Annotated in this window: 58 protein-coding genes and 1 pseudogene (1 of these 59 running past the window's edge); 32 read left to right on the top strand and 27 right to left on the bottom strand. The window is 41.1% G+C overall.

What is annotated here, in order from left to right:
* From nikB to AAHB12_RS20990, 6 genes are all read left to right on the top strand, one after another.
* Positions 1 to 336 carry the 3' portion of a nickel ABC transporter permease subunit NikB gene (nikB, locus tag AAHB12_RS21015; protein ID WP_129726575.1) on the top strand. Its footprint begins 609 nt before the window's first position, so 336 of the gene's 945 nt are visible here — the last part of the coding sequence; its start codon lies off the left edge, out of view; the stop codon is at positions 334 to 336.
* Positions 333 to 1,166, top strand: coding sequence for a nickel ABC transporter permease subunit NikC (gene nikC, locus AAHB12_RS21010; protein WP_129726576.1), 834 nt, complete (start codon positions 333 to 335; stop codon positions 1,164 to 1,166). Before nikB ends, nikC begins: the two co-directional genes overlap by 4 nt.
* A gap of 18 nt (positions 1,167 to 1,184) precedes the next feature.
* Positions 1,185 to 1,997, top strand: coding sequence for a nickel import ATP-binding protein NikD (nikD, locus tag AAHB12_RS21005; protein ID WP_446715594.1), 813 nt, complete (start codon positions 1,185 to 1,187; stop codon positions 1,995 to 1,997).
* A gap of 151 nt (positions 1,998 to 2,148) precedes the next feature.
* Positions 2,149 to 2,982, top strand: a complete 834-nt coding sequence (gene nikE, locus AAHB12_RS21000; protein WP_342046904.1) for a nickel import ATP-binding protein NikE — start codon at positions 2,149 to 2,151, stop codon at positions 2,980 to 2,982.
* Between the two features lie 20 nt (positions 2,983 to 3,002).
* Positions 3,003 to 4,337, top strand: coding sequence for an MATE family efflux transporter (locus tag AAHB12_RS20995; protein WP_342046903.1), 1,335 nt, complete (start codon positions 3,003 to 3,005; stop codon positions 4,335 to 4,337).
* Positions 4,280 to 4,537, top strand: coding sequence for a DUF3600 domain-containing protein (locus tag AAHB12_RS20990; protein WP_342046920.1), 258 nt, complete (start codon positions 4,280 to 4,282; stop codon positions 4,535 to 4,537). The genes AAHB12_RS20995 and AAHB12_RS20990 overlap by 58 nt, the downstream gene beginning before the upstream one ends.
* Before the next feature lie 162 nt (positions 4,538 to 4,699).
* Here AAHB12_RS20990 and AAHB12_RS20985 read toward each other — a convergent pair whose 3' ends face one another.
* The 5 genes from AAHB12_RS20985 to uxaC form a co-directional block, all read right to left on the bottom strand.
* Positions 4,700 to 6,079, bottom strand: coding sequence for an MFS transporter (locus AAHB12_RS20985; protein WP_342046918.1), 1,380 nt, complete (start codon positions 6,077 to 6,079; stop codon positions 4,700 to 4,702).
* A gap of 120 nt (positions 6,080 to 6,199) precedes the next feature.
* A complete protein-coding gene (locus tag AAHB12_RS20980; RefSeq protein WP_342046917.1) occupies positions 6,200 to 7,693 on the bottom strand; it encodes a UxaA family hydrolase in 1,494 nt (497 codons plus the stop codon).
* Positions 7,694 to 7,706: 13 nt separating this feature from the next.
* Positions 7,707 to 9,173, bottom strand: coding sequence for a tagaturonate reductase (locus tag AAHB12_RS20975; protein ID WP_342046901.1), 1,467 nt, complete (start codon positions 9,171 to 9,173; stop codon positions 7,707 to 7,709).
* A 73-nt stretch (positions 9,174 to 9,246) separates the two neighbouring features.
* Positions 9,247 to 10,245 (bottom strand): LacI family DNA-binding transcriptional regulator, encoded by a 999-nt coding sequence (locus AAHB12_RS20970; RefSeq protein ID WP_342046899.1) that lies wholly within the window; start codon positions 10,243 to 10,245, stop codon positions 9,247 to 9,249.
* A gap of 101 nt (positions 10,246 to 10,346) precedes the next feature.
* Positions 10,347 to 11,789: a glucuronate isomerase gene (uxaC, locus tag AAHB12_RS20965; RefSeq protein WP_342046897.1), complete on the bottom strand. Its 1,443-nt coding sequence runs from the start codon at positions 11,787 to 11,789 to the stop codon at positions 10,347 to 10,349.
* Positions 11,790 to 12,377: 588 nt separating this feature from the next.
* Between uxaC and AAHB12_RS20960 the strand changes: the two genes are divergently transcribed.
* On the top strand, positions 12,378 to 12,911 hold the full coding sequence (locus AAHB12_RS20960) for a DoxX family membrane protein (RefSeq protein WP_342046896.1): 534 nt from the start codon (positions 12,378 to 12,380) through the stop codon (positions 12,909 to 12,911).
* 243 nt (positions 12,912 to 13,154) lie between these two features.
* Here the strand turns inward: AAHB12_RS20960 and AAHB12_RS20955 are convergent, their stop codons facing one another.
* The 5 genes from AAHB12_RS20955 to AAHB12_RS20935 form a co-directional block, all read right to left on the bottom strand.
* On the bottom strand, positions 13,155 to 14,159 hold the full coding sequence (locus tag AAHB12_RS20955; RefSeq protein ID WP_342046895.1) for a DUF3231 family protein: 1,005 nt from the start codon (positions 14,157 to 14,159) through the stop codon (positions 13,155 to 13,157).
* Between the two features lie 313 nt (positions 14,160 to 14,472).
* On the bottom strand, positions 14,473 to 15,636 hold the full coding sequence (locus tag AAHB12_RS20950; protein WP_129726586.1) for a YheC/YheD family endospore coat-associated protein: 1,164 nt from the start codon (positions 15,634 to 15,636) through the stop codon (positions 14,473 to 14,475).
* Positions 15,633 to 16,997: a YheC/YheD family endospore coat-associated protein gene (locus AAHB12_RS20945; RefSeq protein WP_129726587.1), complete on the bottom strand. Its 1,365-nt coding sequence runs from the start codon at positions 16,995 to 16,997 to the stop codon at positions 15,633 to 15,635. Before AAHB12_RS20945 ends, AAHB12_RS20950 begins: the two co-directional genes overlap by 4 nt.
* Complete coding sequence (locus AAHB12_RS20940) at positions 16,994 to 18,073, bottom strand: YheC/YheD family endospore coat-associated protein (protein ID WP_129726588.1); 1,080 nt, start codon at positions 18,071 to 18,073, stop codon at positions 16,994 to 16,996. Before AAHB12_RS20940 ends, AAHB12_RS20945 begins: the two co-directional genes overlap by 4 nt.
* The gene (locus tag AAHB12_RS20935) at positions 18,073 to 19,446 is read right to left on the bottom strand and encodes a YheC/YheD family endospore coat-associated protein (protein ID WP_342046892.1); all 1,374 of its coding nucleotides are present in this window, start codon (positions 19,444 to 19,446) and stop codon (positions 18,073 to 18,075) included. Before AAHB12_RS20935 ends, AAHB12_RS20940 begins: the two co-directional genes overlap by 1 nt.
* A gap of 352 nt (positions 19,447 to 19,798) precedes the next feature.
* Here AAHB12_RS20935 and AAHB12_RS20930 point away from each other — a divergent pair, with 352 nt between their 5' ends.
* Positions 19,799 to 20,149, top strand: a complete 351-nt coding sequence (locus AAHB12_RS20930) for a YlbF family regulator (protein WP_342046891.1) — start codon at positions 19,799 to 19,801, stop codon at positions 20,147 to 20,149.
* Between the two features lie 88 nt (positions 20,150 to 20,237).
* Here the strand turns inward: AAHB12_RS20930 and AAHB12_RS20925 are convergent, their stop codons facing one another.
* Entirely contained in the window at positions 20,238 to 20,852 is a 615-nt protein-coding gene (locus AAHB12_RS20925; protein WP_342046889.1) for a DNA-3-methyladenine glycosylase, read from the bottom strand.
* 290 nt (positions 20,853 to 21,142) lie between these two features.
* Between AAHB12_RS20925 and AAHB12_RS20920 the strand changes: the two genes are divergently transcribed.
* The 4 genes from AAHB12_RS20920 to AAHB12_RS20905 all read left to right on the top strand — a co-directional run bounded on the left by AAHB12_RS20920 (position 21,143) and on the right by AAHB12_RS20905 (position 25,687).
* A complete protein-coding gene (locus AAHB12_RS20920; RefSeq protein ID WP_129726592.1) occupies positions 21,143 to 22,015 on the top strand; it encodes a Cof-type HAD-IIB family hydrolase in 873 nt (290 codons plus the stop codon).
* 363 nt (positions 22,016 to 22,378) lie between these two features.
* Positions 22,379 to 23,887, top strand: a complete 1,509-nt coding sequence (locus tag AAHB12_RS20915; RefSeq protein WP_342046888.1) for a coproporphyrinogen III oxidase — start codon at positions 22,379 to 22,381, stop codon at positions 23,885 to 23,887.
* Positions 23,888 to 24,237: 350 nt separating this feature from the next.
* Positions 24,238 to 25,026 carry an enoyl-CoA hydratase gene (locus AAHB12_RS20910; protein WP_342046886.1) on the top strand — a complete coding sequence of 263 codons (789 nt, stop codon included), beginning with the start codon at positions 24,238 to 24,240 and terminating at the stop codon, positions 25,024 to 25,026.
* 109 nt (positions 25,027 to 25,135) lie between these two features.
* Complete coding sequence (locus AAHB12_RS20905; RefSeq protein ID WP_342046885.1) at positions 25,136 to 25,687, top strand: GNAT family N-acetyltransferase; 552 nt, start codon at positions 25,136 to 25,138, stop codon at positions 25,685 to 25,687.
* Between the two features lie 127 nt (positions 25,688 to 25,814).
* On the opposite strand, the gene AAHB12_RS20900 is transcribed toward AAHB12_RS20905, so the two are convergent.
* On the bottom strand, positions 25,815 to 25,997 hold the full coding sequence (locus tag AAHB12_RS20900) for a YhzD family protein (protein ID WP_342046883.1): 183 nt from the start codon (positions 25,995 to 25,997) through the stop codon (positions 25,815 to 25,817).
* Positions 25,998 to 26,213: 216 nt separating this feature from the next.
* On the opposite strand from AAHB12_RS20900, the gene AAHB12_RS20895 reads away from it, so the two are divergent.
* From AAHB12_RS20895 to AAHB12_RS20880, 4 genes are all read left to right on the top strand, one after another.
* Positions 26,214 to 27,437 (top strand): metallophosphoesterase family protein, encoded by a 1,224-nt coding sequence (locus tag AAHB12_RS20895; RefSeq protein ID WP_342046881.1) that lies wholly within the window; start codon positions 26,214 to 26,216, stop codon positions 27,435 to 27,437.
* Complete coding sequence (locus tag AAHB12_RS20890) at positions 27,434 to 30,364, top strand: ATP-binding protein (protein WP_342046879.1); 2,931 nt, start codon at positions 27,434 to 27,436, stop codon at positions 30,362 to 30,364. Before AAHB12_RS20895 ends, AAHB12_RS20890 begins: the two co-directional genes overlap by 4 nt.
* Positions 30,365 to 30,811: 447 nt before the next feature.
* Positions 30,812 to 31,756 (top strand): 3'-5' exoribonuclease YhaM, encoded by a 945-nt coding sequence (gene yhaM, locus AAHB12_RS20885; protein ID WP_129726599.1) that lies wholly within the window; start codon positions 30,812 to 30,814, stop codon positions 31,754 to 31,756.
* 70 nt (positions 31,757 to 31,826) lie between these two features.
* Positions 31,827 to 32,027: a sporulation YhaL family protein gene (locus tag AAHB12_RS20880; RefSeq protein WP_342046915.1), complete on the top strand. Its 201-nt coding sequence runs from the start codon at positions 31,827 to 31,829 to the stop codon at positions 32,025 to 32,027.
* Positions 32,028 to 32,277: 250 nt separating this feature from the next.
* On the opposite strand, the gene prsA is transcribed toward AAHB12_RS20880, so the two are convergent.
* Complete coding sequence (gene prsA / locus AAHB12_RS20875) at positions 32,278 to 33,123, bottom strand: peptidylprolyl isomerase PrsA (RefSeq protein WP_342046877.1); 846 nt, start codon at positions 33,121 to 33,123, stop codon at positions 32,278 to 32,280.
* 126 nt (positions 33,124 to 33,249) lie between these two features.
* Between prsA and AAHB12_RS31915 the strand changes: the two genes are divergently transcribed.
* Together AAHB12_RS31915 and AAHB12_RS20865 are read left to right on the top strand one after the other, a co-directional pair.
* Positions 33,250 to 33,417, top strand: a complete 168-nt coding sequence (locus AAHB12_RS31915) for a YjcZ family sporulation protein (RefSeq protein ID WP_446715593.1) — start codon at positions 33,250 to 33,252, stop codon at positions 33,415 to 33,417.
* 95 nt (positions 33,418 to 33,512) lie between these two features.
* Positions 33,513 to 33,611, top strand: a complete 99-nt coding sequence (locus tag AAHB12_RS20865; RefSeq protein ID WP_129726601.1) for a YjcZ family sporulation protein — start codon at positions 33,513 to 33,515, stop codon at positions 33,609 to 33,611.
* A gap of 312 nt (positions 33,612 to 33,923) precedes the next feature.
* On the opposite strand, the gene AAHB12_RS20860 is transcribed toward AAHB12_RS20865, so the two are convergent.
* Positions 33,924 to 34,136: a hypothetical protein gene (locus AAHB12_RS20860; protein WP_129726602.1), complete on the bottom strand. Its 213-nt coding sequence runs from the start codon at positions 34,134 to 34,136 to the stop codon at positions 33,924 to 33,926.
* Positions 34,137 to 34,382: 246 nt separating this feature from the next.
* Here AAHB12_RS20860 and AAHB12_RS31910 point away from each other — a divergent pair, with 246 nt between their 5' ends.
* On the top strand, positions 34,383 to 34,571 hold the full coding sequence (locus AAHB12_RS31910; RefSeq protein WP_446715592.1) for a DUF1878 family protein: 189 nt from the start codon (positions 34,383 to 34,385) through the stop codon (positions 34,569 to 34,571).
* 55 nt (positions 34,572 to 34,626) lie between these two features.
* Here the strand turns inward: AAHB12_RS31910 and AAHB12_RS20855 are convergent, their stop codons facing one another.
* Both AAHB12_RS20855 and AAHB12_RS20850 read right to left on the bottom strand, forming a co-directional pair.
* Positions 34,627 to 35,190 (bottom strand): HTH-type transcriptional regulator Hpr, encoded by a 564-nt coding sequence (locus AAHB12_RS20855; protein WP_129726604.1) that lies wholly within the window; start codon positions 35,188 to 35,190, stop codon positions 34,627 to 34,629.
* A 180-nt stretch (positions 35,191 to 35,370) separates the two neighbouring features.
* A complete protein-coding gene (locus AAHB12_RS20850) occupies positions 35,371 to 35,733 on the bottom strand; it encodes a YtxH domain-containing protein (RefSeq protein ID WP_342046875.1) in 363 nt (120 codons plus the stop codon).
* Positions 35,734 to 35,813: 80 nt separating this feature from the next.
* Here AAHB12_RS20850 and AAHB12_RS20845 point away from each other — a divergent pair, with 80 nt between their 5' ends.
* Positions 35,814 to 36,005 (top strand): hypothetical protein, encoded by a 192-nt coding sequence (locus AAHB12_RS20845; protein ID WP_342046874.1) that lies wholly within the window; start codon positions 35,814 to 35,816, stop codon positions 36,003 to 36,005.
* Positions 36,006 to 36,010: 5 nt separating this feature from the next.
* Here AAHB12_RS20845 and AAHB12_RS20840 read toward each other — a convergent pair whose 3' ends face one another.
* The gene (locus AAHB12_RS20840) at positions 36,011 to 36,445 is read right to left on the bottom strand and encodes an HIT family protein (protein WP_342046873.1); all 435 of its coding nucleotides are present in this window, start codon (positions 36,443 to 36,445) and stop codon (positions 36,011 to 36,013) included.
* Between the two features lie 917 nt (positions 36,446 to 37,362).
* On the opposite strand from AAHB12_RS20840, the gene AAHB12_RS20835 reads away from it, so the two are divergent.
* The 11 genes and pseudogenes from AAHB12_RS20835 to AAHB12_RS20785 all read left to right on the top strand — a co-directional run bounded on the left by AAHB12_RS20835 (position 37,363) and on the right by AAHB12_RS20785 (position 50,379).
* Entirely contained in the window at positions 37,363 to 38,112 is a 750-nt protein-coding gene (locus AAHB12_RS20835) for an ABC transporter ATP-binding protein (RefSeq protein WP_129726607.1), read from the top strand.
* Complete coding sequence (locus tag AAHB12_RS20830) at positions 38,099 to 39,316, top strand: ABC transporter permease (RefSeq protein ID WP_129726608.1); 1,218 nt, start codon at positions 38,099 to 38,101, stop codon at positions 39,314 to 39,316. The genes AAHB12_RS20835 and AAHB12_RS20830 overlap by 14 nt, the downstream gene beginning before the upstream one ends.
* Positions 39,317 to 39,334: 18 nt before the next feature.
* Complete coding sequence (locus tag AAHB12_RS20825; protein ID WP_129726609.1) at positions 39,335 to 40,051, top strand: EcsC family protein; 717 nt, start codon at positions 39,335 to 39,337, stop codon at positions 40,049 to 40,051.
* A gap of 280 nt (positions 40,052 to 40,331) precedes the next feature.
* Positions 40,332 to 42,449, top strand: coding sequence for a transglycosylase domain-containing protein (locus tag AAHB12_RS20820; RefSeq protein ID WP_342046872.1), 2,118 nt, complete (start codon positions 40,332 to 40,334; stop codon positions 42,447 to 42,449).
* A gap of 166 nt (positions 42,450 to 42,615) precedes the next feature.
* Complete coding sequence (gene hemE / locus AAHB12_RS20815; RefSeq protein WP_342046870.1) at positions 42,616 to 43,659, top strand: uroporphyrinogen decarboxylase; 1,044 nt, start codon at positions 42,616 to 42,618, stop codon at positions 43,657 to 43,659.
* A 194-nt stretch (positions 43,660 to 43,853) separates the two neighbouring features.
* Entirely contained in the window at positions 43,854 to 44,792 is a 939-nt protein-coding gene (gene hemH / locus AAHB12_RS20810) for a ferrochelatase (RefSeq protein ID WP_342046868.1), read from the top strand.
* 20 nt (positions 44,793 to 44,812) lie between these two features.
* Positions 44,813 to 46,228, top strand: coding sequence for a protoporphyrinogen oxidase (gene hemY, locus AAHB12_RS20805; RefSeq protein WP_129726613.1), 1,416 nt, complete (start codon positions 44,813 to 44,815; stop codon positions 46,226 to 46,228).
* A gap of 35 nt (positions 46,229 to 46,263) precedes the next feature.
* Positions 46,264 to 46,461: pseudogene (locus tag AAHB12_RS20800) on the top strand (hypothetical protein); the annotation flags it as partial.
* Entirely contained in the window at positions 46,454 to 46,858 is a 405-nt protein-coding gene (locus AAHB12_RS20795) for a GtrA family protein (protein WP_342046866.1), read from the top strand. The pseudogene AAHB12_RS20800 and the gene AAHB12_RS20795, both read left to right, overlap by 8 nt.
* Positions 46,859 to 47,188: 330 nt before the next feature.
* Positions 47,189 to 47,761 (top strand): TetR/AcrR family transcriptional regulator, encoded by a 573-nt coding sequence (locus AAHB12_RS20790; protein ID WP_129726615.1) that lies wholly within the window; start codon positions 47,189 to 47,191, stop codon positions 47,759 to 47,761.
* Positions 47,762 to 47,964: 203 nt separating this feature from the next.
* Positions 47,965 to 50,379: a YhgE/Pip domain-containing protein gene (locus AAHB12_RS20785; protein ID WP_342046865.1), complete on the top strand. Its 2,415-nt coding sequence runs from the start codon at positions 47,965 to 47,967 to the stop codon at positions 50,377 to 50,379.
* Positions 50,380 to 50,503: 124 nt separating this feature from the next.
* Here the strand turns inward: AAHB12_RS20785 and AAHB12_RS20780 are convergent, their stop codons facing one another.
* The 8 genes from AAHB12_RS20780 to AAHB12_RS20745 all read right to left on the bottom strand — a co-directional run bounded on the left by AAHB12_RS20780 (position 50,504) and on the right by AAHB12_RS20745 (position 55,726).
* A complete protein-coding gene (locus AAHB12_RS20780; protein ID WP_342046864.1) occupies positions 50,504 to 51,373 on the bottom strand; it encodes a DUF421 domain-containing protein in 870 nt (289 codons plus the stop codon).
* A gap of 18 nt (positions 51,374 to 51,391) precedes the next feature.
* Positions 51,392 to 51,598 carry a DUF1657 domain-containing protein gene (locus tag AAHB12_RS20775; protein ID WP_342046863.1) on the bottom strand — a complete coding sequence of 69 codons (207 nt, stop codon included), beginning with the start codon at positions 51,596 to 51,598 and terminating at the stop codon, positions 51,392 to 51,394.
* A gap of 11 nt (positions 51,599 to 51,609) precedes the next feature.
* Positions 51,610 to 51,960 carry a stage V sporulation protein AE gene (spoVAE, locus tag AAHB12_RS20770; protein WP_129726619.1) on the bottom strand — a complete coding sequence of 117 codons (351 nt, stop codon included), beginning with the start codon at positions 51,958 to 51,960 and terminating at the stop codon, positions 51,610 to 51,612.
* Between the two features lies 1 nt (position 51,961).
* A complete protein-coding gene (spoVAD, locus tag AAHB12_RS20765) occupies positions 51,962 to 52,975 on the bottom strand; it encodes a stage V sporulation protein AD (protein WP_129726620.1) in 1,014 nt (337 codons plus the stop codon).
* Positions 52,976 to 53,452, bottom strand: coding sequence for a stage V sporulation protein AC (spoVAC, locus tag AAHB12_RS20760; RefSeq protein ID WP_342046861.1), 477 nt, complete (start codon positions 53,450 to 53,452; stop codon positions 52,976 to 52,978).
* A gap of 231 nt (positions 53,453 to 53,683) precedes the next feature.
* On the bottom strand, positions 53,684 to 54,145 hold the full coding sequence (locus AAHB12_RS20755) for a YhcN/YlaJ family sporulation lipoprotein (RefSeq protein ID WP_342046859.1): 462 nt from the start codon (positions 54,143 to 54,145) through the stop codon (positions 53,684 to 53,686).
* A 122-nt stretch (positions 54,146 to 54,267) separates the two neighbouring features.
* Positions 54,268 to 54,471 (bottom strand): DUF1657 domain-containing protein, encoded by a 204-nt coding sequence (locus AAHB12_RS20750; RefSeq protein ID WP_342046858.1) that lies wholly within the window; start codon positions 54,469 to 54,471, stop codon positions 54,268 to 54,270.
* Positions 54,472 to 55,021: 550 nt separating this feature from the next.
* Positions 55,022 to 55,726, bottom strand: a complete 705-nt coding sequence (locus AAHB12_RS20745; RefSeq protein ID WP_342046857.1) for a polysaccharide deacetylase family protein — start codon at positions 55,724 to 55,726, stop codon at positions 55,022 to 55,024.
* Positions 55,727 to 56,020: 294 nt separating this feature from the next.
* Here AAHB12_RS20745 and AAHB12_RS20740 point away from each other — a divergent pair, with 294 nt between their 5' ends.
* The gene (locus AAHB12_RS20740) at positions 56,021 to 57,037 is read left to right on the top strand and encodes a LacI family DNA-binding transcriptional regulator (protein WP_129726625.1); all 1,017 of its coding nucleotides are present in this window, start codon (positions 56,021 to 56,023) and stop codon (positions 57,035 to 57,037) included.
* A gap of 19 nt (positions 57,038 to 57,056) precedes the next feature.
* On the opposite strand, the gene yhfH (AAHB12_RS20735) is transcribed toward AAHB12_RS20740, so the two are convergent.
* Both yhfH (AAHB12_RS20735) and yhfH (AAHB12_RS20730) read right to left on the bottom strand, forming a co-directional pair.
* The gene (gene yhfH, locus AAHB12_RS20735) at positions 57,057 to 57,191 is read right to left on the bottom strand and encodes a protein YhfH (RefSeq protein ID WP_129726626.1); all 135 of its coding nucleotides are present in this window, start codon (positions 57,189 to 57,191) and stop codon (positions 57,057 to 57,059) included.
* 119 nt (positions 57,192 to 57,310) lie between these two features.
* Positions 57,311 to 57,442 (bottom strand): protein YhfH, encoded by a 132-nt coding sequence (yhfH, locus tag AAHB12_RS20730; protein ID WP_129726627.1) that lies wholly within the window; start codon positions 57,440 to 57,442, stop codon positions 57,311 to 57,313.
* Positions 57,443 to 57,671: the final 229 nt, after the last annotated feature.

The raw sequence follows: 57,671 nt of genomic DNA, 5'->3' as shown, positions 1-57,671 counted from the left end.
CAGGATTTCTATGTCTTGTATGCTAGAACAAGAGGTATTCACGAGCGTGCCATTATGGTAAAGCATGTATTAAAAATTGCAATTTTACCGATGATTACGGGGATTGGGATGAATTTTGGCAAGCTGCTGACGGGAACGATTATTGTTGAGTCCGTTTTTTCATGGCCTGGGTTTGGCCGTTATTTTATTGAGGCGATTTTTAACCGGGATATACCAGTCATCCAATGCTATGTGTTTCTTGCGGCCTGTCTATTTATTTTGTGCAACCTGATTGTAGATATTGTACAAATGTATATGGATCCGCGCATCTCTTGGAAAGGGGGAACGGATCAATGATTGCGAGTATAAGGGGTGTTTTTAAGCACCAAACAACCATCACAGTCTGCTTATTCACTTTAATCGTTCTTTTTATACTTACGATTTTGGCTCCGTGGATTTCCCCGCACGATCCAATTCAAGTGAATTTAGCTTTAAAATTAAAGCCGCCTTCCATGGAATATCCACTGGGTACTGATTACTTGGGGCGATGTAATCTGTCTCGTCTTTTACATGGTGCTCGTATTTCCCTAGGGATTGCGTTTTTAATTTTCATTTCGTCATTGGGGATTGGTTTACTTGTCGGAACGTTTGCCGGCTATAAGGGAGGCCGGATTGATCTTGTACTGATGAGATTTTGTGAGGGAGTGATGGCATTCCCGAATCTTGTACTTATTCTTGGACTTGTCGGAATATTCGGCCCTGGGATGAAACAGGTGATCTTGGCAATGGTGCTTGTGCAGTGGGTGTATTACGCGAGGATGTTCCGAGGCTTAGTGCTCAGTCTGAAGGAGCAGAACTTTATTGCCGCCGCGAGAATAAACGGATCTTCACAATGGAAAATTATTAGACGGCATATTATCCCAAATGTACTTCCTCCAATTGTCGTAATGGGGACACTTGAAATAGGCTGGGCTATTATGGATATTTCCGCCCTGTCGTTTCTAGGACTCGGTATTCAGCCGCCCACACCAGAGTGGGGTGCTATGATTCATGAAGGAAAATCATATATACGAAGCAATCCAGAGTTAATGATATATCCAGGTGTAATGATTATGCTCGTTGTTATCACTTTTAATGTATTGGGAGAAGCTTTATCAGATCGCTTTGGTGTAAAACGACGTTTTTAAAAAGGAATGAGACAATTGATAGAAAAGCAGCATAATATTTTGGAGGTTAGCGACCTTCAGGTAAAAGCAAACACCTCCATTGGAACAATTCCTTTGGTGCAGGATATCCAATTTGAACTAAAGCCTGGGCATGTGCTCGGGCTTGTTGGAGAAAGCGGCAGCGGAAAAACCATTACTTCCTTATCACTCCTGCAATTGCTAGACCGTAAAACAACGAGTATAGAAGGCAGTATACGATTGCGCGGCAGGGAATTAAATGGGCTGAGCGCGAAGGAGATGCAGCGGATTCGAGGAAAAGAGATTGCTCTTATTATGCAAAATCCAATGAACGCTTTTACCCCTGTATATACGATTGGCAACCAATTCATTGAAACGATTCGGACTCATACGAATTTAACAAAGAAGGAAGCATTTGAGCTGGCTGTTGACTCTTTGCACAACGTAAATTTGCCAAATCCTTCAGACATTATGCGTAAATATCCATTTCAGCTAAGCGGAGGAATGCTGCAGCGGGTAATGATTGCTATTTCTTTGTGCTTGCGGCCAGCTGTAATTATTGCTGATGAGCCAACAACAGCGCTAGATGTGACAAACCAATTGCAGGTGCTGCGGCAGTTGGATTGGCTTCGTTCAGAATATGGTACGGCGATCTTATTAATTTCTCATGATTTAGGAGTTATTTCTGAGCTGGCTGACGATGTCATCGTGATGCAGAACGGAAGAATTGTAGAAAAAGCAGATGTTTATCAGTTATTTGATCATCCGCAGCATGAATATACGAAAAAGCTGCTTCATGCTCGACCATCGTTGCAATTTAGTAAAGAAAACTGAGCCCTACTTATACTGTATTCTTAAAATTTCCGACTACGTCGGATTCACTTCTAGCTGGAAATTTATACTTTCCGATCAGTACAAAAAAGCGCAGGATTCTCTAACATTGTTAGACTAGCATTAATATCTTAAGAAAACAGGTGGTGAGTCCATGAGTTTACTGCAGGTTAAGGATGTAACACATACGTACGGCTCCTATAATTTGTTTAGCAGAACAGACCAACGAAAACGGGTGCTTTCCAACGTTTCGATTTCCATAGGGCAAGGAATGTGTCTAGGTGTTCTCGGAACGAGCGGAGCTGGGAAAAGCACGCTTGGAAAAGTAATCCTTGGATTGGAGAAGCCGCAAAAGGGGCAGGTTTTGTTTCAAGGGCATGATTTTTATAATACAGACCGCATCACTCGTAAACGGCTTCGCCGCGATCTTCAAGTAGTATTTCAAGATTGCTACTCTTCAGTAAATCCACGCATGACTGCGGAACAAATTATTAGTGAACCATTACAAAACTATGAAAGAATGTCTCCGGATGAACAGAAGCGGACCGTTGGAGATTTACTAGAAAGAGTAGGTCTGAATCATGAGGATATGAGAAAGTACCCTCATCAATTTAGCGGAGGACAGCTGCAAAGGATTAATATTGCAAGAGCGATTTCCTTAAAACCGAAGCTAATTGTATTAGATGAAGCGGTAAGTAGTCTAGATATGGTTAACCAAACAAATATTTTAAACTTATTGAGTGAATTGAAGTCAGCTTTTGGTCTCTCATACCTTTTTATTACCCATGATATAAAAGCTGCTTATTCTATCTCCGATGCTTTGGCTGTGATGGAGAAAGGTGAAATAGTTGAGGAGTGCAAAAGTAAAGACAAGCTGTTCACATCGCGTCATCCTGCTGTGCAAACTTTGCTCTCGTCTATTCTTTCCGAGCATCCCCGTTACCGTTCTCTTTCTGGAGGGAGACGTTATGCCCAACCTCTGGCATGAGAGAGAAAGGAGGGAAACTATTGAATCATCGATCCTATCTTATGTTGGCTATTCCCCTGATCATTTCAACCATAACTACTCCTTTATTAGGGGCTGTTGATACAGCAGTTGTCGGGCAGTTGCCTGACCCTGCTTATATTGGGGCGGTGGCTGTAGGAACCATTATTTTTAATACGATGTACTGGTTGTTTGGTTTTTTACGAGTTAGTACATCGGGCTTTGCTGCGCAAGCGTATGGAGCAAATGATGATATGCAAGGGGTTTTAGCTCTAACAAGGCCATTTGTAGTGGCAATTGTAGTAGGGGTTGCCTTTATTCTTCTACAGTGGCCTATCGAACATTTATTTTTAACCTTAATAAGCCCAGAGTCTAACGTCCGGGCGTTGGCATCAGATTATTTTAGTATTCGTATATGGGGTGTCCCGTTCGCTTTAATGAATTACGTTATCCTCGGATGGTTAATGGGGATGTCTAGGATTAAAACCTCTTTAATGATACAAGTATCTATGAATCTCATAAACATCGCTCTATCTCTATTATTTGTTAACGTATTCTCTTGGGCAGTAGCTGGTGTAGCTGTAGCAACCTTACTATCGGAAATAATGGCTTTTATTATAGGACTTATTGTCATATGGAAGACTGTTCCTTTTACATTTAAGCGCCTTCCTTTAAAAGCGATTGTTGATCCCGCTTCGTTCAAAAAAATGATGAGTGTGAACCGGGATTTGTTCATCAGAACCCTTTGTTTATTAACGATGTTTAATATATTTACGGCGAAAGGGGCTTCCTTTGGAACAGAGGTTTTGGCAGCAAATGCTGTTCTCATCCAAATTCACTATCTCATGGCTTACTTCTTTGACGGATTTGCGAATGCTTCTAGTATTTTTGTAGGGAAAGCAATTGGAGCAAACGATAAACAATTGTACAAGAAGACACTTTCGCTATCGTGTCAGTGGGCTATCTTTTCGTCCTGCTTTATCGCAGGTATTTACGTCCTGTTTGGTCATAATATAATTATGCTATTTACGAGTATACCAAGTGTTATTGAATTGGCAAATGCCTATGGAATATGGATTACGCTATTTCCTATTTCAGCCAGCTTTGGCATCATTATTTATGGTGTTTTTACAGGGGCAACGGAAGCAGCACCTATTCGAAACTCGATGATTTTGGCGTTGATTGCTTATCTCATGGCGCTATTTATTGCAGTGCCTAGTTTTCAAAATCACGGTTTATGGTTCTCTTTTATTGTATTTAGTATAGGACGTTCTGTGTTTTTGGTAATGTATATTCCAAAATTAAACAGAAAATTATTTTCGGTTCAAGTGCAGAATACTCAAACATTTTACAGCTAGAAATCCTAACTTCTGAAGAACACGAACAGTATATTGAGGCTCTCATGACATATGAAAAGGTGTTGGCGCAAGGGGAAATAGATACAAGCAAGGGACCGATAGAGGTGGAAAAGCTTCCTAGAGAACTGCAAGGAGAATTTCAACAAGCGAAGGATTTTATAGACTATGTAAACAATAAGCAGCAAGCAAAAAAAGAATAAGTTTATATGTTTCATAAGAAGGTATTACAAGAATAACGAAGATATATGGTAAAACCTATGTAAAAGAACAGCCCTGAAAAAACACAGGGCTGCTTTTGTTTTTCTTAATTACACAATAATTCATTTTTTATGTTAGGAAGGAAGGTTCCCTTTTTATATCAACTACGCTTTTGCATTAAGATCCTTCATAATTTCTGCATGCTTCTCATCTGTTAGCTTGTACATAAATCCAATGATTAGTAAAGATATAGTTAATGCAACTGCTGGATATAGAGTAAGCAGTCCTTTAATACCCAGCAAGGTTCCAGCCGATTGAGCCACGTTTGGCACATAGCCGATTAAAGATAAACCGAGACCGGAAAGAAAACCTGCCAATGATTGTGCCAATTTCCTTGAGAAGTTAAATAAAGAATATGTTGTCGCTTCTTTTCGATCTCCTGATACCCACTCGCCATAGTCAATAATATCCGAAACCAATGCCCATGTAATACCATTTGGAATACTAATTCCAATGAAAGCTATTGCTGAAAGAATTGTGAATGAATAAATATTAGTCGGAATCAAGAAATTCACAAGATCAGCGGCTATACAGATTGCAAACCCCAGCATCGCCGTATGTTTTTTTCCAAGTTTTGAAACAAGCTTAGGCATAAGGATAACACCCAAAAATGAAGAACCAATAATGATAAAGCTCATGTTCGCTACAAGTGTTACATTTCCTAAATTATATTGTGCAAAATAGACCAGTAGCGCTGATTTAATGTTATAAGCAGAAATGGAAAAGATCGTCATTAGCACAAGTGTTAACAATGGTTTATTCTTAATAAATGTTTTAATAATTGATTTTACAGATAGTTTTTCCTTCGGAGCCTCTTTTACAATCACTCGTTCTTTTGTATTCCGATAACAAATATAGAATCCGAGAATACCAATAATGGCCATCATCCCCATAGCAACTGGATAGCCTACTTGTGGATTTTCAAATTGCACAATGATTGGCATAACGATAACGCTTGTAATCAACAAAGCACCTAAAGAACCGATTTGTCTGAATGTTGCAAGTGAAGTGCGATCGCTTGCATCTTGGGTAATTGCAGCACCCAGTGAACCATAAGGAATGTTTGTAAATGAATAGGCTACTCCCCATATCATATAAATCACATAAGCATATATCAGCTTTCCTGTTGTCGAAGCAGCTGGTGACATGAACAATAACACTGTAATGATTCCTAATATAAAACTGCCAAATAATAAATATGGGCGAAATTTGCCGCGGTTACCAACGTTCTTACGATAATCAATCGACGAACCGACAATTGGATCCATAACAGCATTAAACAGCTTGCTTACTAAGAAAATCATACCGGCTGCTGCAGCTGGGATTCCAGCAACATCTGTCAAAAATTTAAGCAGGTAGAGTTGACCTAAATCAAACAGGAAACCATTACCAAAGTCTCCAAATCCATAAGACACTTTCTCTTTTACACTTATCTTTTCGTGCTTAGGATTTTGTTCCTGTTGGGAATTATTCGTAGCTAACATTGTGCTCATAATTACCTCCAGATATATTGGAATGATATTTTTGAAATGTGCTGTACTGGTAACTAAAACGAATGAGGTGAGAATAAGTCAAGGAGACTCGCTTAAAAAAACAAAATCAGCTTATAATGTTACACCGCTTTTAAAGATTGAAATCTCTCTAAAATCATTTTTCTCATTGTTAACAAATTCTCCGCTTGCAACTCTGATAATATAGTCGACAAACTCAGTCATTACTTGATCGATTGATCTCCCATCTTCAAGCAATGTTCCAGCATTAAAGTCAATCCAATGTGGTTTTGTTTCGTAAATTTGGGTATTCGTTGAAATTTTCATAGTTGGAACAAATGTCCCGAATGGTGTTCCTCTGCCTGTTGTAAACAGCACCATTTGACAGCCTGCTGATGCAAGTGCCGTAGAAGCGATGAGATCATTGCCAGGTGCGCTTAAAAGATTTAATCCTTTTGTTTTTAGAGTTTCCCCATATTTCAAAACGTCCACGACGGTGGAAGTACCAGCCTTCTGTGTACATCCAAGTGACTTGTCTTCTAAAGTTGTAATGCCGCCAGCCTTGTTTCCTGGAGATGGATTTTCATAGACAGGCTGATTATGCTGAAGAAAATAATCCTTAAAGTCATTGATCAAATCTACGACCTTATGAAATACTGCTTCATTAGCCGCTCGTTCCATCAAGATGGTTTCGGCACCGAACATTTCTGGAACTTCGGTTAAGACAGTGGTTCCACCTTGTGAAATTAAGTAATCAGAGAATCTGCCTAAAAGAGGGTTAGCGGTTATTCCAGAGAAGCCGTCAGAACCGCCACATTTCAGGCCAATCTTTAGTTCTGATAGGGGAACATCTTCTCTTTCATCATTTTTAGCGCTTTCATAAATGTCCATGACAAGTTTAAATCCTTCTTCAATTTCGTCTGTAACTGCCTGGGAAATGAGGAACTTGACTCGGTCTTCATTTATGTCACCGAGCGCCTTTTTAAATTCAGGAAGTTCATTGTTTTCACATCCAAGCCCTAAAACGAGAATACCGCCAGCATTTGGATGGTTTACAGCATTGAGCAAAATTTGCTTTGTATTTTCATGGTCGTCACCGAGCTGGGAACAGCCGTAGTTATGTTTTAAAACGAGAACATTATCAAACGGACTTATGTCGCCTACATGTTTTTCAAAGCGTTTCATAATTTTTTCGGCAATTCCATTTACACAGCCTACTGTTGGCACGATCCAAAGTTCATTTCGAATCCCGACATTTCCATTTTCCCTTACATAGCCTTTAAAGGTCCGATTTTCATTTTTATATGAAAGGTCCGTTTGTTTCGGTGTGTACCGATAATCCTGCGTTCCGGATAAATTCGTTTTCGTGTTATGGGTATGAACAAGTTCTCCAGGAGCAATTGTTATGAGTGCATGGCCGATTGGATACCCGTATTTGATAACATGTTCTTTTTCTTGGATTTCTTTTAAAGCGATTTTATGGCCGCGATAAATATCCTGTTTTAATTGAATGGCCTTTCCGTCGATGCTTAGTTCTTCATCCTTCTTAAGGTCTCTTAAGGCAAGGATAGTGTTATCGTTTTCATTTATTTGCAAGTATTTTTTCATCCGCATGATTACCTCACTTAATTGATGTCCCGTATAATTCTTTAAGGGCTTCTTTTACTCCGAACTGCTTAATATTCAGGAGATTAGTTGTTACAGCGCTCACCAAGCCTGGAATCGAAGTAAGATCCATTGCCCATAGCTGTTTGTTAGCCAACACGGTTTTAACTAGATCTTCTATATGGAATTCATGTTGATCGGCTTTCCCCCAAAGAGCTTGAAAGAATTGTAGGATTTCTGGATTATCTTGTAATGAAATATCCTGATTCCCTCGTTTTCCTCGGTAAAAATACAGCAGGCAACTTAAAGAAAAAACGAGCCGTTTCGGCAAAGTAGCCGTTTGGTTCACGTAATCTAGTAACGTTGGTAAATTCCTCGCCGCAAACTTTGAAATGGAATTTAAGGAAATGCTTAATAAATAATGTTTGATATATGGATTCATAAAGCGATTTAACACTTCATTTGAAAAGGCAGCAAGTTCTTCAGGCGATCCATCTAAAGTTGGAACAATTTCATTATCAACCAACTCCTTAATGAATACCCCTAGCTCCTGATGCTTGACCGACTCTTCCACAGTGTCTAGGCCATATAAGTATGAAACAGGTGTCATAGCGGTATGAGCACCGTTTAAAATACGGACTTTTCGCACTCGGTAGGGTGTTAAATCATCAACGATTAACGTGTTCAAACCTGTACCCGCAACTGGCAGTTCATCTTTGATCCAATCAGGTCCTTCAATCACCCAAAGATGATACTGCTCTCCGACTACCATTAATTCATCCTTATAGCCCAGCGCTGCTGTTTTCTCGTCTATTGAATCTAATGGGAAGCCTGGGACGATCCTGTCTACTAAGCTGGAACAAAACGTATTTGCCTTGTGGATCCAATTGATAAATTCATCACCTAGGTTCCAGTGGTTGGCATATTGAAGCACAACCTCTTTCAGTTTTTCGCCATTATTTTCAATCAGCTCACAAGGAATCACGATGCAGCCATAGCTATCGTCTCCCGAAAAAGCTTGAAAGCGATAGTAAAGAAAAGCAGTCAGCTTTCCTGGAAAACTCCTTGGCGGTCGATCTTCCAACCGATCTTCAGGATCAAAAACAATCCCGGCTTCTGTCGTGTTTGAAATGATGAAACGCATATCCTGTTTTCCCGCCAGTTCTTTATACTGCTCATAGTTTGTAAAAAGGTTAATCCCTCGGCTAATCGACTCAATCACCATATGCTCATCAACGGGTTTCCCATCCTTCATTCCTTGTAAAAAAAGGGTGAACAAACCATCTTGTTGATTCAGTCTTTCAATTTTTTCCGAGCCCCTTGGTTGGACCACGACGACACTTCCATTAAAATCTGTTTTCTCATTTAATACTTGAACCTGCCAGTCAACAAACGCTCTTAAAAAATTTCCTTCTCCAAACTGAAGAATTTTCTCTGGACGTACAGCAGACTGCTTGTAATTGTGTTTATTTAACCTCTGCATCTATAGGTATCTCCCTTCGTTATGCACACGTGAACATTTATTTCAATAATCGTCCCAAAACGGGACAATAATATTACTCCATCTTTTTAACAGAGTCACGAATGATTAACTCTGTATTGGCAAAGATCTTTTCCGCCTTTTCTTGTTTCCCCATGATTAATGACAGAATTTTTTTCGCACCCCAAATACTGATTTGTTCTGTAGGGCGTTTTACGGTTGTTAGGCGCGGTGTTGTATACCGAGAAAAACCTATATCATCGAAACCAATAATTGAAATATCATCGGGAACCTTTAGTCCTTTAGCGAAAACTGCGTTCATGGCACCAATGGCCATATCATCATTTGAACAGAAAACAGCTGTTGGAGGCTTTTTTAATGACAGCAGTTTGTTCATCGCGAGATAACCGCTTTCCATATCATAGTTTCCACTAACAGAGTATTCGGGCTGAATGGACATCCCGTGTTGGATTAACGCTTGAAGATATCCCTCTTTGCGCATTTGTGTGGACTTAAAGCCTTGTATTCCTTCAATAATGGCGATATCCCGATGCCCGTTTTTAATCACGTATTCTACTGCTTGACGGGATCCTTCTGTATCATCAGATAAAATATTGATAATATGATTTTCTTCGATATAACGGTTAAGTACCACAAGGGGAATTCCCTTTTGCATTGTGTGGTAGATAAACGAATTATCTTGCACACTTTGACTCATTAAAATGATGCCATCAAAGCGTAGGGGATTAATTGTTGAAAAATCCTGATAATCATCTATGCCGCGGACAAATAAATTATAATCCTGGCTGATGACATGATTGACACCTTTGAGCGCATCAACAAAAAAGCTTGGAGATGTTCCGTTGCTTATGCTTGAAAAAAACAAACCAATTGTATGGGACTTCTGCGTCACAAGGCTTTTTGCATTATAATTTGGTGTATAGTTTAGCTGGGAGGCAATTTCAAGGATTTTCTGCTTGGTTGGCTCTTTTATAAGCGGGCTGTTATTGAGGGCCCTTGAAACCGTTGTATGAGATACATTGGCCAGCCTAGCAATGTCTTTAATAGTAACCATTCTATTTCCTTCCTTTTTTCATTACATTCATTTAGAAAAAGTGGCATATATTATCCTATTTTACTACCTCACCAGCATTAATCAACCTTTAGCATCTTTCGTTATGATCTTGTAGAAGAAATAGGGTTGCCTTCTGTAACTCCTTGAAATTGAAAATATTCTTTCGCGTTGTTGTAGGCGATTGCTTGGACGATTCTCCCTAATAATTCCATATCCTTTGGAACCTCACCATTCTCTACCCATTCTCCAATCAGATTGCAGACAATTCTTCTGAAATATTCATGTCTCGTATAAGATAGAAAGCTTCTAGAGTCTGTCAGCATTCCAATGAACCGGCTAAAAAGCCCTACATTGGAGAGTGCTTTCATTTGCTCTAGCATGCCTTCCTTCGTATCATTAAACCACCATGCAGTACCGAATTGGATCTTTCCTGGTGTCTTTCCATCTTGAAAGCTATTGATAATACTTGCAATGACATAATTATCAGTAGGATTTAAAGAATAGATAATCGTTTTTGGAAGCTTGCCAGCCTGTTCTAAAGAATCCAGGATTGAAACGAGTGGTTTGGCAATTTGATCATCATTAATTGAATCATAACCGGTATCAGGTCCTAATCGCTTAAACATGTTTGTATTATTGTTGCGATGGGCATTAATATGGAACTGCATCGCCCAACCGAGATCTGCATATAGCTTGCCTAAGTGAATTAATGTAAAGGTTTTAAATTTCTTTTCCGCTTCTAAGGAGAGCTTGCTGCCAGTTAATCTTTCTGCAAAGATTTCCTGTACTTCATCAAAGGTCGCTTCTTCATAAACCATTGAATCTAATGCATGATCAGAGACGACACCGCCAACTAAGTGGAAGAACTGAACCCTCACTTCAAGTGCAGCGAGATAGTCCTTATAGTTCTCAATCTTTACTTGGGAAGCTTGCTCAAGCTTCCCAACCCATTCTAGAAATCCATCTCGGTTGATTTCCAAGCCTTTATCCGGTCTAAAACCCGGAACAACACTGACAGGATAGTCTTCATCTTTTTTTAATAATTGATGATATTTTAAGCTATCTGTCGGGTCATCAGTTGTGCAAACCACTTTAACATTTGATTTTACGATGAGGTCACGGGCGCCAAATCCTTCTCCAGTTATAAGGGCATTCGCTTTCTCCCAAATCCCTGAAGCACTTTGTTCGTTTAATGTTTCGTAAATGCCAAAGAATCGCTGCAATTCTAAATGAGTCCAATTATATAAAGGATTTCCTATTGTCATTGGAACCGTCTTTGCCCAGGCAAGAAATTTTTCATAATCACTTGCATTTCCGGTAATATATTCTTCTGGGATTCCATTTGCTCTCATTGCTCTCCATTTATAATGATCACCATAAAGCCAAGCTTCTGTAATATTTTTAAATTTTTTATTTTCATAAATTTCTTTAGGGCTTAAATGACAATGATAGTCAATAATCGGCATTTCCTTCGCATAATCATGGAACAGAGAGATAGCGGTTTTATTTTTAAGTAAAAAATTTTCATTCATAAATTTTTCCATTATTTCACCATCCTACAGTTTTTTGTTAACGTTAACATTTTTAATTAAAAAAATAATAGGACGGAAGTGACTTATGAATGTTAACGTTAACATTTCTCCTTCATTCTACTTTTTATTTCTTTTTAATGCAATAGGGATTTGTATTTTTTTCTAATAAACTCCATTTTTCAAAAAGAACAAGTGTATATACAGGACTAAAAATGTGGTCGTTCGTTCTAAAAAACTCGTGGATTGGCGAGCTGTTAGGAAAAAGCAAAAGCAAAAGCGTAGCTACCTTACAACGTATTCCTAAAATTTTCGAATACGTTAAATTGGCTTCCGGATGAAAATTTATATTTTCTTTCTTGCAGCGCAACAAAAATCTACTCCTGCTCAAAAAGCTATATCATTCTGCCCGGGAGGTAGAATGATATAGCTTTTTAATCGGTTGTTCTTACCGAATTTAGGAAGAAGGAAGTATTCACCATTTGGTCAATTTCTTTTGAACTATTTGTGAATATGTTCACAAAACTGATGCTTCTTACAAACTTTCAAATATACTAAGGGTGTAATCATTACTTAATCCAATTTGAAAGGGAGCGATCTTGTATGTTTGGAAAGTTTGTTAGGGAAAATCGAATTGCAGCAGCTCTTTTAACAGTTCTTCGTTTATATTTAGGATACTCTTGGTTTACAGCAGGACTAGGAAAATTACAAAGCGGTCAATTTGATGCAGCTGGCTTCTTAGCTGGAGCTGTTGCAAAACCAGTTGCTGGTCCAGATGGCGTTGTCTATGGATGGTATGTATCTTTCTTAAAAAACCTGGCTCTTCCGAATGCGGACTTATTTAACATTGTAATTCCATTAGGTGAAACGCTTATAGGTCTTGGATTGTTGCTCGGCTGCTTAACAACAGCGGCGGCGTTCTTTGGTCTTGTAATGAATTTTAGCTTCTTGCTTGCGGGAACTGTTTCTCATAATCCAACTGACATTCTATTAGGCGGAATTATTTTAGCAGCTGGGTTTAACGCCGGTGTATTTGGTTTAGACCGATGGGTAATTCCATTTATTCGTAAAACTATTTTGAAACAAAATACTAGCATTAAAAAGACTGAAAACATTAAAGTAAAACCTGCGCTATAGATTTTTCAACACAGTACAAAAGCATGTGGATTGCTTTAAACATACTAAAATTAGAAGGGGATACTATGTTCAATATAAAGGCATAGATCCTCTTATTTTTTACATAGCATACTCCATAATCAAATATTAAAAAGATGGTATATAATATATATGTTGAAGAAGGAATAACCATTTTATGTTGGAATTATCCATTAAAATAAGAAGCTAATTAAAAATATACCCCTCACTAATGAGGGGTATATCCTATTGATCTCGTGCAAGTTCTTTTCTATTGGGAGCAAGTGGTGGCTGTTCTAACCACTTGTTTTTCACCATAATATCGAACCAGTTTTTGGTAGTTCCTAATGTTTTTAGAATTGCTTTTTCATAAGCTACAGCTAGGTCTTTTCGCATGGCTCCTGCTAGACCTGTCCCATAATATACTTGTGCAGTTTGAGCCAAGAAGCCCATATGATACAACATTAATTTATCTGAAAAAGGAGAGTCTTTTGACGTTGTAACCTCTGATTCCCACGACATTGGAACTGGCAAATTATCATTGTGCATAATTTTTGAAAGGGCTTGTAGGTTTTCATCTGCGGCTTGTTCTAATTCCTCAAAAAACTTTCTTACTTCTTTCGATTCTGTGACTTGACTGAATCCAATTGAAAGAGTTTTTGCCATAATGCTCTTTTTAATGTTAAGAGAAATACTGATTAGTTCTGAAGCAGATAAAAGTCTCTCTTTTCCGAAGAATCCATTAGTAAAATCTTTGGTAGAAATAAATTCAGGGCCTTCGTTAGGATAGAAATAGGGGTCTCGTTGGAATTTTCCTTTCTTAAGCAATAACTCAATGGTTAAATCGTACATACTTTTTGCATCATTATCACATGAATTGTAAAATTCCCGTAGGTCTTTTCTGACAGAAACACTTAAAGCAGTTGTATGACCCAACAAACCATGTATAGTCATAATATGTAAATAATTTAAGCAGAATGTGTCAGAAAACAATCTCTCTGCACCTTTATTAAGGTCGGACTCAGTAAATCCAATAGGAACTGGAAATCCCTCTTTCTCAATGAAGGAAACAAGCTGCTTCTTTTGCTTTTCCCATGTCTCAATGGCAATTTCAAAAACTTTTTTTATTGATTCGTCTTCCAAGATAGAAATCATATACCTATTTACTATCTCGGTCATAGTTCCGTTTACATACTCCCCCCATAGTGTTCCTATTTCGGAAGATGTAAGTTTTAAATTATCATTTTCCATTTGTTCTCACCTCTTCCGTATTTTTTACTAATACAGAAATAGGTATGCATTTCTTTGGACTTCAACCTTTTAGATGATTAGTTGAGTAGTTTCTTGTTGAACGGGGGCGTTAGTGGAAGAACAATTAAGTGATTTTAGGACTGATGACATATCTTAGTTATTCCAAAGGGCGCTTTAATGGAATAAAAGAAGAGCACATATTATACATGACTAATATGTGCTCTTCTTTATTTTTAAGGGTTTTTATAATTTAGGTCTTGATAAATTGCTCCACATGCTTTTGTACTGTGTTGCTGTCAAATACTAAAAGATACTATGGCATTAGTTTAGAAAATCCCGCTTCTGCAGTAAACACGGCCAGCAGGTTGTGGAGCGTTTCTGTATAGATATGCGGTTCGTCGAAAATCATCGGCTTGCTGTTCGCTTCGAATATATAATAGTGACCCGATTCATCCACGCCAATATCTAATGAAAATTCCCGAACGCGGCCAAAGCGGCTGCATAGGCTTTGGCCGCATTGCTCAGCAAGCATCTCGATAATATCATAGCGGACTGGGCGATGCAGCTTCTCTTGTACTATAATCTCCCCGCCATGCGGGACATGCGTGACAATATGCCCTTTTTTTGCAAGGCGCACACCGATGCCGCTAATGTGAAATGTTCTGCTTGCAGCATGTACAGCAACACGCAAATCGTATTTTCTTCCGTTTTGCATATCCGGTGCAATGGCGCGTTGTGCGATATACGGTTTTTGCTGCTTTGAGAGGAAGTCCCAGATATAAGAAACAGATTGTATGTACTCTCCCTGCAAGTCTTTTTGAAGCACTAGATTATCGTCAGTAAATCGTAAAGAAAAAATATGCTTTCCTTTTGCGGCTTCAGATTGTTTTACATATATCTCTTTGTGGCTGTGGAGCATATGCCATAAGTCTTCTTCCGTTTGCAGCAGTTTTGTTTCGAGCAAATACGGCCGTAATGCTTCATTTGCGGAAAATGCTTGATAACTCTCCCACTTGGGGAAGAAGCAAGGATTAAATAACGGGATATCACGATTTGTGAGCTGCTCAATGGCCTGTTTCGTTTCTGGTCGTTGTTCGTGCTTTCGATAGGGCACGCGATTATATACAACATCAGGATACGGAAAACGGCATTTATACCATCGTTTCTCCGAGAGCCATACATAGCCTTCAATATGTTCCTCCTGTAATCCATACGGCGAAAAGACAAAACTAATGCCGCCTTGCCTTTGAAGGGCTGCTTGGATGGCGGCAAACCGTGTGAAATCACCGTAAAGCTTTCCTTTTGGTGTACCGCTTGTCAAAATACCAACGAGCGGTCCAAGCCGCTCGTCTTGCTGCTGGATGGAAAAGGAGAAGGAATGCTCTGTTCCAGCTTTAAGCTGGGATTGGCCAAACATTCGCCCTGTTTCATAATGATGCCAGCACTCTGTTTTCGAGTCATAGAAAATTTGGTTCATTGAAACAGCTCCTCAGGGGAGAATAATGATTTTTCAGTTAAATGCAGTGCGTACTCCAAAAAGAGCTCCTTCGTTAATCGGTCGCTTTTCTTTAGCTTCGGATGATGAAAAATAGAGCGGCCTGGCTTGGAGTTTGCCTCAAACAGCCACACTTTGCCCGTTTTATCTAAGCCGAGATCAAAGCCAATTTCCCCGATGCATCCGTCTAGATGTGTGTCGATGCTCTCGCTGAGCAGAAGGACAGCTGTTGTTAGCTTTTGCAGCACACTTTCTCTTTCAACAGGATCAGGAAAGATTTCGTCCAAGCTTTTTACATCACCGCCATTATTCATATGTGTGGTCATACTGCCCTGACCGGCGATTTTGGCAGCAATTGCGCTCATTCGCCAATAGCCGTGTCTATCCTTATTTGTATGAATGCGAAAATCGACAGGCTGCCCATTTATACGCAGCAACGAAATGCCCTGCTGTACGATAAACGTTTCTAAATTATAACGGCTTAAGAGGTGATTGATAAGGTATTCAAGAGAATGGTATTTACGCAGCTTATTCCCATCGGCATCACGATAGCGACAGTAATATTCATTTTCCTCAAAGTCATACCGAACCTGATAAATGCTGCTTCCTAAGCTGCCATTAATCGGCTTAATATACACATGCCCGTACTTGGATAAAAGAAATTCAATTTGCTCAAAGCTTGTAAAACGATGTGTTTCCGGTAGGTAGGAAACTGCCGCTTCATCTTTCTGTAAGCAGCGGTAAATATCCCATTTATTAAAAAATCCAGGATTGAACCAAGGAATTAAGTATTCATGCTGGAGCCGTTCTTTTACCCGGGCAATGGCTCGGTGGTTTTCCGTTTTCCGATTTGGGAGCCGGTCGTATATAACGTGTGGAAATGGAACCTCATGTTGTACCCAGCGTTGTTCATTATAAAAGTAAGCGGTAATGGTTCCTTCCTTCCAGTTAATTTGATGTGATCCAAATGCAAATAAGTATGCCTTCGTATCGTCTTTAGCTGTGAGCAGGTTGGCAAAAAACAGTGAGCGTTCCCCAATTGGCCGCAAAGAAGATTCTGTAAAGCCGGCCGTGAAAATTCCAATTAGCGGACCTATTACAATGGTTTCTTCGTAGACAAATACATGAATTGGTGTAAGAAATGGCAGCTTTAAATCTGCGATAATCTCCTGCCCTATGGAGATGGTATTGTCTGATAAAGAATCTGCTCGTACGTCACATTCAATAATTTTTGTGCCAAATGAAATGTATTTCAGGGATTGGATATTATCGAATGTGTAGGGGAGGTATACCGTATTTGGCTCACGACCGCTTTTCTGCAGCATGTAAGAACGCAGTTTCATTGGGAATCCGCTCCTTTTTGCGCCTCGAGTGTTAAGTATTTGCAGTAGGCAAGCGGTGCGTGATATAAGTGATCAACGTTTTCTGGTTTGCACTCCAGCATTACTCTTCGCCCAGGCTTTGAGTTAACATCGAGAAGCCAAACAGCCTGATTTTGGTCGACAGAAATATCAAGACCGATTTCAAACAGCGGCGGCAGTGTTTGTTCTAAAGCTATAGGTACAGCCTTGAGGAGAGTTGTAATATTGTCCTCCAGCAGCAGCCGCTCCTGCTTCGGATACGATTGTTTCCATTCCTCATATGTGATGCTCTGGCTTCCTGCATGCAAATTGGAAACAACAGCCCGTTCATTGCCGCAGCGCACCCCCCGTCCAACCTCCCCCCAAACACCCTTTTCATTTTTTTGCAGTAAAACACGGATATCAAATGGACGTCCGTACGCATCTTGCACGGATAAAAATGGCTGCAGCAGGTAAGTTTGCGATTGCAGGAGAGAGGCGAGCCAAGCTAAAAAATCTTCTTTGGAAAGAAAGCTTTCTGTTATTGTCTGTTTAGCCTGTTGTAAGGTCGCTTGAATAGAACGGCGCCCATAGGATAGAAAGCAAAATCCGTTTCCTTGAGAGCCATTCACTGGCTTTAAAGCAGCTTGTTTATGCCTCCATATATATTTCCAAACGTTCTCTATCGTCGCTTCTACGGTATAGGGAACATAAGGAGCCGTGGCTGGATGATGTGAGAGAATGGAATAGGTTTGTAGCTTATCGGGCAGGCCATGACCTAAAAATTGGGTTTGTGGCCGCTTTTTTAGCCATTCTACAATGGGCTTTCCTTGCCTTGAGCTTTCGGTGCGATTATAAAAGCAGCGATCATAGATAAAAGGAGGAATGGGGAAAGTATGTTGAACCCACTGCTCTTGCACGGAATCAAACAATAAACCATGAACTTGCTCTGTGGCGGGGATGATTTGAAAAGGCGTAAACCGAACAACCTGCATGCCATGCAGAAAAGCCCGTTTCGCGATTTCTGTAAAATATTCTGTTTCTTGATCAGATCGAAGAGATAATAAGCCGAGCGTCATTATGATTCCTCCTTATATGGCTGCTGAGCAATTAAGCAGCAATATTGCAAGACGGACCGGACGGATGGACGAATAGGCGTTGGTATCGCGGTTGGAAGCATATTTTTGGATGGCTTTGAATTCACTTCAATAAGCCAAGGATTTCCGTCTTTGTCCAATCCTAGATCAATCCCGAGTTCTCCGTATAAACCGTCATAGCTTTGTCCAAGGCACCGGGCGGTTTCTAGTGCCAGCTCGGATAGCAGCTTTTTTAAATGTCGAACTTGTTTCTGGGAGAAGGCAAACTGCAGTACCTCATCGAATTTGTAAATTTCTCCACCCATTGCGATATTAGAGACAAATTCATTTGGGGAAGAAACGCGTGCAACAGCAGAGGTAAGCTTCCACTGGTTTTGTTCCGTTTTGTGGCAAAGAATACGAAAATCAACAGGACGTTCTTCATACGTATACAATGTTACACCTTGCTGAACGATGTAAGGCCGGTGCCCAATATAAGGCTTAAGCGCTGCAAATAAGCTATCGACCGATGTATATGAGGTATGAATGTCCCCTGAAAAGGTCGTATAGTTTAATGTATATTCATGTTCAGTACGAGTTACTTTAAAAATTTTTCGCCCTTGGCTTCCATAAGCTGGTTTGATAAACACGCAGTCATAAAGAGCGAGCGCTTTCTCTAATACTTGTTTGTTATCAAATAAGAAGGTGCAGGGAATATATGGCTGTAAATAAGCAAATTGCTCGAGTGCCTCATATACCTCCCATTTGTTCAAAAAGCGGTCGTTAAAGTGGGGAATATGGTAGGTTTTTAAGGTTTGGAGCCAGCTGGAGAATACAGTGCTTTGCTCTGTTTTTCGAGAGTGAATGCGATTATGAACAACATTTGGAAATGGCATCTGTTCCTTTTTCCAGTGGCCATTCTCATAGCGGTATCCCCACACTTCCTCACCCTTCCAAAGAGACAAAGAGGTAATATAGCAAAAGCAAGCGCTTTGTTCGCTTAAAAGGGCAAACTCTTCGCAAAAGGAGGAAAGAGAACCAAAGGAAACAGGATAGCTTTGCTCCTTGATCTCTGTAATAATCGCAATAACAGGTCCGAGATGCAGTGCCTTTTGAGATGGGAGATAGCTGCAGTGGAGCTCATATTCCCCAGGGATTTTCAGGATCGCAAGAAGCTCTTTGCTGCAGAGAATAGCATTTTCTTTTTCACCTATTGAAGTAATATTCACAGTTACACTTGTTAGACCAAAAAAAAGTGTAATTGTATCATTCTGTTCAATCATCCATAGCTTGGCGAGTCGTTTCGATAGGGCAATTGTCTGATTATTTTCAATCAAGCTGCCTTCGGTTATTCTTACTGTTGTTGTAGAAAACATAGAAGTCCCTCATTTGCTTGCATTTTGTCCAAGCTCTATAATGAAATATAGATAATAATGTAGTTTATGAGTAAATGATACAACAGGTGAAATGGAAGGTTGGACTATCTTGAATTTGTGGTTAAATATAATTGAAATGGTAAGTCTTGGTGCGATTATTGGGGATATACGAATCACGTGCCTATTCAAATGCTGTTTCGAAACCATTCTCCGTAGTCGGAAACTTTAAGAATACCATATAAGTGCAAGGGTTTCTTTATTTCTTCATGTCATAATGAAAAAGATTTCCACATAGGATACATAGTCTGATATAGTTAAGAGCGTGCCGGAAATGGCTAAAGGAGGAAAAAGCATGGCAACTAATATGTATGATGCAGCTTATGCGCTGCAAAAAGCAATTACGGAGAACCCGGATTTTCAAGCTTTAAAGGCAAGCTACGCAACTGTACAAGCAGACCCGCAAGCAAAGGTACTGTTTGAGCAATTCCGCAACGTACAGCTTGAATTGCAGCAAAAAATGATGCAGGGCCAACAGATTACGGAAGAGGATAATGCGAAGGCGCAGCAAATTGTCATGCAGGTGCAGCAAAACCAAAAGATTGCACAGCTTATGCAGGCGGAGCAGCGTGTTAATGTTTTCATTGGAGACTTAAATAAAATTGTCCTAAAACCACTTGAGGATTTATACGGTTCGTTAGCGTAAATGCACAAAGACAGCGCCTGCATATAAAAAGCAGGCGTTGTTTTTTGCTACTGTAATAAGATGTAAATTTCCAGTCCGCGAGTTTTCCTTATTTCGAAACAAACGGATGACCTTGAAAATAAAATCGCCACGGATAATGAACGGCTTCCTCTGCATAATCGATCCCAATCCGCGGGCCGGCTGTGATTTCATAACGCTGTGATAGATGCGTCTCGTCGGAGACAATTTCCATAAACAACTCGTCGCTTTGCATAGACAATCCCTTTTGCTCCATTGTAATAGCAAGCGCCCGGCAGAGCTTCCCCGGACCGCTCGTTAGATTTTTATATTGCTGCTTCGTAATATCAGTTTTTCCAAAACGTGCCGATGCCATGTCCTCTATTCTTTCATCGGGTTCGAGCGCGCGGATGAGTACGCCTTGTGGAGTACCCTCTGGCGCTGTAATAATATTGAAGCAATGGTACATCCCGTAGATTAAATAGATGTACGCGTGTCCAGGCGGACCGAACATAATCTCCGTCCGCTCGGTTCTGCGGCCTCCGTAGCTGTGGGCAGCTTTATCATCAGGGCCCTTATATGCCTCTGTCTCGACAATTAAGCCGCTTCTTCGTTTTCCATCTACCACATGGACAAGCCGATGTCCAAGAAGACGTTTGGCTACATCAAGTGTATCACCTTCATACCAGTTTATAGGCCATTTCATAGTAGGTTCTCCTTTTCAGAAAGTAGAATGTTGCAGTTGCTTTAAGGAATAAGGCGTTAGCTATTTTGCGTGTTGGAAGAATTCTCTGCTTGCACCTTAAGAAAGTATAAGTTTCTAACTGGAAGACCATTCGACGTAGCGAGAAATTTTAGGAATACAGCTAGAAAGTCTTGCTATCTGTTACAGTTTACCCACTTAGATTGGTTGTTACTGCCGTTCGTTCTAATTGTCATCCATGCCTCATACGTTAATTGTAGAGTGCCACAGCTAAGAAAGGGAGGTTCCTCAGCATGATTTATCGTTTATTAGCTATTAATATAGATGGAACATTGCTTCGTCCAAATGGAAGACTGCAAAAGGGAACGAAGGAAGCAATTGATTTTGTAAGGGAGAAGGGTGTATACGTTACGTTATTTACGAACCGCAACTTTCAATCTGCACAAAAGATTGCCAGGGCGTTAAAGCTAGGCTCCATCCTTATAACGCATAGCGGTGCTTTTATTTCTTCTTCATTAGATGAACCACTTATCCAAAAGCGTATTTCTGAGGAAAAAACATTCAATCTTGTGCAGGTGCTGGAGCATTTTGATTGCAATATCCGCATTTGCCATGAACGATTTTCCCTTGGCAATCGCCGCAGCCTTGCTTCCAATTTAATTGCGAAAACAGTGCTTTCGAGTGCCGATCCTGTGTTTTATCCCGTCCAGTTTGTAGAATCACTTGGTGACACGCTTCGTGATCAGCCAGTAGCCGCACCGAAAATTGATGTGTTTTTCTCAAGCAGACAGGATAAAGAGCAAGCCCTTGCTACTTTAGCTGAGGCGTTTGAAGATATCCATATCATTGAGTATGAAGGAGAGCAAATCGAAATTCTTCCAGCGAATGTTTCCAAGCTGCGAGGCTTACAGCAGCTTGGCAGCCATCTTGGGATTGAACCGAGGGAAATGGTTGCAATTGGAGACAGTATGGATGACTTGGAAGTCATTGAAAACGTCGGTCTTGGCGTAGCGATGGGCAATGCTCCTGTTGCACTCAAGAAGGCTGCGGATTGGGTTACACGCTCTAACAACGAGCATGGCGTCACATATATGATTAAAGAGCACTTCCGTAAGCAATTTCCGCTTAATTTTCTTAAGGCTCATATTAAAATTAAAAAATGGTAAATATACCTCCTCAGACAAATGTCTGGGGAGTTTTTGTTGGCTGAATCTGCTTTTCTTACACTTTAAGAAAGTATAAATTTCTAGCAGGAAGACAGTTCGACGTAGTTAGAAGTTTTAGGAACAAAGTATAAGTGCAACTACGCCTCTGTCTTCGCCCAAGGGCATGGCTCGCCAATCGGCGAGTTTTCTTTATCAAAAATGAGAAGTTTGCACATATTGACCTCTCCCAGCCGTTCAAGTAAACTAAAGGGAGTTTTATCTTACATGAATGGGCAGGAAAGAACTTGGCTTGTATATGTCCTGTTCATCTAATTAGGCCATCCAAGGATGGGCGTTTTAATTTATGTGAAAAGGTGATAAACGTTGCGAATTGCAATTCAAAGCTTACAAGATGATAGATTTTTACGTCCGCTTCGGTTAATCAGCGGATTGTTTTATGAAGAGAGTGAAGTGTGTTTTGCGGAGAAAGGCGATCTTGTGGTCGATATCTCGATTACAGGAGAGGATATTGTTACAGCATCGGCAGCTTTAACTGAGATGTCGACAGGGAATGTATACAGAGAAACGTTCGCTAAGGATGTTTCCGCTTTTGAGAATGAAAAGGAACGCTTCAAGCAAGTGAAGCATACCGTTTCCTATGTGTACCTATCCGTTCTGCAGCAATTGACAGGAATTGAACAAAAATGGGGAGTTTTAACCGGTGTTCGTCCAACAAAGCTGCTTCATAAAAAGCTTCAAAGCGGCATGACGAAGGAAGAAGCACATAAGGAGCTGCGCGAGGATTACTTGATTCATGATGAGAAAATCGACTTAATGCAGCGCATTGTTGACCGCCAGCTTGCTGCTGTACCTGATCTGTATAAGTTAAAGGATGAGGTGAGTATTTATATCGGGATTCCGTTTTGTCCGACGAAATGTGCCTATTGTACATTCCCGGCATATGCCATTAACGGAAGACAAGGTTCTGTTGATTCCTTCCTCGGCGGGCTGCATTATGAAATTCGGGAAATCGGGAAATTTTTAAAGGAAAAAGGTATCACTATTACAACTGTCTACTACGGCGGAGGGACGCCAACAAGTATTACAGCAGAAGAGATGGATATGCTGTATGAGGAAATGTATGAGTCGTTTCCAGGGGTAGCAAGCATTCGGGAAGTAACCGTTGAGGCCGGACGACCGGATACGATTACTCCAGAAAAGCTAGAAGTGTTGAAAAAGTGGAATATTGACCGAATTAGTATTAACCCGCAGTCATACCATGAGGAAACATTAAAAGCAATCGGTCGCCATCATACAGTAGAGGAAACGATTGAGAAATATCATCTCGCGCGCTCTATGGGGATGAATAACATTAATATGGATTTAATTATCGGACTGCCAGGAGAAGGGCTGGACATTTTCAAGCATACACTGGAAGAAACAGAGAAATTAATGCCTGAATCCTTGACGGTCCATACCCTTTCCTTTAAGCGCGCATCAGAAATGACGCAAAATAAACGAAAGTACAAGGTTGCAGGGCGTGAGGAAATTACGGAAATGATGCACATGGCTGAGGATTGGACGCTGTGTCATGGCTATGTTCCATATTATCTATACCGTCAGAAAAATATTCTTGGAAACCTTGAAAATGTCGGGTATGCAATTCCTGAGCAGGAGAGCATTTATAATATTGTGATTATGGAGGAAGTGCAGTCTATTATCGGACTGGGCTGCGGAGCTTCCAGTAAATTCGTGAACCCGCAAACAGGGGCGATTACGCATTTCGCTAATCCGAAGGACCCGAAATCGTATAATGATGGTTATGTTAAATATACAGAGGATAAGCTAAGAATATTAGAAGAACTATTCACGGAGCGCAGCATAATTAAATAATAACTTGTCAAAAAGAATCTTGGGGTATATCTCAGGATTCTTTTCTTATCCCATTGGAAGATTAAAATATCAAACTCGTTTCCGGGTCAAGGTTCATTCGGCTGCTGCTTTAGTCATAGGAAGACGGGCAATTCCTGAACATCGTGAAACGGTCCCCTAGTGTGTAATCCTGTGGGCACACGTCTTCGAAAGGAGATAAAAAACTTCTAGTTTTGTGCGTAACGATAGCTTTTGGTAAGTTTTTGAGCCAGAGAGCGGATGGTTGTTTTTTCCTTACAAAAGCAGGATTTCCTTTTCACCAACTCAAATTGTTTATAGATAAGGAAAATCAGAGAAGGAGAGATGACTCAATGAATGTCTCAAGCCAAACAGAGTCTGTAATTGTCAAGTATGAAGGACGCATGGCAACCGTGATGCTGAATCGACCGCAAGTATTAAATGCTCTCGACGAGAGTATGTTGCGGGAATTGGTTGATAAGCTGAAGGAAGTAGCGGACAGTAAAGTTGATGTTGTGGTTTTATGCGGGAACGGGCGAGGCTTTTCTGCGGGCGGAGATATTAAGTCAATGCTCTCCGATAGGGATGAAAGTAAATTTTCACCTATTATGGATATGATATCGGAGCTTATCATCACATTGTATACAATGCCCAAGCTTGTCATGAGTGCCATTCACGGGCCAACGGCAGGTCTTGGCTTAAGTCTTGCGCTAGCTGGTGATTATGTGATAGCGGATGCATCCTCCATTATAGCGATGAATTTTATTAACGTCGCTCTTATTCCAGACGGAGGCGGTCATTTCTTCCTGCAAAATCGAGTCGGCGAAAGCCTTGCGAAGCAAATTATTTGGGAAGGTCAAAGGATGAATGCTCATGAAGCATTAGGGCTTGGCATTATTGATGAGGCTGTGGAATCAGATTTTCAGCAAGCAGTGAAGCAAAAGGCGGGAGAATGGCTGCAGAAGCCGGTTCGTGCTATGATTGAAACAAAGAATATTCTTTGTGAGCGCAACAAGCCTGCATTGCTTCAAGTTTTGCAGCTTGAAAAGGAAGGCCAAAGCAAAATGCGTGCAACCAAGGATCACCAGGAGGGCATAGCAGCATTTCTGCAAAAGCGCTCGCCTGTATATGGGGGAGAGTAAGTAAAAGCTGCTAATCATTCAATAGGAATCTCATTTTTCCTAAATTTGTACAGCTGCTCTTTTTTCTGGTAGAATCTCTTTTACGTTTCTGTTGTGGGAGGCGGTCATTATGATACAAAGTTTTCGACTTTCCTCATTTCCAGTGCTAAGAACGGGCAGACTGCTGCTTCGGGATATCTCACCTGCGGATGAATATGCATTGTTTCGTTGCTTGTCTGACGAAGAGGTGATGCGCTTTTGGGGAATGCCTGCACTGCAATCGTTAGAGCAAGCTGCTGCTATGTGTGAAAACTTTCGGCGGGGGTTTACGGAAGGCCGCCATATCCGCTGGGGAATTATTCGGAGGAAAGATGGTGTCTTTCTAGGAACATGTGGCTTTCATTCTTGGGATCTACACAATCACAGCTGTGAGATTGGATACGAGATTGATAGAGGGCATTGGGGAAATGGCTATGCAACAGAAGCAATTCGTGCGATTGTTTCCTTCGCGTTCTCTTACTTAGATGTTTATCGCATCGGTGCACTCGTACATCCTGATAACAGGGCTTCTGAACGTGTGCTTCTGAATGCTGGCTTCCAAAAAGAAGGGATACTAAGCGGCTATATGTACAGCGAAGAGGAGTTTTATAATCTGAATATGTTTCACTGTAAGAAAGTGTAAATTTCTTGCTGGAAGACAATTCGACGTAGTCGGGAGTTTTAGGAATACAGTATAGGGGCAACTACGCCTCTGTCTTCGCCCAAGGGCAGGGCTCGCCAATCATTGGCGAGTTTTCTTTATTATAAATCTATTCATGAAATAAAATGAGTTTGCCGCTTGAGGATGTGCAGCGGTACGTCTGGGTAATATCGTTTTGCTGCAGGATTTCTTCGCCTCGCTGCTTTGCTTCCGCTTCTGTCATCGCCTCAAAGGATTCCTCCAACAGCTTTGCACCGTCTTTGGCAAATGCAGTTAAGACATACACTTTCATTTTGTCATCTCCTTCCCTTTGAGATATTTAATTTATATTCCTATTTTTTTATAAAATGGCTCGTTTCCACAAGAAAAATCGTAGAGTGATAATCAAACTATGTATGATGAACGTATCTGTTTTATTCTTTGACCTCCTCAATACGATCTAATCACGTCTAAGAAACATGATACAATAACTACAAGTATATGATAGAAGGAAGGATGGGTATATTCTATGAAGCTTACGTTCATTCACGCGGCAGACTTGCATTTGGATAGCCCATTTAAAGGGATGGAAACAGCAATGCCGTCGTTTATCTTTGAAGCGATGAAGGAAAGTACATTTCAATCATTTCAGCGTATTGTAGATACAGCGATTCAGGAGCAGGTTGATTTCGTTGTCATTCCCGGTGATGTATATGACAGGGAGGTAAGAAGCCTTCGGGCGCAGCTGTTTTTACGGGAGCAAATGCGTCGTCTGCATGATTATGACATTCAAGTTTATATAAGTCATGGAAATCATGATCATCTTGGAGGAAACGGAGCGGGTATAGAGCTTCCAAACAACGTTCATGTGTTTCAGCAGCCATTTGTGACGAAGCAGCCTTTTCATAAGCAAGGGCAACTGCTTGCATATGTGTACGGCTTTAGCTATGGGCAAAGGGCAGTAACGAAACGGATGGCAGCTCAATATGAAAAAGAAGAAGAGGCTCCATTTCATATCGGTTTGCTGCATGGCAGCCTTGAAGGAAATCATGAGCATAGCAGTTATGCACCATTTTTGTTATCGGAGCTTATGGAAAAGCAATTCGATTATTGGGCGCTCGGCCATATTCATAAACGGGTTGTGCTAAACGAGCAGCCGCCCATTATTTATCCGGGAAATATACAAGGAAGACATCGGAAGGAAATGGGGGAGAAGGGCTGTTATCTTGTAACACTGATGGAGGGGCGTGCCTCCTATACATTCATTCCAACTGCCAGCATTATTTGGAAGGAAGCAGAGATTTCCATTGAGGGAATGCAAAGGATAGATGAATTATTAAAGCGCTGTGAAGAGGTAATGAATGACCTGCGCCGTGAGACAGAAGGAGTATTGCTCGTTTTGACGATAAGCGGAAGCGGGCCGCTTGCATTATATTTACAAGACAGTCAGCATGTCGATGAACTTGTGGCGATTTTGGCTCAGGGAGAGGAACGGAACGATTTTGTTTATCCTATCTCATGTTTGAACCGGACATATTCAGAAGAAGCATTAAAGGAGAGCCCGTTTCTATTGGATTTGCTTCAAGAGGCCGACTCCTTTTCAGAGATAGATACAGTTCTGCGGCCGTTTTGGAGCACTTCGGCTGCTAGGAAGGTGATAGAGCCCTTCTCAGAGGAGGAAAAGCAGGACATATTAGAAGAAGCAAAGCGCTTGCTTATAGGAGAGATGATGAAGGGAGGGAGAGCATATTGAAAATTGAGGTGTTGCATATTTACGGCTATGGAAGGCTGGAAAATCGAGAATATACGCTATCGCAATTATCTGTATTGTATGGAGAAAACGAGGCCGGTAAGTCGACAATTCGTTCATTCATTAAGAGTGTACTATTTGGATTTCCAACGCGCGGCCAATATCGCTATGAGCCGCGAACAGGCGGAAGATATGGAGGTGCGCTTACACTGCAAACCAATCAGTACGGCCGAATTAAGATCGAGCGCCTTCCCAAAACAGCTGTTGGAGAAGTAACTATATACTTAGAGGACGGTACACGCGGCGGAGAGGAATTATTGGAAGCAATCCTCCAAGGAATGGATAGCACGTTATTTGATTCTATTTTTTCTTTTGATGTGCATGGTTTACAAAATATTCATACAGTCAGCCGTGAAGAGCTTGGATCTTATTTATTCTCTGCAGGTGCAATTGGTACGGATGCAATTTTGCAGCTGGAGAAAAAGCTGGATAGCGGCATGGAGGCGCTGTTCAAACCGAATGGCCGCAAGCCGTTAGTGAACGCTGCACTGCAAGAGGCAAGCAAACTGAAGGAAGAGCTAGAGAGGTGGCAGCACAAGCTTGATACATATAAGGACTGGGCTTCGAAAAAACGAAGCAGCGAGGAAAAATTGACAGAGCTACAGCTTGAGCAGGAACAGCTTCGCCTCGCTATCAGGGACTACGAAACAATGACAACATTGCAGCCGCTGCAGTTGGAGAAAAAGAAATATGAAAGTTTTTTATCTTCGGTTGCTGCTTCTTCATTTCCGGTTAATGGTATAAACCGTTATGAGAGGCTTATGGAAGAATGGAAGGCAATCCGTCTCCGGCTGCAAACATTAAGGAAGAAAATAGAGGATACGGAGCAAACGATTGAATCTTTTTCCACCCGTCAACACATATTGGAGCAGGAAGCAGTTGTGGAGGCGTGCCGACTTGGTTATATGTCATATGAAACGGCTAAGCGGGATGTCCTTTCCTTACAGACAGAGCTTGCAAGACTTGAGGAGGAGAAGCAGGAGCTGCGAACGAGTATTGGCTTTTCAGGGGATGCTCTGCTTTTTCATGCCAGTCTTTCAGCAAAGGAAGGTGTCATGGAAGCAGCACAAGCGTTTAAACGGCTAACGGAACAAAAGCAGCAGCTTGACGAGCAGTTTGCCGCCGCCAAGGAATTGTTGGAGCAGCTAGAGGAACAGGTAAGGTACGTGGCAGGCTCGCTTCTCTCAGCTACTGAACGAATGCAATGTGAAAAGCTGCTGGAGAATGAGGCATTCACAGAGGCAGCAGCTTCAACTCATATGCTCCATTTGCTGAAGGAAAAACAGGGAAGACAGGCAGAAGAAGAGCTTATAAGACGAAAAAAGCGTAATGTTTTATTTTATAGCCTTCTATCAGTAAATTCCATAGTGTTAGCGGCCAGTTTATTTTTAAATGTAAAGCTAGTGTTATTTGCTTGTTTATTTGCATTTGTCTGTATAGTTCTTTTCTTTACGGTCGGGAGCAATAAGCAGCAGTTTCTTGCCTTGGAGTTGGAGAAGGACTTGGCTGCTCTGCAAGGAATGGGACGTTCTGAGGAAACCATACAGGCAAAGCATAGGCTGCACATGGATGATGAAAGGAAGCAGCAGCTAGAGCGTGAACAATTTAAGCTACAGCAGGCAGAGCGAGCCTACGAACGGATTGTGTCCCAATATGAGGAATGGGAGAAAAATATGTATGTGCTGCAGAAGGAAGTACAAGCATGGAAGGAGAAAACGGGTTTGCCATCTGCACTCCCTGCTGCGCAGCTTATTCCTGCATTTGAGCGACTTGAAAAGCTGCAGCAAGGGGAGCGTGAAACAATAAAAAGAAAGGAACGCATAGGGCTGCTGGAGGGAGAAACGAAGACCTTTGAAGAAAAGATAAGGGGGCTGCAGGATATATTTGCCGTACGAGATGAAAATAGTGCTGCATTACTGTATGGGATGAGCGAGATACTGAAGGAAGAAAAGCAGAAAGTGCAGCAGCATCAGCAGCTAAAGCAACAGATAGTGCAGTGGGAGATAGAAATACAGGAATTGCAGCTTATAGATTCGAAGCTGGAGCAAGAGCGTGATACACTTTGGAGCTCTGCGGACGCACAGACTGAGGAGCAGTTTTTGATGCGCGGACAAAAAGCTGAGGAGGCACATGAAGCACAAAAGCAGCTTTCATTTTTGGAAGTACAAATAGAGGTGCTGCGTACACGGCTTGTTAATCCCTCCATAGCGGATATCGGAGAAGACTGCGCAGCATTGCTGCAGGAAGCAGTGAAAAAGCAACAGCGCTTGCATGAAATGCAGCAACAGCTGCAGCATGAAGCAGCTACATGTACAGCAGAAATGACTGCTCTTGAAAATGGAAGTACTTATAGGGATATCGTCCATGAGTGGGAAGCAAAACGGTCGCAGCTTCGTGAACTGGTTAAGAAATGGTCTGCTTATGCAATTGCAAAGGCTGCTTTACAAAATACAACAGCGCGGTATTATAAGGAGCGCTTGCCTCTAATTCTAAAAAAAGCGGAACGGTATTTTACATATGTTACAAACGGACAATATACTCGGTTGCTTACGCCGTCTGCGGAGCAAGCATTGCAGGTAGAACGAAAGGATGGCCAGCGTTTTTTTTGTCATGAGCTTAGTCAAGCGACAACTGAACAGGTGTATTTATCACTTCGGCTTGCACTCGCCTGTGCCTATGATGTGCAGGAATCCTATCCTCTTATTATAGACGATAGCTTTGTGCATTTTGATGCAGTACGTACGAAGCAAACGATTGAGCTGATTAAGGAGATTGTCAGGGAGCGGCAGGTGATTGTATTTACATGTCATCCTCATCTGCTGTCTCATTTTTCAGAGGATACGGTCATTGTCTTGAAAAATGGCGCATAGCCAGCTTGATGCTTGTCTTGCTCTTGCCCTCACAGTTAAATAATATTTCTGCAAAAGGTGAATATATGGAAGGCTTCCATGAATCAGCCTTGTCCGAACCGCGCTCCAGCTTTCCTTACGCTTTAAAAAATCATAAATGTTTAACCGAGAGACCATTCGACGGAGTCGGAAATTTTAGGAATCCAGTATCAGTGCAACTACGCCTCTGTCTTCGCCCAAGAGCAGGGCTCGCCAATCGGCGAGTTTTCTTTTCACTTTAAAAAAGTATAAATTTCTAGCTGGAAGATAATTCGACGTAGTGAGAAATTTTAGGAACAAAGTATAAGTGCAACTACGCCTCTGTCTTCGCCCAAGAGCAGGGCTCGCCAATCGGCGAGTTTTCTTTATTCATGTGGAAGTTTTTTCCGTGGTATACTAAAGATAATTAGTCATTTTGGAGGAAAATATATGAAAAAGAAGCTCATACAGCATGAGATTGGCGAGCAAGTTGATATGTATTTACTTATTAAGTCGGCAGCAAGAGGAATTGCAAGCAATGGAAAACCATTCTTGACTCTTATGCTGCAGGATCAAAGCGGTGAGATTGAAGCAAAGCTTTGGGATGTTTCAAAGGAGGATGAAGGGCATTACACAGCGGAAAAGGTTGTAAAGGTTGTTGGTGATACTCAAAATTATAAGGGGCGCATCCAGCTGAAGCTAAAGCAAATTCGGCTAGCACAGCCGCATGAAGCACCGGATATCTCTGATTTTGTAGAGAAAGCACCGTTGACAAAGGATGCAATGCAGGAAAAAGTTACACAATACATATTTGAAATGAGTAATCCGAATATCCAACGCATTACGCGGCATTTACTGAAAAAATATCAAGATGCCTTTTTTGATTATCCGGCTGCAACAAAGAATCATCATGAATTTATTTCTGGGCTTGCATATCATGTTGTTTCCATGTTGGATTTGGCTAAAGCTATTGCTTCCCTATATCCGTCTCTTGATAAGGATTTACTGTATGCTGGCGTTATTTTACACGACTTAGGGAAGGTGATTGAACTATCTGGTCCGATTTCTACTTCTTATACGGTTGAAGGGAATTTGCTCGGGCATATTTCAATTATGGTGAGCGAAATCGCAAAGGCAGCGGAGGAGCTTAATATTCAAGGAGAAGAGATTGTGATTTTACAGCATCTTGTTCTCAGTCACCACGGTAAAGCAGAATGGGGAAGCCCAAAGCCGCCGCTTGTGCGTGAGGCAGAGGTGCTTCATTATATTGATAATCTTGATGCGAAAATGAATATGATGGATCGTGCGTTAAGTCGTGTCAAGCCTGGAGAGTATACGGACCGAATTTTTGCGCTTGATCAACGCGCTTTTTATAAACCGTCGTTTCATCGATAGTCATACTTTTTACCCTTCCTTCATACAGTGAAAGTAAAGCTTGTCTAGGAAGGAAGGGATTAAGATGGGGATGGAAACATTGCCTTGGTGGGTATATGTTGTAATTGTTGGTATTATCGTGAGCGGCTATATGGTATTGTACACTTCAAAAAAAGAACAGGACCTCGATCAGGAGTTCATCGAGCGCGAAGGTAATATGTATATGCAGCGCATTAAGGAAGAGCGTGAGCGTCGTGCACAGGAGCAGGATGATCAGTCTGTTTTGCTATAATCCGACAGCGCATTCTTGCCGGATTTTTACACCAGAAAGTATAAATTTCTAGCTGGGAGATCATTCGACGTAGCGAGAAGTTTTAGGAATAAAGGATAAAGGCAACTACGCCTCCGTCTTTGCTAAAGGGCAGGGCTCACCAGTTATATGGCACATGCCTTTACATGGAATATAGGAGAAGAGCGTGGGTGAGCCATGAACATATAAAAAACCGGACAAGCCAAGGCTTGTCCGGTTTTTTATATTTATGTTACTGGCTTCCTGTAGCAGCTTGCGTTTCAAAAGCTGGTTTTAAATCTTTATCCTTCACATTTACGTCAGCTTTTTTCAGTTCTTTATCAATAAAATCATTCATAAATGTAGTATTTGCCATTTTTGTTTCAATAATCTGCGTTTTCAAGTCGTCTTTCACTTCATCATATGGCTTTAGCTCTTTGATATCTGTTACTTTAATAATATGGTAGCCATAGCTTGTTTTAACTGGTTGGCTGATTTCGCCTTTTTTCAGCTTATAAGCAGCCTCTTCAAAAGCAGCCTCCATTTTACCTGGCCCGAAATAATCAAGGTCACCGCCATTTTCTTTTGAAGCTGTGTCCTCAGAATATTGTTTTGCAAGATCCTCAAAGGATTTTCCAGCCGCCAACTCAGCTTCTACTTTCTTCGCAGTTTCCTCATCCTTCACAAGAATATGACTTGCGCGAATTTCCGGCTTATACTGTGCTTTTAGCTCTTTCTCCGTAATCGTAGCCCCAATTGCTTTCTTTACCGCAAGGCTTGCGCGGATTTGCTCTTTTAGTGAGTTCTCAGTCATGCCGCTTTGTTTTAAAAGCGAGTCAAATTGGTCGCCGTACTGTTCTTTTGTTTTTTTGTATTCAGCCTCAACATCTTTATCTGCCACTTTATAGTTTTTTGTGAATACCTTTTGAATGACAAGATTTTTAATGACATTTTGTCCAGCTTGTTGTTTCATTGCATCATAAAATTCTTCCTTTGTCACGTCTCCTGCTTTTGTTGATACAATCGTTTCGGAAGAATTGCCGCATGCTGAAAGAACGAGTACACTCGTTGCAGCAAGCGCAATAATTGCTTTCTTCATCTTATAACACTCCTACTATGCATTTTTTACTTTCCAGTATGGTCAAATAACACAACAATTAATATATCATATTTTCTTTCTTTTTCCTATTCGGAAGGAAAAAAATGCCCAATTCTCTACAGCAGCATGTTGCACTGGGGCATTCGCATAGGCAATTTTTGTTATCGTCCATACAATATAGGGAAGTTTGAAAAGGGGGTCAATAGGATGAGTGCTGGTTTTTGTAACGGCTTCGCGTTAATTGTTGTATTGTTTATTCTATTAATTATTGTAGGATGCGCTTACGTATATTAATCGACTTTCTTATCTAAAGCGGGATAACAGCCTACTCTTTTCAGTATTAAAATGCATAGTATATGTTACTCCATAACATAAAGGAGGTGTAGGGCATGAGCGGCGGATATGGTGGACACTTCGGAGGCTTTGCGCTAATCGTTGTATTGTTTATCTTGTTAATCATTGTAGGAGCAGCTTGGGTGTGCTGCTAAGATTTTGTAAACGGAATAAACTATAAAAGTTCGGCCGCGCATGGCCGAACTTTTTATTTTTGAATGTATCCATTCATTGTCTGAGCGTTCTTTCTACCATCCCAGAGACCCCTTATGATGCTGAAGAGACAGCCTGCCCAGTCAACGTTGCAAAAAAAATAAGCGGAGCTTGTCTTTTTTACACTGTAGGAAAGCATAAATTTCTAGCTAGAAGTGATTCGACGTAGTCAGAAAATTTTAGGAATACAGTATAAGTACAACTACGCCTCGGTCTTCGCCTAAGAGCAGAACTCACCAGTCGGCGAGTTTTCTTTATTTATACATAACCTCTACATAACTGGAAATCAGTAAAATCGTTATGCAGACGTTGATTGTCCGAAACACACGTGTTTTATGAGAGTCAGACAGTTGTTTTTGGTGGCAGAGCGTATGAGTCATAAAATTTGTATAGAATAGAACAATAAGTGCAAAGGCAGCAAAAACAAAATTCACTAGGAGAGTCCTCCTTTTGCATAAAAAAATCATCCGTATGCTGTGTATTATATCATAGGTTGTCTAGGTTGTGTTATAAAGGTTTCCCTATAAACTATCGACAGAAAGTGAGGAAACAGAGTGAACTGTAGCAAATGGTTGGAACAAATAGCATATTAGCTTGTGCTTCTCCTAGACCCAGCAAGTACGAATGGTTATCCTTTTTTACACTGTAGGAAAGGATACATTCCTAGCTAGAAGTCATTCGACATAGTCGAAAATTTTAGGAATCCAGTATAAGTGCAACTACGTCTCTGTCTTCGTCTAACAGCTGGTCAGTCGACGAGTAGACTGCTTATTCACAATGGAGTAAAAAAGCAACTATTTTTAGCATTCTGTGAATCATTGAACAAAAAGTACAAATTGCAAAAAGCGGAAGGACTTCTACCTTATCATCCGCTTCTTACGGAATTTAAAAAATGTTTCTAACGAGTCTGCCGCTTATGCTGCAATTTACCGAACTCTTACAAGAAAAAAGGGGCTTTTAGCTTTCTAGCTTTACAACCTTTTTACCTTTTTCTGTGAAATTTTCTTCGATATTCTCTAGGGATTTCTCAAAGATATCAATGAAATCTTGTCCGTAAACATTTCTTAGAATCGCCATTAATTCCATATTCTCAGGGAATTTTCCGTAAAAATCACGAAGCGGAAGCGCGCCTGTAAATATGGAGTTTTTCTCTGGTTCATACTCTTCCATAAGATTAAGCAGCAATTCTTCGCCCTGGTCTGTAATTTCGATGTAGGTATTCCGCTTGTCATCCTCTTTTTTAGAAAATAAAAGAAGACCGCGTTCTTCCAGCTTTTTTGAAAAGTTAAAAGCTGTGGATACGTGCATAACACCAAACTTTGCAATTTCGGAAATAGAAGCACCCTTTAAATGGTACGCAATCCACAAAATATGATGTTCGTTAATATTCAAATCGTACGGTTTAATCCATTGTTGCCAATCTTTTTCAACACATTTCCATAATGCTTTTGATAATTGAGCAATTCTTTGACTGAAAATCATAGCCTCTTTGACCGAATAATGCTTTTCCCCACTTTTCATCGACTCACCTACTCTCCTCGCAATCTGAATTAATTAGTACCTATTATGCCAGTAAAATAAAAATTAATAAAGTACTTTTGTTAGAATTGTGAAAATTTTTTGTCAAGATTAAGCATATATATACTTAATCTTGACAAATTATACATTGCAACTGGATTACAACTCCAATGTGTAATGCTTTTAATTCTTATTAGGTACGGATTGTTGTAAATAATCAATGGATTGCTGCAATTCCTCAATTTCTCGTTGGATACTTTCACGATGAGGGGTTGTTTCATTTTTCCAGGAAGAGAATACTTTTTGGACATCTCCTTTCAGCTCAATAAATACATCCTTTCCTTCAGCAGCTGTTCCCGCAATCTGCTCTGTAAGCAGCTTTGTATCATCTTTTAGATCTGTTAATGATCTTTTGAAATCCTCACTTTTTTCCTTTAATTTACGGCGCAGCTCCGTTCCCGAAGAGGGAGCTGTAAGTAAAGCTGCGATACCGGCAACAGCGCTTCCGCAAAGTATTCCGGTAATAAATGCTTTTGTTTTTGTCATAGGAATCCTCCTTGTGCATTTTTGCTCTGTTCATGAATAGGACATAACAGGCATATCCATAGGAAGAGGAGGGATGAACGATGAACCTGGTTACGCTCGTGCTTTTCTTAATCGGTATATTTTGCATTATGCGAGCGGCTCTGCTGCTGCTCTCGTTGAGACAAAAACGTGCATACCCGCCTGCGCTTCTACTCAAGCAACGCGCTTTGTTCTCTAGTTGTCTCGGTGCTTTAATACTCCTATGTATGCTTCTGATTTGTCTGTTTGTCTAATTATATTATTCTATGCGACGGGCAATGGCGCCTGCCATTTCTTGTAAAACGTTTGCTGTATATTCATTTTGGAATGATACCAATGTACCCTTAAAGCCATCATTTTTACTGTAGCGCGGAAGAAGGTGCAAATGAAAGTGAAACACGGTTTGACCTGCTTGCTCGCCGCTATTATTTAACAAATTAAAGCCTGTTGCTCCGTATTCCATTTGAATCGCTTTAGCAATACCAGGCACAACGGAAAATAAGTGAGCAGCGATGTCTGGCGTAAGTGCAAATACATCCTGTTTATGTACCTTTGGAATGACGAGCGTATGCCCTTTTGTTGATTGGCTAATATCCAAAAAGGCAAGTACCTGCTCATCCTCGTATACTTTAGCGCATGGTATAGTTCCTTCTATAATTTTACAGAAAATACAATCATCTGGGTTATGAGTCATTTTTTTCATCCTTTCCTTATTATTAGTCGTATTTTATCATATTTGCATACAGGAAAAAAACAGTGGAAGAAAAGCTCCTTGGCTAAAAAGATATACTTTTCTAAAGTATAAAGAAAACTCACCAACTGGCGAGCCCTGCTCCCCGGACAAAGATAGAGGTGTAGGTGTAGCCTTACTTATATGGTATTTCTAAAATTTTCGACTACGTCGAATTATACTTTCCTCCAGTATAAAAAAAGCAGGAAGCTGAATTCAGCTTCCTGCCGGTTGAGAAAGGTGTGTTGAAAAGTTTACTGGACTATTGTACCCAATGCAGACACCTCATTTATTTGGAATTATGCGTATATCCACTCTCTGCTCTGCTCGAGACACCTCATTTGCAGTTAAAGTTGATTTATATTTCCTCATTCATGCGTCTTATTTATTCAGACAGTCGTATCTTTAACAGACACCTCATTTATTTGGAAATTATACGTATATCTACTCTCTGCTCTGGTCGAGACACCTCATTTACAGTTAAAGTTGGCGCTATTTCCTCATACTGTGTCCTTTTTACTCCGAAGCTTTTGGAAGATAGCTTATTTCAACAAGAGTACATATGGTCTCTAATCGAATATCTGCTCTCCTACCGACACCCCGTTTCGTGGACTTGATTATCTGCGTATTTTATGGTCACTACGTCTTTGATCGACACCCCGTTTCGATGATGAAGAATCACTACAACAGCTACTCATCATTTCCTCGGCTATCGCTTTTCAACATCTCCCTTCCTCACTAATTATGATGTCCCGTTTTCGAAGACTTATACAACAGAATCTTAAAAAAGTTTTCTTGACATAACTTTCGTTGTGCTATGTAGTTTCTACATTTTTTGGTAAGATGGTAATATAAACAAATGCGTGAGAAAGGAATAACATATGAAAGAATTATTACAAGTCCAAAGCCTGACAGGGGGCTATACGAAACGCCCTGTTCTTCAGAATGTTTCATTTTCAGTGCGATCTGGGGAGCTTGTTGGCTTAATCGGTTTAAATGGGGCGGGGAAAAGTACGACCATTAAGCATATTATTGGATTAATGGAGCCAAAGCAAGGAACGGTTACCATTAATGGCAAGCTGTTTCGTGAGAATCCGGAAGTATATCGAGCAAGCTTCACTTTTATACCGGAAACACCTGTTTTATATGAAGAACTGACACTTGAGGAGCATTTAAAACTGACAGCTATGGCCTATGGTGTAGAAAAGCATATATATGAAGAAAGAGCAGCAAAGCTGCTGAAGGAATTTCGAATGGGGAACAGACTGAAGTGGTTTCCTTCTCACTTTTCAAAAGGAATGAAGCAAAAGGTAATGATTATGTGTGCCTTTTTAGTACAGCCATCCCTTTATATCGTTGACGAACCATTTGTTGGTTTAGATCCGCTTGGCATTCAGTCTTTACTGCAGCTGATGGAGAATATGAAGCATAACGGAGCCGGAATTTTAATGAGCACACATATTTTGGCAACAGCAGAACGTTATTGTGATTCGTTTGTTATTTTGCACCATGGACAGGTGCGTGCAAGCGGTACGCTTCAGGAGCTGCAGCAGCAATTTTCTATGCCAGATGCAACGCTTGATGACATTTATATTGAGCTGACGAAGGAAGAAGAAAATGAATATAAATGAACTATGGAGGCAGCGGTTTCAACTGTTTTGGAAGGAAGTCCGTACATACGGAAAATATATATTTAATGATCATTTAAAGTTTGTGCTCATCTTTGCGATTGGTGCGGGAGCATATTATTATCAGCAATGGCTTGCGACGTTAACAGCATCGTTTCCGACAGCTGCCCTGCTTGCTGCGTTGTTTGCAGTCATTTTAACGGTGGGATCGGTTCAAACGCTCTTAAAGCCGGCAGACCTTGTGTTTTTGCTCCCGGTTGAAACGAAGATGAAGCCTTATTTTGCAAAAGGCTTGCGTTTTACCTATATTATTTCATTATATACGATAGCGATTGCTGGAGCTGCCGCTGCCCCTTTGTATTTTCAGCAAATGAAGCCAGCAATTTCATCTTATTTACTCATTTTACTTTTATTTGCGCTTGCAAAGCTTTGGAATTTATTTGCTTCTTGGGAAGCTTTATATATGAGGGATGATGCCGTCATCATATATGATCGTACCCTTCGTCTTGGGGTCAATTTTTTATTCGCGTATTTCTTACTTGCGAAGTTTTCCTTCTTTTATACGGGAAGTGTTGTTGGGATAATGGCTCTGTATTTGCTTTTGCTGCACGGAAAGGCGAAGGGGCAAAGTCTGCACTGGGAGCGTCTCATTGCAGAGGAAGGAAAAAAGCTTATGCTATTTTATCGAATCGCCAACTTGTTTACGGATGTTCCGGCATTAAAAGGACGGGTTCAGCGAAGAAGATGGCTTGATTGGATAACTGCCCTGCTTCCTCGCGAACGGCAGGATGCTTATTTCTATTTATACATAAGAACATTGCTGCGTTCAGGGGATTACTTCGGTCTCGTATTACGTCTTCTCATCATTGGCGGAATTGTTGTCTACGTATTACCCTTTGTATACGGCCGATTTTTAGTGAGTGTGTTTTCCCTTTATTTAATTGGCTATCAGTTGCTTAGCCTATGGAAACATCATCGCTCAAAGATTTGGCTTAGTTTATACCCTATCCCGGAACTGCATAAGAAAAAGGCATTTCTGTCACTTATTCTGATATTGCTTGGAGCGAGCAGCTTTATCTTGGCGGCAATTGTTGGCGCTGCAGCAGCAGAGTGGTCTGTTTTTCTGCTTACGCTTATGCTAAACATAGTGTTCAGCTACGGATTTACGTATGCATATTGTTCAAAAAAGCTAGAAGCTCTCACATAGAGTGAAGGGAAGAGATGAATGATACAGTATGAACAAATGATTGAACAGCAACTTGATAATTGGAAAAAGGATATGATAAAGCCATCATCTTTTATGGCACGCATGTCCAAGCAGGTGCAAACAAAGGTACAGGAATTGATTCCTGAAAAAGCGCATGCTGTGCTGACAGAAACGATTAAAAAGATGCTGCAGGCGATCGTGGTAGGATCTGACTTTATTCAGCCCAAGCTAAAGGATACAAGCTTAACGCTGCAGGAACGGGATGAACGCACTGCGAAAAAGATTGAAGACTATAAAAAAATTGCGGCAGTAGAGGGAGCGGGTACAGGAGCAGGAGGCATTTTACTTGGATTAGCTGACTTTCCGCTGCTTATAACAATCAAGATTAAGTTTTTGTTTGATGCTGCAACGCTTTATGGTTATGACACAAGCAAAGAGGAGGAGCGGCTTTTTATCCTGCACGTATTTCAGCTGGCGTTTTCCAGCGATGATCATCGCCGCGAAATTTTTGAGACTATTGAGAACTGGGATAGTGTCCATAAGCAAGTGGATTGGAGAAAGCTGCAGCAGGAGTATCGGGATTATATTGATTTAGCAAAGATGCTGCAGCTTGTGCCCGTTATCGGAGCACCGGTTGGAGCGTATGCCAATTATCAGCTTATGAATCGTCTTGGAGAAATTACAATGAATTGTTATCGGATGCGATGGCTTAAGGAGAGGCAGGAGCGCCTATAGGCGCTCCTGCTTTTTTGTACCACTGTAGGAAAGTATAAATTTCCAGCTGGAAGTCAATTCGACGTAATCGGAATTTTTAGGGATACAGTATAAGTGCAACTACGCCTCTGTCTTCGCCGAAGGGCACGGCTCGCCAATCGGCGAGTTTTCTTTATTGAAAGCGTAAGTTTTCCAGAATGAATTAATAAGAAATAAACCAAAAGCAAGAAAATAATACATAAAGAACTAAATTTCTCAAATAATAAAAATAACCACTATTTGGAAGGGGTGTTACACTCCGTTGAAACAAATAAGATTATGGCTTCTCGGAACGGCGGTTGTTCTGCTCACAGCCATTTTGGGTTATATTCTCATTATCTCTCTTGGGGATTATGTTATAGATGACAAAAAGCTTGTGCTGAACTCTGCCTCCCGTATTGTAGATGAACAAGGAAATGAAATTTCTAAACTCTATACGGAAAACCGGGAACTTGTGTCCATTTCAAAAGTGCCGAGTTACGTGCAACAAGCATTTGTGGCGACTGAGGATGCTCGTTTTTATGAGCATCACGGTGTAGATTTCCCATCTGTGTTTCGCGCGCTCTATAAGGATATATTGGTGCGGGGAAAAGTAGAAGGCGGAAGCACGATTACGCAGCAGCTGGCGAAAAATGTTTTTTTAACCAATGAAAAAACATTGCTGCGAAAAACAAAAGAGCTAATCATAGCATTAAATCTGGAACGCCGTTACACGAAGCAGCAGCTGCTAGAAATGTATTTAAATCAGATTTATTTCGGGCATGGTGTGTACGGGATTGAAGCGGCAGCGAAATTTTATTTCAGCAAAAATGTACAGGCACTCACAGTTGAAGAAGGTGCTTTGCTTGCCGCTCTTCCAAAAGGCCCGAATACATACTCTCCTGTGCTGCATCCAGAAAAAAGCAAGGAGCGCCGTGATACTGTTTTGTCCCTTATGCATGAAGAAGGCTATATATCAGCTGAAGATGCTGTACGCTACCAAGGGAAAACTTTGTCTCTTCATGTGACCAAAACCGAGAGAGAGCAAGCGTATCTTTCATACATTGATATGGTATTTCAAGAAGCAGAGGATCTATATGGACTATCATATGAAGAAGTACTGCGCGGAGGATATACTTTTGTCGTTTCCATGGATCCGGATATACAAAAAACAGCCTATAAGCTATTTCAGAATGAGAGCAGTTTTCCTGGGACGGATGGGGATGCAGAAGGTGCTTTCGTATTGATGGACAGCAAAACAGGAGGTATCCGCGCCGCAATAGGCGGACGAAACTATGTACCAAGGGGCTGGAACCGTGTATTTGTGAAGCGGCAGCCCGGCTCCGTTTTGAAGCCGCTGCTTGTTTATGCTCCTGCGCTTGAAGCGAAGGAGTATAAGCCGTACTCTCTTCTGACAAATGAACGCCAATCGTTCCACGGTTACATGCCGCGAAACTATGATGACCACTATTCAAAGGAAATTACGATGTACGATGCCATCAAGGAGTCCGCCAATATTCCTGCTGTATGGCTGCTGGATCATCTCGGTTTGGAAACAGCGAAGCAGCCACTAGAGAAAGCGGGTATTTTCATTGAAGAGCAAGGGCTTAGCGCGGCTCTTGGCGGTTTAAAGGAAGGTACATCTCCGTTAGAAATAGTGAAGCTGTACCGTTCCTTTTCTGCAGGGGGCAAAGTGATTGAACCGCATGTCATAAGGCAGATTGTCAACCGAAATGGCGATACAATTGCGACAGCAACGCCAAAAGAAACACAAATTTTCTCAAAGCAAACAGCCTGGTACATGACGCGCATGCTTGAAGGAGCAGTAAAGGAAGGAACCGCACAAGCTGGTCAGTATGGAGGAGCGCTGGCTGGCAAAACGGGTACAACATCGCTCCCAGGTAATAACAAGGGCGCAAGAGACGTATGGTTTGCAGGATATACACCATCGCTTGTCGGCGCCGTGTGGATGGGATATGACCGTACGGATTCGGAGCATTACTTAGTAGGCGGAAGCAATTACCCGACAAGATTGTTCAAGAAAGTCTTAACAGATGCCCACGCGGAAGTATTTGCAAAGTTTCCCCAGCCAAAGGATGTAGAAAATGTAGAAGAGCCAATCCGGCTTGATAAACTGGAGAATGTACGTGTAAAGCTTGTGTTTACACCATTTGGATTGTTTACAGCTAAGGTTACATGGACGCCTCTTCCAGATAAACGGGTCCAGTACCGTGTTTATAAAAAAGAAGGAAGTTCCTCTATTCTAATCGGTACAGTCACAGGGAAGGGCGAATTTAATGCGAAATATATTAACATCTTTTCTGTTCCAGAATTTTATGTAGTGCCGTTCAATCCGCAAACAAAACAGGAGGGGGAAAAAACAGAAAGCGTGCACCCGTAACAAAAGCCTCGACCATAGCCCGTATGCTATAATGAAAACGATGTAATTCGTTGAAAAATGTCAATTTATTGAACAGATGACCGTTTTTTATGCATTTTTCTTAATAAAAAGGTATAGTAAGAAAAGATAATAATATGCTGATTGTCGAGGAAGGGAGACAGGGGTTTTGGTACGAAATATTAATGATACATTTATAAAGGCTTGCAGGGGAGAAAAAACAGACTATGTTCCGGTATGGTACATGAGACAAGCTGGTCGCTCACAGCCAGAATACCGTAAGCTAAAGGAGAAATATTCACTGTTTGAAATTACGCATCAACCTGAGTTGTGTGCCTACGTGACAAAGCTTCCTGTTGATCAATACAATGTAGATGCAGCCATTTTATATAAAGACATTATGTCACCGCTTCCAGCTATTGGTGTTGATGTTGATATTAAATCGGGTATTGGACCGGTTATTTCTAACCCTGTGCGTTCCTTGCAGGACGTTGAAAAACTTGGTGAGATCCATCCAGAGCAGGATGTGCCATATGTATTAGAAACGATTCGTTTATTGACAACAGAGATGCTGGATGTGCCGCTCATCGGTTTTGCCGGGGCTCCTTTCACACTAGCCAGCTATATGGTTGAAGGCGGTCCGTCACGCAATTATAACAAAACAAAGGCGTTTATGTATGCAGAGCCAAAAGCTTGGTTTGCACTAATGGAGAAGCTCGCAGATATGACTATTACATACGTCAAATCACAGGTGCAAGCTGGTGCGAAGGCTGTCCAAATTTTTGATTCATGGGTAGGAGCATTAAATGTGGCGGATTACCGCGTATATATTAAGCCGACGATGGAGCGTATTTTTGCAGAGCTTCGCGCTACGAATGTGCCGCTCATCATGTTCGGTGTAGGGGCAAGTCACTTAGCTAATGAATGGAATGACCTGCCGCTTGATGTTGTGGGGTTAGACTGGCGCTTGCCGATTGAAGAAGCACGTGCGTGCGGCATTCAAAAAGCAGTACAAGGAAATTTAGAGCCCGCAATTCTTCTTTGCCCATGGGATGTTATTGAAGAGCGCGTAAAAGCTATTTTGGACCAAGGTATGAAGCAACCAGGTTATGTTTTTAACCTAGGTCACGGCGTATTCCCGGAAGTAAAACCCGAAACATTGCAGCGCCTGACCAAATTTATACACGAATATTCTAGACTGCAGTTGTCTTAAAGAAAACTTGCCGATTGGCGAGCCGTAGTTGCACTTATATTGTATTCCTAAAATTTCCAATTGCGTCGAATTCACTTCTAGCTGGAAATTTATACTTTCTTACAGTGTAAAGAAAACTCGCCGATTGCAGCGGCTAGAAGCCTATAACTTTTTATTTTAAGTACTATAGACAAAGAGGAGACGAAATCATACGGATGAAAAAGGTGATTGGTTTACTGGTAATGGCATACGGCACTCCTTACAAAGAGGAGGATATTGAGCGGTACTATACACATATTCGCAGGGGACGCAGACCGAGTGAAGAAGCTCTTGAAGAGTTGACCGAGCGCTACCGCGCGATCGGAGGCATTTCCCCTCTTGCGAAAATCACGCTTGAGCAGGCAGAAAAGCTGGAGGAAAAGTTAAATACAGTGCAAGACGAAGTTCAATTTAAAATGTATCTTGGATTAAAGCATATCGAGCCATTTGTAGAGGATGCAGTGCAGCGAATGCATGCTGATGGTATTGAAGAGGCTGTTAGCATTGTTCTTGCTCCGCACTATTCTACTTTTAGCGTGAAATCCTATAATGGACGCGCGAAGGAAGAGGCTGCAAAGCTTGGTGGTCCTGTTATTTATGAGATTGAGAGCTGGTATGCAGAGCCAAAATTTATTTCCTACTGGGCAAACAAAGTAAGAGAAACATACGCTAGCATGACAGAAGAAGAACGGGATCATGCTGTTTTAATCGTATCTGCACACAGTTTGCCGGAAAAAATTATCGCAGCAGGGGACCCGTACCCTCAACAGCTGCAGGAGACGGCAGATCTTATCGCAAAGGAATCCGGGGTTACACGATATGAGATTGGCTGGCAAAGTGCTGGTAATACACCGGAGCCGTGGATTGGACCAGATGTTCAGGATTTGACGCAGGACTTACATGATAAGCAGGGATACAAGGCATTTGTTTATGTTCCTGCTGGGTTTATATCAGATCACTTAGAAGTTTTATACGATAACGATATTGAATGTAAAGCAGTAACTGATCGAATCAGTGCTAGCTATTATCGTCCAGCCATGCCGAATGCGCAGGACGAGTTTATAGAAAGTTTAGCAGATGTTGTACTGAAACAATTAAGCAGCGTTTTGCGTTAGCAGCAGGGGAGGGCACCGACATGGGACAAAAGGTAGTGATTATCGGCGGCGGCATCGCTGGATTAACCGCTGCATATTACTTGCAAAAGCATATACGGGAGCAGCAGCTCCCAATGGAAACATTGTTAATTGAAGCTTCCGGCAGACTGGGTGGGAAAATTCAAACCGTGCGCCGTGACGGATTTGTCATTGAACGCGGTCCCGATTCGTTTTTAGAGCGAAAAACAAGTGCATCCCGTTTGGCGAAGGAAGTTGGTTTGGAAGACGCACTGGTAAACAATGCAACCGGAAAATCATACGTTCTTGTGAATGACAAGCTTCACGGTATTCCGAGCGGTTCCATGATGGGGATCCCGACGCAGGTTACCCCTTTTGTTACATCTGGATTGTTTTCTCCTCTTGGCAAGCTGCGCGCCGGCTTTGATTTTATTTTGCCGCGTTCCAAGGAGGTTTCGGATCAATCACTTGGACAGTTTTTCCGTAGACGCCTCGGAAATGAAGTTGTTGAAAATTTAATTGAACCATTATTATCCGGTATTTATGCAGGTGATATTGATCAAATGAGTTTAATGGCGACATTTCCGCAGTTTTATCAGGTGGAGCAAAAGCACGGCAGCATTGTCCGCGGGATGCGGACGCTGGCACCGAAAACGCCACCGGGGGCGGGGAAGAAGAAAGGGATTTTCTTAACATTGGAAGCAGGACTAGGATCGCTCGTAGAAGCAATGGAGAATCGCCTTGAAGCAGGAACGGTTATGAAATCTACGCGCGTTGAGAAAATCAACAAAACAGAGCAGGGCTATCATCTGATGCTAAGCAATGGAAAGGACATAGAAGCAGCTGCAGTGATTATAGCAACACCTCATAAGATGCTGCCGGCACTGTTTTCGAAATATCGAGAATTTCAGTTCTTTCGCAACATTCCCTCTACATCTGTTGCAAATGTTGCTCTTGCCTTTTCTGAGGATGCGATTCAAAAGGATATTGATGGAACAGGGTTTGTCGTGTCCCGGAATAGCAATTTCACGATCACAGCTTGTACATGGACTCATAAGAAGTGGCCGCATACAACCCCAAAAGGAAAGGTGCTGCTGCGATGCTATGTCGGTCGTCCAGGGGATGAAGAGATTGTCGTTCGACCGGACGAGGATCTGATTAGGACTGTCCTAACAGACTTAAAGAAAACGATGGACATTGATGCGGAGCCGGAATTTACTGTAGTTAGCCGCTGGCAGGAAGCAATGCCGCAATATACGGTCGGTCATAAGGAGCGAATGGCAAAGCTGTATGAGTTTATGGAGCGAGAATTACCAGGGGTATATTTGGCAGGCAGCTCATATGCTGGCGCGGGAATTCCAGATTGTATTGACCAGGCAGAGGCGGTCGTTGAGAAAGTTCTTAATGGTATACAAAAGGAGTTTGCGGTTTCGGTATAATTTGCTTCTAGCTGGAAATGTATACTTTCCTGCAATTGGCCGTTATTTTATTCTTGGGAGGAATTCAGCTTCTTTCATTAGGCATTATAGGTGAATACTTAGGGAGAGTCTTCAACGAGACGAAAAAAAGGCCACTATACTTTGTAGATGAGTATAATAATCAGAAGATTACCAATGAGGAAGGTCAGCCTAGTAGAAGAATTGGTGTAGGGGTACGCAGGACAGATGGATAGCAAACGGGAAGTTATTTTGTATGTCGTGTTTGGTGTGCTGACAACGGCCATTAATATTGTTACGTATTTGTTTTGTACAAAGCTGCTACAGATAGAATATAAGCTGGCAACCACGATTGCTTGGATTGTATCTGTTTTATTCGCTTTTGTCACGAATAAGCTGTATGTATTTCGGAGTAAGGAATCCAGCATGCGGTTCGTACTAAAGGAAATGTTTCTTTTCTTTATTGCGCGCTTGTTCTCTTATGGCCTTGATATTGGAACGATGCTGTTATTAGTCGCGCAACTGCACATGAATGATTTTATTGCAAAATGCGTGGCAAACGTAGTAGTAATTCTTGTGAATTACTTTATAAGCAAGTATGTAATTTTTAAAAAGCAAGTCAGTCATGGGTAAGACTGCTGCTCCATTGTAAAAGCGTGAGATGGCTGCTGCCTTTTCGCGCTTTTTTTCACTGTAGGAAAGTATAAATTTCCAGCGAGTTTTCTTTAGTGTTGTAAAAAAATGTAAATTTGACTAAGAGACTATTCACTGCACTGGTAATACTAAATATTAACGATTGTAGGAATCATAAAAGTAGCAGAGAGGAAATTTTATAGTAGGAAATGAACAGAGAGGAAAAGATCTTACACTGCAGAGCTCTTGCTCATTCTACATTCATATGATAAGATACCACTATACTAACTGACTAAATTGTTCATTTGGTCACTTCGGGAGTGAAGCAAGATGGCAATAGATCGAAAGCGGGCCATTATCGAGGCGGCAACTGCATCCTTTGCATCGTTTGGTTATAAAGCAACAACAATTGATCAGGTCGCCAAAATGGCCAACGTTGGCAAAGGAACGATTTATACGTTTTTTAAAAACAAAGAAGAGCTGCTTGATGAGATTGTGACATGTTTAATTTCAGAGATGAAGGAGGCGGCAGAGGCGGCGATTCGAGAAGATGATACGTTTATTGAGAACGTACTACGAGCTCTTTCCAGTATTTTAACATTTCGAAAGGATCATAAACTTGCTTGGAAGCTATTTCAAGAGGATCGGGATATCGGAACACCAGCTGTGCAGGAAGTCTTACTGAAAATGGACAGAGCTATCCTTTCGTTTATCAGGTACCATCTTGAGTTGGCTATTCAAAAGGGAGAAATCCGTGAGTGTGATCCAGAGATTACAGCATTTGTGATGCGACGTTTGTACATTGCGCTCATTTCTGATTGGGAACAGCATCATGAACCGCTTGGAGAAAAGCAAATTGCTGAGCTGTTTGAATTATATTTATTGAAGGGATTGTCCAAATAGATAGTCCTTCTTTTTTACACTTTAAGAAAGTATAAATTTCTAGCAGGAAGACAGTTCGACGTAGTTAGAAATTTTAGGAACAAAGTATAAGTGCAACTACGCCTTTGTCTTCGTCCAAGGGCATGGCTCGCCAATCGGCGAGTTTTCTTTAGAGCAATATGACCAAATGAACAAATCAGTCATTCGTAGAAAGAGGGAGAAGTATGAAAAGACTTACAACATTACGGGCGGAATTCTCTGCACTTTTCCAAAAAAGGATGACAGTGATAGCCCTTATTGCGATTATGTTTATTCCTGTTTTATATGCAGGAACATATTTATATGCATTTAAAGATCCGTATGGCAAGCTTGACCATTTGCCAGTGGCTGTTGTGAACCTTGATAAAGGAACAACATATGAGGGAAAAGCATTGACGGTTGGAGAGGACTTTGTTGAGAAATTAAAGGAAAAGGATAGCTTTCAGTGGCACTTTGTGAGTGAAGAGAAGGCTGAGCAAGGGCTGAAGGATAACAAATACTACATGGTCATTCGCATTCCAAATGATTTTTCAGAGAATGCAACAACACTCATGGATGAACATCCAAAGCATTTGGAATTGGCATATATTCCAAATAAGGCATATAACTTTTTGGCAGCGCAAATCGGAAACAGCGCAGTTGAGAAAATGAAGGAAGAGATTTCCGCGACGATTACTGAAACATATACTGAGGATATGTTTGATTCTATCGCGAAGGTATCTGACGGATTGCAAGAGGCTGGAGACGGTGCAGGTAAGCTTCGTGATGGCGGCACTGATGCCAAGGATGGAGCAGAGGAGCTTCATACTCATTTGCAGGAGCTTGCGGAAAAATCAATCTCGTTTCAAAACGGGTTATCCGATGCAAAGAATGGGTCTCAGGAGATTGCAGCCAACTTAAATCTGCTAACAGACAAATCCAGTCAGTTTCAGCAAGGAATGACACAAGAAGCAGCCGGTTTAAATACGTTAAGCAGCAAACTTGGAGAATTGTCTAACGGTTTAGGACAGCTGCAAGACGGTCAGAAGACATTATCTGAAAATGCATTGAAACTGCAAAAGGGAACAACTGATGTTTCTAATGGTTTGGGACAGTCTCTTGCCGGATTAAATGAAATCAATGGCAAACTTCCGGCAGCAAAGGAAGGAGCAGACAAATTGGCAGCAGGAGCGGCTTCTTTATCAAAGGGAAGCTTAGCCTGGAAGGATAGCGCCGAGAGTGTGGGGATTGGAGCAACCGAGGCTGCAGCAGGAGCAGACAAGGTAACGGATGGTTTAGCGCAGCTGCAAATCCAGGTAGAAGCAATGCCGGAGCCGTATAAAAGCCAATTGCAGCCGACAATTGAAAAGCTGCTTGCTCAAAGCCAAGGTGTAAAGGGCGGAACAGCACAGGTAGCCGAAGGAACAAAAACGCTGGCAGTGAAAGCTGGAGAAATCGCTGGAGGGGCAAACGGACTAGCGTCGGGGGCGAACGAACTTCAGGGTGGAATCGGGCAGCTGCAAGCTGGGATGCAAGCAGTAACTGATGCACAAAAGCAGCTAGTAACTGGAGCAACAGCATTAGTTAACGGTCAAACAGAATATATGGAGGGCTTTGAGCTATTCGGAAGAAAATTGTCAGAAGTAACGAAGGGCTCCTTGCTTTTAGCAACGGGAGCAGCTGATTTAGACAACGGTATGAGACAATTAACATCTGCTTCTGCGCAAATGGGAACAGGTGTCCAAACACTAGCTAACGGTGCAGCTCAGCTTACAGGCGGTGTTGCTCAATTAAAGGATGGTTCTGATAAATTAGCTGATGGTACAGAGCAGTTGGCTGACGGTTCCGGAAAGCTGACCGATGGTTTAAGCCAAATTACGGATGGTGCAGGCGAGTTGTCCACTAAATTAAGCGATGCAGCAAAAGAAACGAGTGAAGCAAGCGGAAGTAAAGAAACATACGAAATGTTTGCTAAGCCTGTGAATCTCGTGACAAAAGACTTCGGCGAAGCCATCAACTACGCAACAGGTGTAGCGCCATACTTTATGTCTCTTGGCTTATATGTGGGTTCTATTATGCTAACAGTCATTTATCCGTTGCGTGAGGCAGCTGGGGTTCCAAAATCCGGCTTCTCCTGGTTTATAAGTAAATATGCAGTCATTCTCATTATGGGAACGATGCAGTCTTTAATCGTTGATGGTGTTGTGCTGCTTGGTCTTGATATCCATGTAACAAGCGTACCGCATTTTATGTTATTTACATTCTTAACAAGTATTACATTTTTATCACTAATTCAATTTCTTGTTACAGCGTTTGGAGATGTTGGACGTTTTGCGGCGATTCTGCTATTAATTATTCAGCTTGTTGCAAGCGCAGGTACGTATCCAGTCGAGCTTGTAGCGGATGCACTGCAAATATTGGCGCCATATGTGCCGATGACATATTCGGTTAGCGGATTCCGTGCCATTATCTCAGCTGACAATATTCCTCTTATGTGGGATAACGTCTTTGTGTTGGCAGGATGGGCGATTGTTTCTATAGTTGGAACAATCACTTACTTTACAGTGGCTTATAGAAGACAGTTTAAACAAATAGGGCAAGCTGAGTTAGTTCAGGAATAAGAATGATTAACAGCTAGAGTAAAAACGAAATAAAGGTTTAAAAAGGGACTAACCAAAACTCATCTAATGTGCCTTTTGGATTAGCCCCTTTTTGCTTTAAGGAGAAACAAATAAAAGAAATTTCTTATTCTTTCAGAAGGTAAGTTACCTTATCTAAAATTCCCTGCATACGTAAGGCATTCTTTGTGTACATATTTTGAGCTGTAACTGAGCCTGTTTCTAGAGCAAATAGTTCAAGATCAGCTTGACATTTTTTCAAAGTGGCTAATAAGAGTGGCCTTTCCTGAGGAGGAGAAATTTGAATTTTGTCATCATATAAATCAACAGTAAGCTGTCCATAGGAGTCCACTTGACCAATAAATACGTTATCCAAAGTAACGCCTAGCTTTTCCAACTCCGTTCTAAGCCATCCTTGATTATGACCGCTTGCTGACAGAGGCTGGTTCAATATTTTCCCATCCATAATAACTGTTTGTGTTTCTTTCTCCTGTGCCACTTTCAGTCCAAGAACCTTTGGAGTAAGGGGCTGATTCTCTTTCTTTAATAAAATGTTTAAAGTTCCGTTCGGCTCCAGTAAAGCAAACTCGACATCAGAAACCTTGAACACATTTTTTTTACGCAGTAATTCCATTAATTCATCAATTGTATATTTTTCTTTCTTTAAATTGTCCTCTAGAACTTTTCCATCTTTAATAAAAATAGTGGCTTCTCCCTCCACAAAATTCCGTATTCTTTTGCTTTTTAAAGAAATAAACCCGACCAGAAAAGGCACTGCAGACCAAACGAGTATACCAATAAGAGCATCTGAGAAGCTTTGTTCGATTCCCATTGATACTTCAGCTGCAATATTCCCAATTGTAATACCTGTTATGTATTCAAAGAATGATAACTGGGATATTTGCCTTTTTCCAAGCCATTTTGTTAATAAAAATAAAATAATTAAAAAGCTAATTGAACGTACAGTAATCATAAGCCAATGCGGCAATTCAGGCATTCATTTTCCTCCTTTCGGCTAAAATCCTTTATATTGAGGTTCTTCACGTTCCAAAACACCGACTCTTTTTTGAAGATCTAGGATCACATCATCCATTTCCAGCATGCACTCATGAAAGACCCGTTTTGCCTCTTCATCAGCAGCATTTTGAGCGAATGTGCTTAAGCTTGCTTGTGCACCTTTCAAGCTCGCAAGACAAGATTTCACACTTGAAGCTATAGTCATGTAAACACCTCTTATCCTTTTGGTTTAAATAATAAAGCTCCAATAAAACCAAAGATGATAGCCGCAGATATCCCCGCGCTTGTTACTTTGAACATGCCTGTTATAACCCCGACCAATCCGTGTTTTTCCGCTTCTTCCATTGCCCCATGAACAAGAGCGTTTCCGAAGCTTGTAATAGGAACGGTTGCACCCGCTCCGGCAAAGTCGATGAGAGGCTCATAAAGATTTACCCCATCCAATATAGCCCCAATCACAACAAGGGTAGACATCGTATGAGCAGGGGTAAGCTTAGCTACATCGAACATGATTTGACCGATTACGCATATGATTCCGCCGATTACAAAGGCCCAAAAAAAGATCACTTTATTGTACACCCCCAAATTCAATGGATACGGCGTGAGCAATACAAGGAATGGTGTCTTTCTGCTGAAAGGATATAGGAGATAGCAAAGCGCCTGTTGCTATTACAAGAATTTTGCTAAATTCTCCTTTCTTCATTCGATTTAGCAAATGGCCGTAAACAATGGTTGCAGAACAGCCTGCACCACTCGCACCAGCTAAAACCGGCTGATCCTCCTTGTAAATGATTAATCCACAATCTTGAAATTGCTCGCTGCGTATAGACAATCCGTGTTTATGCAGTAAATCAAGGGAAATTTCCCGACCAATTCGCCCGAGATCCCCTGTTACAATTAAGTCATAGTAGGAAGGGTCAATTTGACGCTCTCTAAAATGTGCTTCTATTGTGTCGACCGCAGCGGGAGCCATAGCGCCTCCCATATTAAATGGATCGGTTAACCCCATGTCTACGACTCTTCCTATTGTTGCGGAGGTGACATAAGGCCCTTCTCCTTGATCACTTAACAAAGCAACTCCTGCACCTGTCACCGTCCACTGTGCGGTAGGAGGCTTCTGGCCTCCATATTCCGTAGGATATCGAAATTGCTTCTCTACAGCGGTATTATGACTGGATGCCCCCGTTAGCAAGTATTTGGCCCCTTTTCCGTTCACGATAAATGCACCTAAAGCAAGTCCCTCCATTGATGTGGAACATGCTCCAAACAATCCAAAATAAGGAACTCCCAGTGTACGGGAAGCAAAGCTTGAGGGAGTAATTTGGTTGATTAAATCCCCTGCTAATATGAATTGAACATCGCTTGTACGCAGCTTTGCTTTCTCTGTTGCTCTTTTGCAGGCTTCTTCCAAAAGGACACGATGAGCCTTTTCATAGGAGTCTTGTCCCATCCATAAATCCTCATGAAGAAGATCAAAATCCTCTGGAACGTTTCCATTTGCTTCAAAAGGGCCTCCAACTACACCAGTTGATAGAATGACGGGTTTGTTCTCGAATACCCATGTTCGGTGTCCTTGTAACATTTAAAAACCTCCCCATTGTATCCAAATAGTCTTGATGATAGCAATGACAAAGGCGGAGAAAACACCGAATAAAATAACCGAACCAGCTAGTTTGAACATGTTGCCGCCTACTCCCAGAACGAATCCTTCTGTGCGGTGCTCAATACAGGCGGAGATAACCGAATTTCCAAAACCGGTAACTGGGACAGCTGTGCCGGCACCTCCAAATTGAGCCAATCGATCATAAAACCCAAATCCTGTAAGAAGCATCGAGATAAAAATCATTGTAGCTACAGTAGGATTTCCTGCTGACCTTTCCGTAAAGTCAAAATAAGTAATATACATAGTGGAGATGAGCTGACCAATTAAACAAATCAATCCGCCAACAAAGAATGCTTTGATGCAATTTTTCAAAACTGGACGTTTGATTTCACGCTCACTCGCAAAAGTCTGGTATTCTTGTTGGACAGGTGTTATATTTTTCTTTTTCTTGGACATATGAAACCTTCCTTTTTATAAGGGTAAAAAAGTGTAAAATGCTATGCTTGAATTTCTCCAGCTAGGAGACCAATCGGCGAGTTTTCTTTACACTTTAAGAACGTATAAATTTCTAGCTGGAGGACCATCCGACGTAGCGAGAAATTTTAGGAACAAAGTGTAAGTGCAACTACGCCTCTGTCTTCTCCAAGGGCAGGGCTCGCCAATCGGCGAGTTTTCTTTATCGAAACATCAAGTATCGGAATTCATGTCTAATTTTATTTTTTTAAATTTTTTCTCTATGGTGTTCTTATCTGCTTTCCCTCGTTTAATGTCATTTTTTAACTGCTCAATCTCCATGAAGATTTTTTTATCAACACTTATATAGCTTTTTAAATTTGGATAAACGTCATTCATTTTTTGTTTCATTTTCTTTTTTAAGCGATCTAGTTGAAATCGTTCGTGATGCTGTGGTGTTGCAGCAACGTAAAGCTCTTTATCCGAATTGACAGCTTTTGCAGCTGTTACTTCTTCTAGAGAAACAATTTGCTTTTCAGCATTTTGGGAGGGAAGCTGATTGAACGAATCTGAGCTAACTGTTGTTAATCGAGGTTCATTCTTAGCTGTTTCCTTCTTTTGTTCATTACCACAGCCGACAATGACAGCGAACAAGAGAATAGAGAAAAAAAACTTTGTTATAATTACTCCTCTCATTATTCCATCATCCCATTTCCTTTTATTGTTATACTTTGAGCAAAGAAGAAAAGGACGATATGAAATCATCCTTTTCAATTACATAGCCCAACTACAGTCCTCTTAGGCCGCTGGAATTGTAATTATTGGTTATATTGAGGTTCTTCTTGCTGAATCTCCTGAATGCGAGAGTTTAAAGAATCAATAATTGTTTGTGTTTGCTGAGCAGTATTTTGATACAATTGTTTTGCTTGTTGGTTGTCAGTGGCAAGTGCAAACCCTTCTAAGCTTGCTTGAGCACTTTTTAATCCAGCAAGAGTTTGCTTAAGATTATTGATGACTGTCATACATGAATTCCTCCTAAATAAAATGTACCTCAAAATATAGAATTCCTATCTTATTGTTGAAATACTTTTCCTAATTATGGTTAATGAGGGTTTTATTGTATATTGTTTTAAATGTATTTTATATCTTTAGTGTCTAAGAAAGGAGAGTGGGTAAATTATTAAAGAAGCGGCTAAATGATTGGAATTTTCGAAATCATGATTCAAACTTTTATAGCATTTGCGTATGTATATTGCCCATTTACTTAGTCTTTTTTGCGAGCGCCTACTACTTTGTATTCTTGCATAGGAGAAAGGGCTGAAATCACAGCTATAGTAATAACCCCGCAAGAAACAACGCAGCTGCTGCGAAAGGACCTTGTAAAAGAAACCCCAAGCAAAAAAACAACAAAAATTTCTTTGTTGTTAATATATCTTCCCTTAGCAGCAGGCTCAAAGCAAACAGAGAATAGTAAAAGTAAATGGGTGCTGGGGAAGTCATGAGATGAAAAAATAAGTAAAGAGGGGGAAACGGTGCCCCCCTCTTTACTTATTTCAAATTTTAAAAAGCAGTCTATTGTAACAGCTGTGAAACAGTTTGGAATGTATATCCCTTTTCTTTTAACCCCTTTGTTACGTTCTCGATAATGTAGCTTTGCTCCTCCTTAGAGTAATGCCAAATATGAAGCAGGATAATAGAGCCGGGCTTTGTATGTTGAAGTACGTATTGAACAATCGTCTCTGGGTTTTTCGCTATCTTTGGGTAGCTTTCTGGCTCAACATCCCACATAATTGTTTTTCGATCATGCTTGCTCAAATAATAAGGTAATCCTAGAATCTTCTTTCCATATGGAGGACGAAACAAGATTTCCCCCTCATAACCTGCTTCTCGAATGAGCTGGTCAGTTTTTTCAATTTCATTCTCGATGAAGGATGGAGATTTAAAGATCATGCGTTGATGAGAATAAGTATGGTTTCCGATTTCATGACCAGCTTGTACCAATTTTTCAGCTTCCTCTGGATACTTTTCTATACTTTCTCCAATCAGGAAGAAGGTTGCTTTTATATTTGCTTGTTTTAGTATGTGCAGAACGTGATCTGCCTTATCATTCGGACCATCGTCGAAGGTGAGCGCTACAGTTTTTTGATTTGTGTCCAGGCTAGAGACAACCTCGCCGAATAGCTGAAAGGTACGAGCATTCATCAGCTTGTATAATCCATAGGCTGATAATAGCAATACGGATACAGATATAAGAAGTATTGCTGCAATTTTTCTCATAAGTAAGGCGACCTCCAGTTCAATCTATCAACAAATTTTCACTGATATCTACTCTAATCTTTTCTCCTCATTGTAACATTTCTTTAAAGACAGAAGTTTCTCGTTTTCTAATTTGTACAGCAGCTATAGAGGAATGTCAGCGATATTTCTATTAGATCTTCTTAATTGATAGGAGTTCAAAAAAATGTCATATTTTCAATATAACAAAAAACCGCTCTTTCCATTGAAAGTTCTTATCGTATCTTATATAATGTAAAAACAGAAAACGCTTTCAGTTAAAGGGGGGAGAATGTGGTGTCAACAATTGAAGACGTTGCGAGGCTGGCTGGTTTGTCACGGACAACTGTATCGAGAGTGATTAACAATCATCCATATGTATCGGAGGACAAGAAAAAACGAGTGAAGTTTGCGATGAATACGCTCGGATTTGTGCCAAATTCCGCTGCACGGAGATTGCGAAAGCAAAGAACGGAGACTGTTGCTGTGCTCGTGCCTCGTGTCACAAATCCCTTTTTCAGCAGATTAATAGAATCATTGGAAATTTTCGCTTCAGACTATAAGTATAAATTAATCATTTGCCAAACAAGATATTTACCTGAAAAGGAATTAGAATATTTGGAGCTATTGTCAACAAAGCAGGTTGATGGTATTATTTTATGCTCGCTGCAAAATAAGTGGTCGATTGTAGAGCCATATTTACAGCATGGACCGATTGTAATGTGCAATGAGTATACAGATGAGGCGCATATTCCGATGGTGAAATTTAATCAAGCGGAAGGTGCATATGTGGCAACAAAGCATTTATTAGAGCAGGGGCATCGCCGTCTGTTGTTTTGCAGCGGCAGCGATAAAAGCAGTATGATCGTGCAGCATCGAAAAAAAGGGTTTTTGCATGCTGTGTCAGAGCATAAAGAGCAAGTAGATTCTGTTGAATTTGTGGAGGATGCCTACGATATGGAGGATGGCTGCAGGGTATTTCGAGATCTTCTTGATACAAAAGAAAATCCTACTGCTATCTTTGCCGGTGGAGACGAAGTAGCAGCAGGAATCATATTGGAAGCCAAGCGCCATCAGTGGAGCATTCCCGAGCAGCTTGCCGTTATCGGATTTGATAATCAGCTGTTATCGGAAATTATGGAGCCGACAATTACAACAGTATGTCAGCCCGTTGATCAGATGGCAAAGAAAGTAATTGAATTAATGATGGAAAAAATTCGAACAAAAACTTATAAAAAACAAGAAGTATATGAGTTCGAATTGGAGTTAATGATTAAAGGTTCTACCGTGAAACATACGACTGTATTAGCCTAGCGAATATGCTGGGCTTTTTTTATTCTGCTGTTGTATGCGTACAGTCGTCACATTTATTTTGATACACTTCGTGCAGCTCCTCGATTTCTCGTCCGCACTCACAGCATTTTTTTGACGGTAAATTTCTGAAGAATTCCAATGGTTTTTGTATCATGTGTGTTCCTCCTTAGAAAATGAGAAGTATATGAATTTGGAGTGGAGCTAATGGTCAAGGGTTCTACCGTAAAAATATGACTGTATTAGCCTGGCAGCTTGCCAGTCGGCGAGTTTTGTTTATTCCGCTGTATGAGTACAGTCGTCACATTTATTTTGATATACCTCGTGCAGCTCCTCGATTTCTCGTCCGCACTCACAGCATTTTTTTGAAGGCAAATTTCTGAAGAATTCTAATGGTTTCTGTAACATGTTTATTCCTCCCTAATCGTTAATGTTCTTTTTGTTATTATCATTGTATTAACACAACGATAAAAAGTCAACATCTGTTTTATAACAAAATAAAAAATAATGAAAACGTTCAATTTACCGATTATAGTGTAAAGTAGTGCTAAAACTAACAAGTGGAAAGAATAAGAGAGGGTGAATGGTATGAAAATGACGGTAATTGGGTTTTGGGGGGGCTATCCAGAGGGGGGAG

This window comes from Bacillus sp. OTU530 (genome assembly GCF_038440375.1).
This window is presented reverse-complemented; position numbering and strand designations above follow the sequence as displayed.

Bases quoted from the DNA above. Each gene is read 5' to 3' on its own strand.
- nikC (WP_129726576.1), top strand. From the start codon at position 333: ATGATTGCGAGTATAAGGGGTGTTTTTAAGCACCAAACAACCATCACA.
- nikE (WP_342046904.1), top strand. From the start codon at position 2,149: ATGAGTTTACTGCAGGTTAAGGATGTAACACATACGTACGGCTCCTAT.
- AAHB12_RS20985 (WP_342046918.1), bottom strand. From the start codon at position 6,079: ATGTTAGCTACGAATAATTCCCAACAGGAACAAAATCCTAAGCACGAA.
- AAHB12_RS20980 (WP_342046917.1), bottom strand. From the start codon at position 7,693: ATGAAAAAATACTTGCAAATAAATGAAAACGATAACACTATCCTTGCC.
- AAHB12_RS20975 (WP_342046901.1), bottom strand. From the start codon at position 9,173: ATGCAGAGGTTAAATAAACACAATTACAAGCAGTCTGCTGTACGTCCA.
- AAHB12_RS20970 (WP_342046899.1), bottom strand. From the start codon at position 10,245: ATGGTTACTATTAAAGACATTGCTAGGCTGGCCAATGTATCTCATACA.
- uxaC (WP_342046897.1), bottom strand. From the start codon at position 11,789: ATGGAAAAATTTATGAATGAAAATTTTTTACTTAAAAATAAAACCGCT.
- AAHB12_RS20960 (WP_342046896.1), top strand. From the start codon at position 12,378: ATGTTTGGAAAGTTTGTTAGGGAAAATCGAATTGCAGCAGCTCTTTTA.
- AAHB12_RS20955 (WP_342046895.1), bottom strand. From the start codon at position 14,159: ATGGAAAATGATAATTTAAAACTTACATCTTCCGAAATAGGAACACTA.
- AAHB12_RS20950 (WP_129726586.1), bottom strand. From the start codon at position 15,636: ATGAACCAAATTTTCTATGACTCGAAAACAGAGTGCTGGCATCATTAT.
- AAHB12_RS20945 (WP_129726587.1), bottom strand. From the start codon at position 16,997: ATGAAACTGCGTTCTTACATGCTGCAGAAAAGCGGTCGTGAGCCAAAT.
- AAHB12_RS20940 (WP_129726588.1), bottom strand. From the start codon at position 18,073: ATGACGCTCGGCTTATTATCTCTTCGATCTGATCAAGAAACAGAATAT.
- AAHB12_RS20935 (WP_342046892.1), bottom strand. From the start codon at position 19,446: ATGTTTTCTACAACAACAGTAAGAATAACCGAAGGCAGCTTGATTGAA.
- AAHB12_RS20930 (WP_342046891.1), top strand. From the start codon at position 19,799: ATGGCAACTAATATGTATGATGCAGCTTATGCGCTGCAAAAAGCAATT.
- AAHB12_RS20925 (WP_342046889.1), bottom strand. From the start codon at position 20,852: ATGAAATGGCCTATAAACTGGTATGAAGGTGATACACTTGATGTAGCC.
- AAHB12_RS20920 (WP_129726592.1), top strand. From the start codon at position 21,143: ATGATTTATCGTTTATTAGCTATTAATATAGATGGAACATTGCTTCGT.
- AAHB12_RS20910 (WP_342046886.1), top strand. From the start codon at position 24,238: ATGAATGTCTCAAGCCAAACAGAGTCTGTAATTGTCAAGTATGAAGGA.
- AAHB12_RS20905 (WP_342046885.1), top strand. From the start codon at position 25,136: ATGATACAAAGTTTTCGACTTTCCTCATTTCCAGTGCTAAGAACGGGC.
- AAHB12_RS20900 (WP_342046883.1), bottom strand. From the start codon at position 25,997: ATGAAAGTGTATGTCTTAACTGCATTTGCCAAAGACGGTGCAAAGCTG.
- AAHB12_RS20895 (WP_342046881.1), top strand. From the start codon at position 26,214: ATGAAGCTTACGTTCATTCACGCGGCAGACTTGCATTTGGATAGCCCA.
- yhaM (WP_129726599.1), top strand. From the start codon at position 30,812: ATGAAAAAGAAGCTCATACAGCATGAGATTGGCGAGCAAGTTGATATG.
- AAHB12_RS20880 (WP_342046915.1), top strand. From the start codon at position 31,827: ATGGAAACATTGCCTTGGTGGGTATATGTTGTAATTGTTGGTATTATC.
- prsA (WP_342046877.1), bottom strand. From the start codon at position 33,123: ATGAAGAAAGCAATTATTGCGCTTGCTGCAACGAGTGTACTCGTTCTT.
- AAHB12_RS31915 (WP_446715593.1), top strand. From the start codon at position 33,250: ATGTTGCACTGGGGCATTCGCATAGGCAATTTTTGTTATCGTCCATAC.
- AAHB12_RS20865 (WP_129726601.1), top strand. From the start codon at position 33,513: ATGAGCGGCGGATATGGTGGACACTTCGGAGGCTTTGCGCTAATCGTT.
- AAHB12_RS20860 (WP_129726602.1), bottom strand. From the start codon at position 34,136: ATGATTTTTTTATGCAAAAGGAGGACTCTCCTAGTGAATTTTGTTTTT.
- AAHB12_RS20855 (WP_129726604.1), bottom strand. From the start codon at position 35,190: ATGAAAAGTGGGGAAAAGCATTATTCGGTCAAAGAGGCTATGATTTTC.
- AAHB12_RS20850 (WP_342046875.1), bottom strand. From the start codon at position 35,733: ATGACAAAAACAAAAGCATTTATTACCGGAATACTTTGCGGAAGCGCT.
- AAHB12_RS20845 (WP_342046874.1), top strand. From the start codon at position 35,814: ATGAACCTGGTTACGCTCGTGCTTTTCTTAATCGGTATATTTTGCATT.
- AAHB12_RS20840 (WP_342046873.1), bottom strand. From the start codon at position 36,445: ATGACTCATAACCCAGATGATTGTATTTTCTGTAAAATTATAGAAGGA.
- AAHB12_RS20835 (WP_129726607.1), top strand. From the start codon at position 37,363: ATGAAAGAATTATTACAAGTCCAAAGCCTGACAGGGGGCTATACGAAA.
- AAHB12_RS20830 (WP_129726608.1), top strand. From the start codon at position 38,099: ATGAATATAAATGAACTATGGAGGCAGCGGTTTCAACTGTTTTGGAAG.
- AAHB12_RS20825 (WP_129726609.1), top strand. From the start codon at position 39,335: ATGATACAGTATGAACAAATGATTGAACAGCAACTTGATAATTGGAAA.
- hemH (WP_342046868.1), top strand. From the start codon at position 43,854: ATGAAAAAGGTGATTGGTTTACTGGTAATGGCATACGGCACTCCTTAC.
- hemY (WP_129726613.1), top strand. From the start codon at position 44,813: ATGGGACAAAAGGTAGTGATTATCGGCGGCGGCATCGCTGGATTAACC.
- AAHB12_RS20795 (WP_342046866.1), top strand. From the start codon at position 46,454: ATGGATAGCAAACGGGAAGTTATTTTGTATGTCGTGTTTGGTGTGCTG.
- AAHB12_RS20790 (WP_129726615.1), top strand. From the start codon at position 47,189: ATGGCAATAGATCGAAAGCGGGCCATTATCGAGGCGGCAACTGCATCC.
- AAHB12_RS20785 (WP_342046865.1), top strand. From the start codon at position 47,965: ATGAAAAGACTTACAACATTACGGGCGGAATTCTCTGCACTTTTCCAA.
- AAHB12_RS20780 (WP_342046864.1), bottom strand. From the start codon at position 51,373: ATGCCTGAATTGCCGCATTGGCTTATGATTACTGTACGTTCAATTAGC.
- AAHB12_RS20775 (WP_342046863.1), bottom strand. From the start codon at position 51,598: ATGACTATAGCTTCAAGTGTGAAATCTTGTCTTGCGAGCTTGAAAGGT.
- spoVAD (WP_129726620.1), bottom strand. From the start codon at position 52,975: ATGTTACAAGGACACCGAACATGGGTATTCGAGAACAAACCCGTCATT.
- spoVAC (WP_342046861.1), bottom strand. From the start codon at position 53,452: ATGTCCAAGAAAAAGAAAAATATAACACCTGTCCAACAAGAATACCAG.
- AAHB12_RS20755 (WP_342046859.1), bottom strand. From the start codon at position 54,145: ATGAGAGGAGTAATTATAACAAAGTTTTTTTTCTCTATTCTCTTGTTC.
- AAHB12_RS20750 (WP_342046858.1), bottom strand. From the start codon at position 54,471: ATGACAGTCATCAATAATCTTAAGCAAACTCTTGCTGGATTAAAAAGT.
- AAHB12_RS20745 (WP_342046857.1), bottom strand. From the start codon at position 55,726: ATGAGAAAAATTGCAGCAATACTTCTTATATCTGTATCCGTATTGCTA.
- yhfH (WP_129726626.1), bottom strand. From the start codon at position 57,191: ATGATACAAAAACCATTGGAATTCTTCAGAAATTTACCGTCAAAAAAA.
- yhfH (WP_129726627.1), bottom strand. From the start codon at position 57,442: ATGTTACAGAAACCATTAGAATTCTTCAGAAATTTGCCTTCAAAAAAA.